This is a genomic window from Avibacterium sp. 20-129 (assembly GCF_026226845.1).
GTDB lineage: Bacteria > Pseudomonadota > Gammaproteobacteria > Enterobacterales > Pasteurellaceae > Avibacterium.
Map to the genome: position 1 here is coordinate 230,427 of NZ_JAKKOE010000002.1, position 57,671 is coordinate 288,097.

Below are 57,671 nucleotides of genomic sequence, written 5' to 3' on the forward strand. Positions count from 1 at the left end.
TCCGTTATGGCTCGTCGATGGTGGAAACAGTGCAATTAAATGATAAATGGTATCGGGAGTGGATGCCGAAATATAAAGCCTTATACGAGGCGGATTTAATCCGTATTCCTCAAAATGAAGAGATCATCTTAGACCAAGGTCATATTGTTGTGATTAACGGTGTGCCGAAGATTGATAAAAACCGCACACAAGGTAAATCAGGTAAACGCCACGGCGATAGTGCGGTTGCTTATTGTATGGCTGTGAGAGCGAGTTATATGACTGGGGGCGAGATTGATTTTATTCCGCTACCCGCTAAACACTCCGATGATAACAAAGATGATGACAGTATTTTTCGCTCAGAATGGGATTGTTAACAATGAAAACCAGCACAATTTTAGATATTCACGGTAATCCGTTTCGGTTTGAAGACACGCTACAAACGGAAAATGAGAGCCGTTTGGCTGCTTTACAACACCACTACAGTGAACACCCTGCCAGTGGTTTAACCCCGATGAAAGCGGCTCGTATTTTACGCAATGCAGAGCAAGGAGATTTGGTCGCACAGGCAGAGCTTGCCGAGGATATGGAAGAAAAAGATGCCCATTTGCAATCTGAACTCGGTAAACGTCGAGGGGCAATGCTGAACGTAGAATGGCAAATTGTACCACCCGCTAATGCGACTCCCGAAGAACAGCGTGATGCGGAAATGATTGAAGAAATCTTGCGTGATGCCGTGTGGTTTGATGACTGTATTTTTGATGCTACCGATGCCATTTTAAAAGGCTTTTCTTGCCAAGAAATTGAATGGGAAACGCACGGCAATATGACCTTGATTAAAGGTGTACATTGGCGTGATCCTGCGTGGTTTATGACCCCACAATTTGAGCGTAATAGTTTACGTTTACGAGATGGATCCGCTCACGGTGTTGAATTACAGCCTTTTGGCTGGGTGAAACATATTGCTAAAGCCAAGACGGGTTATTTAAGTCGTATTGGCTTGGTACGTACTTTAGTATGGCCGTTTATTTTTAAAAATTATTCGTTGCGTGATTTTGCGGAGTTTTTAGAAATCTATGGCTTACCATTGCGTTTAGGCAAATACCCCGAAGGGGCCGGTGAAAAGGAAAAGCAGACATTATTGCGAGCGGTGATGTCTATTGGGCATAACGCAGGCGGTATTATTCCAAGAGGAATGGAGATCGAATTTCAGAAAGCGGCAGATGGTTCCGATGCTACTTTTATGGCAATGATTGACTGGGCAGAAAAGTCAATGAGTAAAGCGATTTTAGGCGGAACGCTCACCAGTCAAGCAGACGGAGCAACATCTACCAACGCTTTAGGCAATGTGCATAACGATGTACGACTAGAGGTACGCAATGCAGACCTAAAACGCCTTGCTGCTACCTTAACTCGTGATATTGTTTATCCGCTTTATACCTTGAATTGTAAGTCGTTTAATGATGCTCGCCGTATTCCACGCTTAGAATTTGATATTGCAGAAAGTGAAGATTTAAACGCTTTTGCGGAGGGCTTAAATAAATTAGTGGATATTGGTTTTAAAATTCCTAAACAGTGGGCTCACGATAAATTACAAGTGCCGATTGCAGGCGAGAATGAAGAGGTGCTTGCAAGAAATCAACCAAATCCGACCGCTTATCTTAATAGTCAATCTCATCAAAAAATGGCAGTGTTATCCGTACAACGTGATCCTGATGATTTACTTGATGAGTTAGAGCCGTCAGCGGAAGCTTATCAAGCCATTATTGACCCAATGTTAAAACCAGTGGTGAATGCGTTAGCCGAAGGCGGTTATGAATTTGCCCAAGAAAAATTAGCCAGCCTTTATGCCGATATGGACGATAGTGAGTTGGAGAAAATCCTTACTCGTGCCATTTTTGTGAGCGATTTGTTAGGACGAGCCAATGCCAAACGATAATAACGAACTTGATATGGGGTATGTATTACGCCTTGAGCCTGAATTAGCCGTGGACTATTTAAAGGCAAAGGGCGTGAATATTACTTGGGATTGGCACGAGCAATTAGCAGAAGCTCACGCTCGGGCCTATACCGTTGCAAAAGCGACTCGGGCAGAAGTGTTAGATACGCTTCGCTGGGCAACGGAAAAAGCGATTGCAGACGGTGTGCCAGAACGTGATTATATTAAAAACCTTGAGCCTATGTTAAAAGAGTTAGGTTGGTGGGGAAAAACCGTGGACGAAAACGGCAACACAGTGCAGTTAGGTAGCCCACGCCGTTTAAAAACCATTTTACGCACCAATAAAAGCACGGCATATCACGCAGGGCGGTATATGGAGCAAATGGCAAACAGCGATGAACAGCCCTATTGGCAATATGTTGCCGTAAAAGACAGCCGCACAAGAGCGAGCCATTTAGCGTTAGACGGTAAAGTTTATCGTTTTGATGATCCTATTTGGGATACGATGTACCCGCCCAATGATTGGGGGTGTCGTTGCCGTGTGCGTGCGTTGAGTGAGTTTCGTTTGAAGAAAAACGGCTTGTCGGTGTCAGAAAGTGGCGAGATTAAAACTGAAAGTGCGGTGGCTGGCGTAAACAAAGACACAGGCGAAGAAATCCGCACGGAAGTGAGTAAAATCAAAACCGACCAAGGCGAAATGAAAGTGGGTGCAGGTTGGAATTACAATGTGGGCAGTGCGGCTGTGGGGACGGATGTGGAGTTAATTCGGAAAATCACGCAGTTAAAAAATCGTGAGTTACGCCAACAGACGATTACAGCGATTAATAATAGCGAAGAACGTCATAAGGCCTTTGAATATTGGGTTAAGGCTCATTTAGGACAACGTGGGGCTGGTGGACGTTATATGTCAGCAGGGTTTGTGACAACAGAGATCGCAGAAAAAGTAACCGCACTTTCAGAGGGCAAGAAAATGTCAGAGCTGGTGTTAGTGATGACGGAGAGACGGTTAGAGCATGCCAATAGTCTTAAGCATCATCAAGGAAACATAGGCTTAACAATTGAAGAATATGCGTCTATTTCACGGATTATTGCAAATCCTAAAGCTGTATTATGGGATAAACGACAAAGACATAACAATTTAATTTATCTTAATAGCGATTTGAGTATTCAGGTAATAGTTGATGCTCCTAATAAAGATAAGGTAAAACCGAATGAAAAAGTAGATTCAATAATCAACGCATATAAAATCAATTTAGAAGAAATTAAAAAAGGAATTCGCGGTGGTGAATTGATTTTAATTCAGGGAAGTTTGTAGGAGATGCGTCGTGACCGGGGTCGAACCGTGCATAGATGTTTACCCTTTTCAGGGGGACATTGCTTTACCATTAAGCCACACGACGCATAGAATGATGAATGACAGCGGAAAGGAATCGAACCTATATACTCAGCGGTTTACCGCCTGATGCTTACCCTTAGCAAACGCACCGTCATTTATTGTGTAGTTAAAATTTACGCTCAAATTTTTAAAAAGTCAAATTTTAAACAGGAGAAAAATATGCAAAATGTCGTACTTTTGTATGAGGCCGTAACTAAACTGCAAGAAAGAGAAAAACAAGCTCCAAGTAGTACAGCCAAAGCGATTTTCGAACGCACACAGGTGGCTGTGCAATCAGAGCTTGATGATACAGATTATTTTTATTTGGCAGCGTTTGCCGAAGCATTGATTTTAGCTAAAAAATTCAATACAGCAACGGACTTACCTTTTGAGCATTTAGGGTTGTTTGCCCACGCTCTGAGTGAATTCTCGTCTAAGGTTTCGTGATTGACGAGTTTTTCATAAGCCCATTCGCTTAATGCAACTTGAAGAGATGCTTTCTCTCCTGTTTCTTTAAAACGTTCAAGGGCTTTGAGTTGCTTTTCATTCATATTTATTTTCCTTTTGGTTGTGGGCGACATTGCCCACTGCCATTTTACGTAAGGGTATTTTTCTATGCACCTTGAATTTAAATTTGATACCCGTGCCATTCAAAACAAATTTACAAAGCTCACTGAAACAGTAGAAGGACGTGATATTACTCGCAAGATTGCTGGTGTTTTAATGCAAGAAGCGGAAACAGCTTTTGACAAAGAGCAAACACCTGAGGGTGGAGCGTGGGCAAAATTGGATGAACGTTATAAAAAATATCGGCATAATAGAGGTTACACTGGCAATATTTTACAAATCTCTGGTGATTTGGTAAAAAGCCTTAACATTGATTATGGCGATAGTTTTGCGGTGATCGGTGCTTCAGAACCTTATGGGCAATTTCACCAAATGGGTACAGAGAAAATGCCTGCTCGTCCGTTTCTTGGTTTGGGTAATGATGGTGTGGAAGAAATTACGGCTATTTTAAATCGTGAATTATCGAAAGTCGCTCAGGCTTGATGTAAAATAGCTAAAAACATCACAGAGGCACGCTAAGCGAATTTTATTGCTTGTTGGTACTCTTTTTCGGTCAAAATAATTTAAACGCTTGTAGAGCGATTTAAACGGCATTTAAACGGTATTCCGTTATTACATTTCTATTCTTTTTATAGCCTTCGAGAAATCGGAGGCTTTTTTCATTTGAAACACCGCAAACTAACCTTTTCTTTTTTCCTGTCATTATAGGGCTATGAAAGTAAATAAATGCCCTTTAGCCGTATTAACGGCACAGCTTACAAGCCCTGATGGTTGGCAACAACTTTTGCCCAAAGGTGAATTTCGGGCAAGAGATGGTCGTCCGACCGATGTGCCGCATTGGTTTATTGATGAAACCATTGCTAACCGCTTAATTCAACAAGCTAAAACACTCAAGCAAGACATCTTAGTTGATTATGACCACGCTACTCTGCTTAAAGCCAAAAAAGGCCTTGATGAGGGAAATGTGGTTGCAGCTGGCTGGTTTAGCGATGAGGAAATGCAGTGGTTTGATGATGACGAACGTCAAGGTTTATACATTAAGCCACGTTGGACACCTAAGGCTTATCAGCAAATTAAAGAGAGTGAGTTTGCTTTCCTTTCTGCCGTTTTCCCTTACAACGAAAAAGGCGAACCATTAGAAATCCGAATGGCTGCTTTAACCAATGACCCTGGTATTACAGGTATTCAACGGTTAGCGGTGCTTTCGGCAATGACAGACCAGCAGGAGAAAAATCAAATGCCAGAACAGTTGCGTAAATTACTCGCAAAACTCGGTGTGGAAATCGCCGAAGGTGCAGAGCTTACCGAAGAACAAGCGAAAACCGCCCTAGATGCGTTGGAAGCCTTGCAAACAGATAAAGCCCACGCAGATAGTCAAGTTGCAGCACTGAGTGCGGCAGCAAAAGAGGTTGATTTAACCGCTTATGTGCCAAAAGCCACTTATGATGCAATGGTATTACAGGTTGCAGCACTTTCCGCTAAAACCGATGAAGTAGAAATTGATAATGCGATTGCGAAAGCCCGTCAAGAGGGGCGAGCGATTGAGTCCGAAGTGGATTACTTAAAAGATTTTGGCAAACAACAAGGTGCGGTAGCGTTATCCGCAATGCTAGAAAAACGCCCGCAAATTGCTGCCTTATCCGCAATGCAAACGCAAACCACGAAAGTGACGAAAGAAACCCAAGGCGAAGCCGTGTTAAGTGCAGCAGATAAAGAAGCTGCGAAATTGCTCGGTATTAGCGAAGCCGATTACGCAAAAGAACTGGAGGCTAAATAATGGCAAATGTAACCCCTGAACTCGTCAAAGCCCTGTTTGTTGGCTTTGGTAAAAACTTTAAAGAAGGTTTGGCAAAAGCACCTTCACAATATAGCAAGATTGCGACTTTAGTGAAATCTACCACCGCATCAAATACTTATGCGTGGTTAGGTCAAATGCCTGGTTTAACCGAATGGATTGGTGATCGTACTTTAACCGCTATTCAGTCTCACGGTTATTCGATTGTAAACAAAGATTGGGCAAGTGGTGTAGAGATTAAGAAAACTGACATTGAAGATGACAATGTTGGTGTTTATAGCCCATTGATTGAAGAACTTGGGCGTGCCGCAGCAGAAAAACCTGATGAATTAGTGTTTGGTGCATTAAAAGCAGGTTTTACCACGGTTTGTTATGACGGGCAGTATTTCTTTGACACCGATCACCCTGTCGGTGCAAATGTGGATGGAACAAGTCCTGTCTCCGTTAGCAACATTACTGATGATGGCACCAGTGTTACTGCAGATAAGGCTTGGTATTTGTTAGATTGCTCTCGCAGTCTAAAACCGATTATTTTCCAAGAGCGTAAAGCACCTACTCCAGCACAAATTACTGATTTAAACGATGAAAAAGTATTTATGAAAAATACGTTTACCTACGGTGTAGATAGTCGTTCAAATGTGGGATATGGCTTTTGGCAACAGGCTCATGCCGTGAAAGGTGCATTGACTGCGGAGAACCTTTGGAAAGCCATTTCGGCAATGCGTGCGGTGCGTGGTGATGGCGATAAGCGTTTAGGGATTAAACCAACGCATATTGTTGTGCCTCCATCTCTTGAAAAAGAAGCTACGCAATTACTTGAACGTGAATTCCGTGTTGAAAACGGGGCAACCGTAGACAACGAATTTAAAGGGCGTTTAGAGCTTATCGTTGCAGATTATCTCTAATTGCAAGCGGTCGGATTTGAGCTATTTTTTGCAAATTCGACCGCCGTTTAAATGGTGTTTAAAGAGGTTTTAATGGGGGAAAAATGAAATGGAAAAAGAGCAACGCTATCAAGTTGTGGTTCACAGCAAAGTGCAAGATGGTTATCGCCGTGCTGGTTTCGCTTTACAAAAAGGCACTAACTTGCTTATGGATGTCACGGCGGCACAAATTGAGCAATTCAAAGCCGACCCACGTTTGGTATTTGGCTCTCAAGACCCGATGCCGACGGAACCAGTTGATGACTTATCAAAAGGGTTATCTCAAGACGATTCGGATGACAAAACCCAACACCGTGTGGACGGTGGCTTGGTTCCAACCGATTTAACCGTTGAGCAATTAAAAACAAAGCTCAATGAGCTTAATATTGCCTTTACTAAGGATGCGAAAAAATCAGATTTAGTGGCATTACTTGAAACGGCTATGTCATCTACTACGTCAAAAGAAGGTGAATAATGTTATATGCCAGCCAAGCAAGTCTTATTAAACGCTATACCCTTGATGTGTTACTGAGTATTGCTCGAAATGCTGATCGCACCTTAGACGAAACCAAGGTGCAAGAAGCGTTAGAAGATGCGTCGCAAACCATTGATAGCTACTTGGCTGGTCGTTATCGCTTACCATTGCAAACAGTGCCAGCCGTGTTAGAACGCCATTGTTGCTACATTGCTCGTTATTTCTTAGAAAAAAACCGTGCAACCGACCAAGCTCGTTTGGATTATGAAGATAGCATTAAGTTTTTGGAAAAGGTTGCTTCAGGCTCTATTGCTCTTGGGCTATCAGAAAACGATGAAGCGGTGGAAACAGATAATTCAGCGGTAATGGAAAGTGCAGGCTCTGTATGGAGTCGTGAACATTCTCGGGGGTTCATTTGAGTATTATTGCCAAAACCAGTGAGGCTTTAATTGCCAAAATTAAAGGGTTATGTGGCGATTATCTACGAGAAGTCGAAACGCACCCAGGGCAATGGGATGACAGCTCTATCCGTCGCATTGTGCGTAATCCACCTGCAGTTTATGTGGCGTGGCTTGGACAAATGCCAAATGCAAATGCTCGTTTAGTGTCGGCTCGCTGGGGGATATTTGTGGTCGCTGATGTGTTGAACGGTCAGCGAAAAGATGATGTGGGGATTTATCAAATTGTCGAAATCTTAACAGCAGGCATACACAAACAACAAATAAGCCCTTCGGGGATGTTTGAGTTGCAGACAGTGCAAAATCTGTGGAGCGATACTCAAAGCGGTATGGGCGTAGCGGTTTATGGTATGTTTTTTAATGCAGCTCAGCCTTTACCAAATGCTATAGATGAGAGTGTGTTAGCGGATTTCAAAATTTACGACCATACCTTTAACCAAGACACTGATGAACGAACCATTGATGGTAAAACTCGTTTACATATCGAACTACCAACCCAAGCAGATGAATAAAGGGGGAATTGATGCCAACGTTTAAGATTAGACCTAAAACAGGCTTGATTATTCGAGATCCTGATACTTTTGAACCCTTAAATGATAAAGGGGAAGAAAAAACACAAAGCAGTTATTGGCTGAAACATTTAAAAAACGGTGATGTGGAATTAGTAGAAACGAAAGCCACAAAAGAAACAAAAACTAAGACGGAGAACGCATAATGGCGATTTCTTTTAATCATATCCCTTCTGCAATTCGTATGCCATTGACCTATATTGAATTTGATAATAGCAAGGCAGTAAGTGGTACGCCATCAGCATTACAAAAAGTGTTAATGCTTGGCACGAAATTGCCAACAGGTACAGCAACAGCAGGACAAGCCGTACGAGTCACTGCTCATTCACAAGCAAAAACCTTGTTTGGTCGTGGGTCGCAGTTGGCTGAAATGGTGAAAACCTTTAAAGCTCACAACAATATGTTGGATTTGTGGTGTTTACCGTTAGATGAAGCGGAAAGCGGTGCCAAAGCAACAGGTTCGGTACAGTTGGTTGGTACAGCGACACAAGCAGGTACATTAAGCCTGATGATTGCAGGGACAAACTATAAGCAGGCGGTTTCAAGTGGTGATACGGCTGCAATGCTTGCAAGCAAATTACAAAAATTGATTGCTGCAGACAGTGATGTACCTGTTACTGCAACGGTTTCCGATAGCACTATTACGCTCACTTGTCGCTTTAAAGGCGAAGCGGGCAACGACATTGATGTGCGTTGTAACTATTACTCTGGCGAAACTTTACCCGAAGGGATTAAGGTCAATATTACTGCGATGCAAAGTGGGTCGGTAAACCCTGCTATGTCAGAGGCAATTACTGGCTTTGGGGCTGAGTGGTGGCATTATGTGATTAATCCATTTACGGATACAGAGAGCTTAAATCTGTTACGCACAGAATTAGTGAACCGTTGGGGGCCTCTCAAACAGATTGATGGTATTTGCTTTATGGCAAAACGTGGTACTCACGGCACCGTTACCACATTTGCAGAGCAACGTAATGATTACTTATTCAGTATGATGCCGACAAGCAATAGCCCTGAACCTGCTTATATTTGGGCTGCGGCTTATGGTGCAGTGGTCGCTGGCTCTTTATCTATTGATCCTGCTCGTCCTGTACAAACATTAGTGATGGATTTATTACCGCCTGCAATGTCAGACCGTTGGGATTTACCTGAACGCAATACTTTGCTTTATAGCGGTTTAAGTACCTATACCGTCAATGCTAATAGTCAGCCACAAATTGAAGCGGCGATTACGATGTATCGTAAAAATGCATTTGGGGATAACGATGAAAGTTATCTGTATGTGGAAACTATTGCGACGTTAAGTTATATCCGTTATGCGATTCGCACTCGCATTACGCAGAAATACCCACGCCACAAGTTAGCCAATGACGGCACACGTGTGGCACCAGGGCAAGCGATTGTAACTCCGAAAATTATCCGTAGCGAACTTTTAGCATTGTTTACAGAATTAGAATGGGCAGGTCTAGTAGAAGACTTTGATGCATTCGCCAAAACGTTGTTAGTTGAGCGTGATGATAATAATCCATGTCGTTTAAATGTGCTTTCAAACGAGAATTTAGTAAATCAATTCCGTATTTACGCACACGCAATTCAGTTTATTTTATAAGGAGCTTTAAATGGCTAATCAATATCAAGGCGTGGCATACGTGCGTTGCAATGGCACGGAGTATGCTTCTGCCGATGATGCCACCCTTACCCCTGGTGGTGTAACTCGTGCAACGGTGAAAGGCAGTCGTGTTTATGGCTACCAAGAAACCCCTGAAGAAGCCACGGTTGAAGCGACCTTCTACAACAACGCCGAAACCGATGTACTGGCATTAAAAGATATTACCAATGCCACGATTGAGTTTGAAACGGACGTTGGACAAACCTACCTGTTAGCGAATGCATGGGTGGTGGATGCGGTAACCTTGTCAAGCAAGGGTGAAATTAAAATCAAGTTTGCTGCAGTGCAGTGTAAGCGAGTATAACTATGCAATTAGTATTACAGACAGGCTTAATGTTTGGCGATGAGCCACAAACCGAAGTCACCTTGCGTGAATTAACCACAGGCGATTTGCTTGATGCAGAAGTTGCTGCTGAACGTATGGTAATGTCGCCTGATGGCGTGCCTGTATTGGTGAAATCCCCTGCGCTTTTTGGCTATGAGATTTTACGCCGTCAGATTGCATCTATTGGCAAAATCAACGGCCCGATTTCGCTCAAAATGCTCCGCTCGCTCACATCAGAAGATTTAAACCGCATTTCCGTGTTTGCGGAAACCTGGGAAGCGACCAAAGCCGCACAGGTGGTGGAACGGGGGCGACTGGATGCAGCAGATAGCGAAACTGGAAAAGACCTGCCTGCTGCTCGCTAAACACTATCAAAGCAACCCAGCGTGGTTGCTTGCTCAACCTATCTTTAACTTGCCACGCTACATTGGGTACATAAATACAGGAGAGAAAGATGGCAAATAATTCTACTTCGTTTTATGTCAATTTAGCGGGCAATGTTTCTTCGCAAGCGTCCAAGTTTGGCAATTCACTTTCGGTGATGGCAAATAAGGGCGTTTCCAATATGAATAAGCTCAGTAATTCGGTGAAAAAAGTCGGTTCTGGGCTTGCATCGCTTTCTCAAAAAATCAATAACGTTGGCAATATTGCCTTGCCTGTTTTGGGCGTTGGGGTTGGTGCTGGTGCTGCAGCCGTGAGTAAATCTATGATCCGTGTGGCTGCGGATTTTGAGATGGCAAACATTAGAATGAAGCAAACATTCGGTAAACGTGGCGATGAAGCAATGGCGTGGCTGAAGAAGTTTGCGACTGATACCCCAATGGCATTCGGTGATGTGCAAGATGCTTCAATGCGTTTAATGACTGCTGGCATTGATCCTATGAACGGCTCTTTACAGGCATTAGTGGACTATAACGCCAAAGTAGGTGGTAATGCTGATAACTTAAATGGCTACATTTCTGCAATTAGTAAAGGGTTTATTAAAGGCAAGCTGACAATGGAAGAGGTTAATCCATTGCTCGAGCGAAATGTTAAGGTTTTTGATATTTTAGCTAAGCAAACCGGTGGTAAATATACCGCTGATCAAATGCAAAAAATGTTGGAGAAAGGTCAATTAGGACGTGCTGCTATTAATGCTCTTTTAAAAGGTATGGGTGAGGATGCTAAAGGTGCAGCCAAAGAACAGATGAAAACTTGGGATGGTTTGGTCTCAAACCTTGAAGATACTTGGGTCTCAATGCAAGCTCAATTTATGGAGCACGGGGCATTTGACAGCTTAAAAGCCGAACTGGGGAGCTTTTTAGAATGGCTGAATAGCAAAATTGATGATGGCACGTTAGATGAATTTGCCAAAACCGTGAGCGAAACTTTAACCGATGCATTGAAACAACTAAAAGAAACTGCGAATGATGTTAAGCCGATTTTAGAGAAAGTCGGCTCTGTGATGGGGTGGGTATCAGAGCAAGCTGGTGGCTATGGCAATATTGCTAAGTTTGTGGGCGGCTTTTATCTTGCGAATAAAGTAGCTAATTGGGGGATTACCCAGAAAACGGTAAAAGGTGGCTGGGGGCTGGCGAAATGGGGCTTGGGTAAATTCCGTAAGGGTAAAGGCGGACAAGGCGGAGCGGCTGAAGAGGTTGCAGGTGCTTTAGGTTCGGTAGCGGGCGTTACGCCTGTTTATGTCACGAACTTCCCTGCGAGTTTTGGTGGCGGTTATGGTGGTGTTGAACAGGATAAACGTAAAAATAAACGTCAAAACAATAAAAAAGGCAATGGCAAAAACCGTGTTGCCAGTGTAACCACTGCTGTGGCGAGTAATGCAGAAAAAGCTGTGGCTAACAAAGGGGTAACACAAGCGGTCGGAAACACAGTGAAATCTGCAAGCCAATCACTTAGTGCAACCACCAAAGCGGCAACATCCGCCATTAGTCGTACTGCAACCCGAGCGGTACCTTATTTGAATGTGGCTGCTTCTGCGGTAGAGGGGGCTATGGTTTTAATGGATGAACAATCAAGCACTCAAGATAAATCGGAAGCGATTGGTTCTATTGCTGGGGCAACCGCAGGCGCTATTGTCGGACAAGCTCTTATTCCTATTCCTGTGGTGGGGGCCGCTGTTGGATCTTATGTGGGCAGTTGGTTAGGTGAATGGCTTGGCTCTGAGGTGGGTGAATATCTATCTGATCCTGAACCGATAAAAAATGAGTTAAATGGCACTATTCAGGTGGCAGTGAAAGCATCTGAACATCTGATTGCGACTGCAACGGCAAGTAAAGTGCAAACCAACCAAAAACAAGACAATATGAATATTGCCGTACAAATGGGGACGCTTGGGCCTGGTATGGGGATGTGGTAGGAGTAATGAATGACAAAGATGACAGGCAAAGGTAGTTATCGTGGCGTACCGTTTTTAATTGAAGATGAGCAGAGTCAAAATGGTGGACGTCGTGTTGTTACGCATGAATATCCTTTACGCAATGATGGTTTAACAGAAGATTTGGGCAAACGCCTACGTCATTATTCAGTAAGCTGTCTGGTGATTGGCGATGACCATATTTCACAAGCTGAAGCATTAGTTGATGCATTAGAAGCAGATGGTGTAGGCACGTTAAAACACCCTTATTTTGGTACGCTCGAAGTGCGTGTTGATGATTATCGGATGCGTCACTCTACCGCTCATCAGCGAGTTACTCGGTTTGATATTACTTTTTTACCTGCACTAGATAGTAATGCCCCTGAAATTGCGGAAGATACCGCCTATTCGGTCTTCACGGAATATGAAAATGTGCTGAATAGCCTTGCAGACGAGTTTGCGGAAATGGTGGAGGATGTATCGGGCTTTATTGAGTCAATGGTCGATAATCCGCTTTATCGCTTAGCAGATACGACGATGGGGTTTATTGAAAATGTCTTTGAGGGTGTGGCAAATACAGTAAGCGGCTTGACCGCAGTAAAAGATAAGGCGTTATCAATAAAAAATCGTTTATACGGGTTGCTACTTACCCCTAAAGTGTTGGCTAGAGAACTGCAAGATTTGACCAAGCTTAATGTAAAAAGTGCGGTAAATTCACAGCGACAATTTGTACAGCATATTGTTATTACTGACTCTATCGACACAGCATTAAGCAATCTCACATCAGGGAAAACGGAAATCAGCAAAAGTACCCTAGATGAGATGATGGCAGCGAAAACGAACAATGTGAGTGAAAGTGATATTTTAAGCCGTCAGTTTCGTAATTTACACGAGCAAGAGATCTTTGATGCTTTAATGAATAAGACCACCTTCTTGTTGAAACGTTTGGTGCTGTCTACGCTTGCAGTTGAATATGGCAAGGCAATCTCCGATGCTGTTACGGAATCGGTGGCACAAAAAGCGGTAACAGAAAGTACGGTAGCGGGGTTAATTGAGTCGAAAGCCGATGTACAACGCTATATCACTGAAGTCGATGAGCAACTGGAAGCGGTTATTTTGGATAACGCCGATGCAGAACAATGGAAAAGTTATCAAGTCCTTGAAACTTATCGTTTGATTTTGTTAAAAGACTTGCGAGTGCGTGGCGAACGGTTAGCAAATGCGGCGGATATTACGTTAAAAGATACCTTCCCTGCAGTATTGTTGGAATACCAACATACAGGTAATGCGGTAACGTGGAAACGCTTGGCGTTGCGAAATGGCATTGCTCATCCGTTATTTTGTTTGGGCGGTTCAACCATTGAGGTGTTGCAATAATGGCAGAAGAAAAAAACTTACCTAAAATTGAGTTGTATTTAAACGGTAAAATCTTTTCTGGTTGGAAAACGGTCAATATCCAACGTTCACTTGAATCAATGAGCGGTCGCTTTGATTTAGGTATTGCAGTACGTCCTGAGGATGATATATCGGTACTGAAAGTTGGAGCGTCTTTAGTGTTGAAAGTGGGCGGTCAAACGGTAATTACAGGCTATTTAGATGAGTTAAAGCAAAGTATCTCAGGCACAAATAAGCAGATTGATATTAGCGGACGAGATAAAACCTGCGACTTGGTGGATTGTGCCATTATTCACAATAGCTATCAATTTAAAAACCAGACGGCAAAACAGATTGCTGAAGCGATTTGCAAGCCGTTTGGGATTAAGGTGGTGTGGAATGTGACCACGGCAGAAGCTAATGAGCGTATCCCAGTATGGCAAGTGGAACCTGGGGAAACGGCATTTGATAATTTAAGCAAAATCGCTCGCCATAAAGGTGTGTTGGTCACAAGCGATGTGGACGGCAATTTAGTGTTTACTGAACCAAGTACTGCCCACGTGGGTGAATTAACCCTTGGTGTAAACCTGTTGGAATTAGAACAGATGGATAGCTGGCACCAACGTTTTTCGCTTTATCGGGTCATTGGTGATGCAGAGCAAGGCGGTGAAAAAGGCGATGTAGCAACCAAAAATAAAGCGGTCAAAAGTTCTAATTCAAATAAATCAGATAAAGATAACGTAGCCGAGTTTACAGGATTTGTGGGGTAAAGAATGAGTGCAAGTGGTTTAAAAGTTGAAGTAGCAGATCCTGTAATTACTCGTTATCGTCCGACCGTTATTATTGCCGATGATAATATGACTGGGGCAAGTGGCTATCAGCGTGCCGATTGGGAACGTAAACGACGTACTGCAGAAGGCTCGAAAGCCACAGCAAAGGTTCGGGGTTGGTTTAAGCCTGATGGTTCGCTTTGGCTACCTAATGAGGTCGTGGTACTTGATGCCCCACTGTTTAGCATTAACAAAGTGGAGCGTTTAATTATTGATTGCAACTATACCCTTGATGATAGCGGTATGGTGACCGTGATGACATTAATGCACCGTGATGCCTTTGATGAACCAGCCGATGAAACGTTGGACGATGTGGACGGTACAAGCGGTAAAAAATCATCGAAAAAAGGCAAAAAAGCTAAAGCGAAGAAAGCGAAAAAATCTGATAAAGATAACGTAGCTGAATTTACAGGCTTTGTCTAATACGAATTTAAACGTTATTTAAAGGAGATTTATGCAAGCTTTAAATCGTGTGATTGCCCCACTTAAACGAGGGTTGCAGTTATTAGTGAGCCGTGCGGTTGTGGCAGTTGTTAATGATGCTTATGCTCGGCAAAATTTACAGCTCCGCTTACAATCCGACGAGGTGGCCGATGATGTGGAGCGGTTTCAAAATTACGGACATTATTCGGTACCAAAGGCGGGCGAAGCGATTGTGGTGTCGGTGGGCGGGAAACGTTCGCACTTGGTTGCTGTTGTGGTGGATGATAAAAGTGTGCGTCCCGCTGGGTTGATTGCAGGCGATTCTGTGTTGTATCATTTAGAAGGTCACCAACTCCGACTCACCGAAAATGGCGAAGCCATCCTTTCTTGTAAAAAATTCACTATTGAAACTGAAACCCTTGACTGCAAAGCTCAGACAGTTACGTTTGATAGCCAGCAAACAACGTTTAAAGGCGATGTTGTTATTATGGGAACATCAACAGCAACAGATCATATGTCGGGCGGAATCAGTGCAAAAGACCACGACCACGAGCAAAAAGTGGGTAAACCTGTTCCGTAAGGAGCAGTAAATGTCAGATTTAGCCTTGCAATGGCGAGATGGCGAAGGCGACTTGGTTTTAGATAACGAGTCGCTTTTATTAGATGATACGCTTACCAATGCCATTGTCATTAGCCTTTTCACTGATTTACGTGTGGATGGCGAGCGTGGTTGGTGGGGTAATTCTTTTAATTCTGATGATTATCAAATGGGCTCAAAGTTATGGACATTGAGCCGTTCTAAACAATTAGCGAGTGTACTTGATGATGCACAACGCTTTGCTACCGAAGCCTTGCAGTGGATGCTTGATGATAAGGTAGTTCGCAGTTATCAAGTTTTTGCTTCTAATCCAGCCCCTTCAGTTCTGTTGTTAGAAATTTCGTGTGTGATGCCAAACGGTAGCACAGAACAACGTACTTTCACAGCAAACTGGAGCCTTTAATGTCTTTTAACTCTCCGACATTATCAAGTTTAATCAAACAAGGTGAACAACAATTTCAGCACCGTTTCCCAACGCTTAAACGTAATAATGTTTTAAGTGTGATCAACCGTATTTGTGCGGCAATGAGTGCTGGGGAGCATATGCACCTTGATTGGCTTGCTCGTCAGATTATCCCGACTACAGCTGAAGAAGAATACTTAATTGAATACTGCCTTTATAAAGGTATTGTGCGTAAGCAAGCAACTACTGCTTCGGGGTATCTCACTGTGACCGCAGCCATTGATACTACCATTCCAGAAGGTACGGTGTTTGAAGATAGCTCAAGTGGCTTAACTTACATTACAACAGCCGAAATGAGTGTGAAAGCTGGTACGGCGGATATTGCCGTGCAATGCGAAATAGAAGGTGCTGATGGAAATTTATCGGCAGGTGTGTCTCTCTCATTAACCTCAGCAATTTTGGGTTTACAGCTTACTGCAACCGTGAAATCAATGACAGGTGGTGCGGATATTGAGCCTTTATCTCGCTTACTTGCTCGCTTGATATATCGAGTACAAAACCCACCCGCATGTGGTGCTCCACACGATTATATTCGTTGGGCAACGGAAGTTGCTGGAGTGACTCGGGCATGGTGTTTTGAGCGTTATTTAGGAGGTGGTTCGGTAGGTGTCGCTTTTGCTTGCGATGACCGAGAAGACATTTTACCCACGGACGAAGATATTGACCGTGTGCGTGCTTATATCACAGGACATAAAAACGAAGCCACAGGACAATTTGAAGGGATGCCAGCTAATGTGGAACTTTATGTGTTTGCTCCACAATTCCAGACAGTTAATTTTTCTATCAGATTGTCACCAAATACAGAAACGTTACGCCAAGCGGTAAAGAAAAGTCTGCAGGCTTATTTATCAAATGCGGGGGTTGGCGCATTACTCTATTTATCCCAAATTCGAGCTACGGTATCAAATACTGCGGGTGAGGTAGATAACAGTGTGATTTATCCAGCTACGGATGTGCAGTTGTTGAGTGACAATATCCCTGTTCTTGGAGATATTACATGGCTATGACACATAAGCAGTATTTAGATGCTGCGGTGAAATTACTCCCCGTGGGATTAGCTTGGAAGAGAGCTTTAAATAGTAATTTAACTAAAGTGCTTGCAGTGCGATGTGACCAACTCGTCGAGGTGAATAGTAAAGCCCACCAACTGATTAAAGAGCGAATGCCAGGGAAAGCCACACTATTGCTTGATGAATGGGAAAGTTTTTTCGGTCTGCCTGAAGCAGGGCGACAGATTGTTGGAAAAAGCATTACACAACGCCAAACACAAGTAAAAGAGAAAGAGGAAGAACTCGGTTCGAGTAGCAAAATTTATCTCGAAGAAGCAGCAAAGCGAGCGGGATATCAGATTGAGATTGTGAACTACTACCCGCACCACTGCTTGCGGGATTGCTTATACCCGCTATATGAATACGAAAACGCTTGGCGAATTTTTATTTACACAGAAAAGTTGCAGACCAACCCGACTGAGGTTGTCGATAAAAACGAAGAGCTACAACAAATTTTGAAACGTTACTGCAACGCCGATATTGAGATGGTGTTTATTTATAAGGATAAAGCTTAAATGTACGCATTAGACAATAAGTCTGGCATTGAACAGATGCCTGAAATCCCTGAAGTATTTAGTAAAAATCCGCTTTGGTTTACCGAAGGGCGTGATGGGAACTCGCCAAGTTACCCTGGTGCGCACTGGTTTAACATTGTCCAGGCAGAGCTTTTGAATGTGTTGAAAGAGGCTGGGATTGAGCCTGAGAAGAAGTCGTTGGATCAGTTATGGCAGGCAATTCAGACTATCAACCGTCGCCGACCATCTCTTACTAAAAAGCGAATTAAACTAGACATCCCTTTAGTTTTTGACGGGTACGAAAGTGAGTTATTGGCGGCAAACCTAACAGACTCAACGGGATATATCTATCCAGGTTCATTCGCGATTGATGAGCAAACAAATGAGCTGGTTATTTTGTATGGCGGTAGCTGGGACAATGCACCAATGTATCTTGTGGCAAGAGATTTTGATACTGGCGAGCAGAAATGGTGGGTAAAACTTAGCACAACGTCAATTGGCGAAGGCATTAGTATTAACTACGATTACGGCTCACGCAAAGCATTTGTTGCGGGGAGACAGAATGGGTATTTATACTCATTTGACCTAACGAATGTTACAAATGGCACTACGCTTGAGATTGCATCAAGCCATGAGGTTGGTATTTATAATCAATTTAGCTACGATAATGGCGTTTGGGCGGTGGAACGAAATGCGCCATTTGTCGCTGGTTATATTGCTCGTAATACGATTGATTTTTATGATAAAAACTTCAACTTACTCAATTCTGTTTCCTTGCCGATTTGGTCAAGTGGGTATGTCACAAAAACAACTAATAGTTATGCACCGTACTTAAATAAGCGCCAAGGCTTTGCATTAAAAGGCAATAAGTTGTTCTGTGCTTTTGGTGGTGCTCACGATAACAACACGCCTGCGGTATGTTGTGAGTATCAAGGCACGAAGATTTTTAATTTAGCTGGCGATTGTTTAGAAGAAGCAATGCTAGAACCTATCGCAATGAGAAAAATTCTGACTCAGCATCTAGGCAAGCAATCAGAGCTTAGACGAATTGAGAATGAAGGCATTGTTGTCACTTCAAAAGGCGAAGTTTACACACTGTACATTTATCATTCGCGGGCAACATCATTCGAAACTCGCAAGAAAGAAGGCATTGTCGTCTTTCAAGAATTAACTGATGCTGGCGATTGTGTAGATTATTCAGAGGCTGTCACATATACAGCTCAACCAGATTTCATGAGCTTGCGCAGAATGCCTCGTGGTACATCAGGCAAAATGATTGACCCGCTAACTGGCAGAGAAATCACTCAGATGAGTGAGATTTTTAAGTTCATCCGTGAGCTAAACATCCCCGATCTGATGTTTGAAACAGGTGGTTTCACAAATATTACAGATATTGATGGAGAGTTATTAGGTAGAGGTTTAATCATTCGGGTAGTCAATCAAAATACGGTGATGTATGTCGAAATTACAAACCGAAACCACGCCACACTACCTAACTTGCCGTCATCATATGCTGCTACTTTATCTTCAGATGGTCGAGTGTGGTCAAAAAATAAATGCGACTTATCCATTGGTGGGGATCTTGTTTTCGGCAAAGACTCTAATGGGGAATCAACCATCTTGGCAAGGATTAGCACAAAAAACTTTACCAAAGGTAAAAACGTGTTACTTGCTGATGTGCAGAGTGGGGCTTCTAACAATAACGCATTTATTGGTGGGGGCAGCTCTGTTTATGAAGGTGTGAATCAGATTCGATTTTTCACGGCTGAAAATAAAGGCGAGGCAGGCACAGCACGTTGGGCAATATTAAATTCAGGGCATTTCATCCCTTGGAGTAATGGAGTTTATGATCTAGGTGCAACAAATAACAGAATTAAAAATATTTATTCAAGAGAATTATCTATAGCAAAAGAAGATAATTCTCAAGCTTTAATCAGAATTGCTAATGCTTTAAGAGAAATCACATTAAATGTCTCTGCAGGTGGAAATGCAGGACTTTGGGATAATACTCTCTCGAAATGGTTATTAATGGTTGGTAGTGACGGGATACTAAAAGCTGGTACAACACCGACCATTGATGCGGTAGGAAATGAGTTGGTTACTGCTAGTTGGTTTAAATCACAGTTTACCCAATCTCTTTCTAGCAATGGTTGGCAAAAATTTCCATCGGGGTTAATTCTGCAATGGGGAACCTATAACGCAAATAGTCAATCTGTCTTTAACTTTCCGATTGCCTTTACGCAAAATTGTTTTTTAGTATTGCCTGTCGACTATAACTCAACTGGTCAAAATCTCGTGATGATTACAGGGACTAATAAAAATGCTGAGTCTTTTCAGATACAAACATCAGGTGGTGATGTGGGCTTATTTTCTGTTATTGCAATTGGTGTTTAGGAGATAGTATGTATTTTTATGATTTGCAAAAAAAAGCTTTTTTAGTTGAGGGATTACATCAAATCCCTACAACAGCTAAAGCGGTCACAGAGAAAGAGTTTAACTTATTGATAGATGGTCGTAACAAAGGTCGTGAGATCGTGTTAATGGGCAACACTCTTACCCTTACATCTCCACGTCCAAGCCAAGCACACGAGTGGAATGGACGTGAGTGGGTAATTTCCCAAGATAAACAAGCAGAGTTTTTCAATCAAAAAAAAGAAGCGCTAATTCGCAGAATTGCAAACAAAACCGACCGCTTGAAAGACTCTATTTTAGTTGCCTATCCGCAAGCTGAGATTGATAGCTTTTACCGCCAAGAAAAAGAAGCATTAACTAAAAAAGCCAATCCAAATGCAGAGACACCGATGTTGTCTTCGATTGCGCTTAGTCGAGGTGTGTCTCTTGATAACCTAGTGGATAAAGTACTTGCAAAAGCGGAACTATTTGCATCAATTATGGGCAACGTTATTGGACAACGCCAGAAGTTCGAAGACCGCACATTAAGTGCTGAAACTCTTGAGCAATTAACAGATATTGAGATAGAGGTAGATAAATGGCAGTTATCTATTTAGCACTTTACAAAGGCCGAACTAAAAAGTGGCAAGAGCGCTTTAAAGATTGGCTGATTCGCAAAGCAACCAAAGGACAATACTCGCATTGCGAGATTGCAATACATAAAAGTCGAATTTTCGACCATTATCACCGAGATGAGTGGTTTGAGTGTTACAGCTCAAGCCCTCGTGATGGTGGTGTGTGTTGCAGAATTATCAACGTGTCTGACCGCTCTAAGTGGGATTTGGTTGAGTTACAAAATGTGACAGAAGCACAAGTGAAAGCCTATTTTAAGCAGACCAAATGCAAGAAATATGACCTGTGGGGAGCTTTAGGTATAGTGCTTGGCTTTAAGCAACGTGGAGAGCGGTTCTTCTGTTCTGAATGGTGTTTTAATGCCATTTTTAATAGCGAACAGGGCTGGAGGTTTAGCCCGAATCAGTTGGCTGTGATTTTAAATAAAAAGGAGATGTTGTGATAATGGAAAAAGAGCAAAATACTGGCAAGCAAGCAAGCAAGCAAGCAAGCAAGCAAGCAAGCAAAATGAGTGTAAAGGAGCGTGCTATGTTTAAGCAAGCTCCACTCCCATTCATTGGGCAAAAAAGAATGTTCTTAAAGCATTTTAGTCAAATTTTAAATGATAATATCGACGGTGACGGCGAAGGCTGGACGATTGTAGATGTGTTTGGTGGTAGCGGTTTGTTATCTCATGCCGCCAAACAACTCAAGCCACAAGCAAGGGTGATTTACAACGATTTTGACAATTATGCCGAACGTTTACAATACATCCCTGACATTAATCAACTACGCCAACAATTAGCTGTTGCCCTTGCTGATTGCCCCAAAGGTAAGCGGTTAGATAAGACGAAAAAATTGCAACTAATTGGGATTATTGAGGCGTTTAAGGGATATAAAGACCTTCATGTTTTATGCTCATGGTTATTATTTAGCGGAGAACAAGTAAAAAACATTGAAGATTTGTATAAACATAATTTCTGGCATTGTTTACGTCAGAGTAACTATCCAAGTGCGGAGGGTTATCTTGATGGCGTGGAAATTGTTTGTGAGTCGTTCCATCAATTAGTGCCACGCTTCTCAGGGAAAGAAAAAGTGTTACTTGTCCTTGACCCGCCATATCTTTATACAAGACAAGAGAGTTATAGGCAAGAGAAGTATTTTGATTTAATTGATTTTCTACGCCTAATCAATATTACCAAACCACCTTATATCTTCTTTAGCTCAAAGGAATCGGAGTTTATTCGATTTATTGAATATATGCAGGAAGATAAAGTGGATAATTGGCAGGCTTTTGATGGGGTGGAACGGATCGTGGTGAGTGCTCCTGTAAGTTGTGACAAAAAATACGAAGATAATATGGTGTATAAATTCTAAAATAGCGCCCTTTAAAATTGGTTTAAAGGGCGTTTAAATTAATCATCAAGCAAAAACGGGTCTTCCCATAATTCTTCTAAAAATGACATAAATTTTTCTTTTTCATTACCCTTAAAGCCTGATACATCAATCCCAGATGAGCTTGAGAACCTAACCTTAACTTCAACACCGCTGAATTTTGATGCTATTCTTTCAGAGATACGACGAGCTAATTTCTGCATAGTTTTCTCTTGCTCAGCAAGTTTCTTACTATCCCGTTCCTTAACAAAACGTATATCAACAACTTTCATATAGACTCCTTATTACACTGTTTATAAACACAGTATAATAAATCTACCTTGGATATGTCAATATATACAGCACTTAACCATTAAAACAGCGAAAAAAAATAATTCTAAATTTTCGTAGTTTTAATGGTTATTTTTCGCAGTTTTTTTGGCTTGCAACAGTGGAACAAGTGTTTTCAGTAATCTTTTATTTTGGCGTTCACTGGCGGGGAATAATATGAGTACTGAGTCCAGAGAATGAATGGCAAAAAGCACATTTTGCTGCTGTAAGTAGTTCACTAATTCTTGTAATTGGTTCTGATTGGAATGGCATAGATTAATCAATACGACTATGTAATCAAGGGATAGGTCAATGCCAAAGAAATGTGCTTGTTGAGCAAGTAAAGGATATTTTTGTGAATTATCGACTAACTGTAAAATAAATTCTTCTTTATAACGATGAGACCAACGCTCTTGCTCAATTAAAATATATTGTTCAATAATTAATTCCGCAGTCATTTTTACCAATTCGGCATAAGGACGCACTTCCTCTGGATGACCTGAGACCCCCACCACGCCAAAAATTTTACCAAGATAATTAATCGGAATATTAATACCTGGTTTCGCTTCTTGATTCCATTTTTGTGAAAGGAGCTCATCAACTTCCACAACACGATTTTCTCGAATTGCAATCACCGCACCAATATGTTTTTGATTTAAACGGGAGGTATCTCCTGAAGCAATAATGATCCCATTTTTATCCATTACATTGACGCTGTTCGGAATAATATGCATTGCTCGTTTCACAATTTTCTGTGCGACTTGTTGATCTAGTTCCATAATCCACCTGAAAATGAAATCAAACTTGATTAAATCATATAATTAAAATATGTATTTCCCCAAGATATTTATTGCATTTTTTTGCTTAACCGCTACAATTATCGCTCCTTGTCGGCGCTGAATTAGAGATCGGCGTTTGATGTATGATTAACCCCTATAATTGAGGATTTAACTATGTCTCTAAGTACAGAAAAAAAAGCAGAAATCGTTGCTGAGTTTGGTCGTGATGCAAAAGATACTGGTTCTTCAGAAGTTCAAATTGCATTATTAACAGCGCAAATCAACCACTTACAAGGTCATTTTGCTGTTCATAAAAAAGATCACCACGGTCGTCGTGGTTTGTTACGTATGGTTTCTCGTCGTCGTAAATTATTAGATTACTTAAAACGTACTGATTTAGCTAAATATAGCGAAATTATCGCGCGTTTAGGTTTACGTCGCTAATCATTAAATTAAGTAAAGAAAACGCTCAAGAGATTGAGCGTTTTTTTATGCCCGGGATTGGGTGATGTGCAGAATGAATTTTCTTTTATGCGTAAAATTGCCGAAAAAAACACCGCACTAATGTATGAGAGAATGAGGCAATTTTACATCATATGGTACAGGCTTAGTGCTTTATCGCCAGTCGTTTAGTTAAGCGATATAAGGGCGAATACATCAAACCGCCCTTATATTGAAATTAAATGCGTTGAAAAACTTGTGAAAAAAGCACCGCACTTGGTGAAGTGCGAATAGGTTTATTCCACCGCTTTAAATAAAATTTCGCTTGGAATAATCTCACCTTGCCAATAAAGTTCGCTGGCAACGTTTTCTGCTAACTGTAAGAAAGATTGGGCAATTTCGCTGTCTGGGGCAGAAATTACCGTAGGTTTACCGTTATCCATATCTTCACGTAGGCGGATATGTAATGGTTGTTGTGCGAGGACTTTTACTTGATATTTTTCTGCCATTTTTTCAGCGCCACCAGTGCCAAAAATCGGTTCGTGATGACCGCAGTGGCTACAAATATGCACCGACATATTTTCCACAATACCAAGCACAGGGACAGAAACACGCTGGAACATTGAAATCCCTTTAATCGCATCAATTAAGGCGATATCTTGTGGGGTAGTAACTACAATCGCCCCAGTTACAGGGATTTGTTGTGAGAGCGTAAGCTGAATATCTCCCGTTCCCGGCGGCATATCAATCACTAAATAATCCAGCTCTACGCCATCTTTTGCCCATAGGGTTTCTTGCAAAAGTTGGCTTAATGCACTGCTTGCCATAGGTCCACGCCAAATGGTGGCATTATCTGGGTCCATTAAATAGCCAATTGAATTGGTTCGTAGTCCATATACTTCAATAGGATTAATGTGTTTGTTATCTGGAGAGGTTGGGCGTTGATCTGCTACGCCAAGCATATGAGGTACGGAAGGACCATAAATATCGGCATCAAGCAATCCAACTTTTGCCCCTTGCGCTTGTAAGGCTAAAGCTAAATTTACTGAAACCGTGGATTTGCCCACACCACCTTTGCCTGAACTCACCGCAATGATATTTTTAATACCTTTCACTGCGGGGTGGTTATTGGCACGTTTTAATGTGGCGATTTGATAGTTCAGCACCCATTTTACTTCTTGTGCTTGGGTAATTTTTTCTAATTCCTTAGTTAGGGCGGCTTTTAATTGTTCAAAACCGCTATTCCAAGCAAAAGGCATCGCAATTTCAATGCGTAAAACGCCTGCACCGAGTTCTACTTTTTTGATTGCATTGAGGTTAATTAAATCACGCTGTAAGCTTTGCTGTTTAAATTGTTGGAATCGTTGTTGAATCTCGGCTTGTTGCGCCTCGTTTAAATTCGCTGAAAAATGAATGCTCATCATTATTTCCTATTGTTAAGTCGATCGTAAGTAAATAGTTGAGTAAATTTGTTGGTATATTTAAACACGGCAACGCGGTGCTGTTAAGTATAAATTGAGATAAACCGCCTTGAACTGGAAAAAATACCGTCAATAAGGTAAAATTCGGCACAATTTTTCTGATGATAAAGGAACAGATAATGTCAAATTCACCTCGTAAAATTTTAGTCACTTGTGCATTGCCTTATGCCAATGGCCCTATCCATTTAGGACATATGCTTGAACATATCCAAGCCGATATTTGGGTGCGTTTCCAGCGTATGCGTGGCAACGAAATTTATTTTGTTTGTGCCGATGATGCGCACGGAACGCCAATTATGTTGAAAGCTGATCAAATGGGCATTACGCCTGAGCAGTTAATTGCCGATGTACAGCAAAAACATATTGCAGATTTTGAAGGCTTTAATATTAGCTTTGATAACTATCATTCTACCCATAGTGAAGAAAATCGTGAATTGGCACAATGTATTTATCGCAAATTAAAAGAAAATGGTTTTATCAAAAGCCGTACTATTTCACAATTATTCGATCCTGAAAAACAAATGTTCTTGCCTGATCGATTTGTTAAAGGGACTTGCCCAAAATGTAAATCCCCTGATCAATATGGTGATAATTGCGAAGTTTGTTCTGCCACATATAGCCCAACAGAATTAATTAATCCACGCTCTACGGTTTCAGGTGCAACGCCAGTGCTGAAAGAGAGTGAGCATTTTTTCTTTGATTTACCAAGTTTTGAAGCAATGTTGAAAGAGTGGATTCGCTCTGGATCTTTGCAACAGGAAGTGGCGAACAAAATGCAAGAATGGTTTGAAGCGGGTTTACAACAGTGGGATATTTCTCGTGATGCCCCTTATTTTGGCTTTAAAATTCCTGATACAGAAAACAAATATTTCTATGTTTGGCTTGATGCGCCAATTGGTTATATGGCATCGTTTAAAAACCTCTGTGAGCGTAAAGGGGATTTAGACTTTAACGATTTTTGGCGACAAGGCAGCCAAACGGAGCTTTATCATTTTATTGGTAAAGATATTATGTATTTTCACTCCTTGTTTTGGCCCGCGATGTTAGAAGGGGCTGAATTGCGTAAGCCAGATAATATTTTTGTTCACGGCTATGTTACCGTAAATGGCGAAAAAATGTCGAAATCTCGTGGCACATTTATCCAAGCAGCAACTTACTTAAAACATTTAGATCCAGAGTATTTACGCTATTATTATGCGGCGAAATTGGGGAATAGAATTGACGATCTTGATCTCAATTTAGAGGATTTTGTTCAACGAGTAAACACCGATGTGGTGAATAAATTAGTTAATCTTGCTTCACGCAATGCAGGGTTTATTCAAAAACGTTTTGATGGCGAGCTTGCTGCAACCTTGCAAGATCCACAATTATTTGCTGAATTTACCGCACAATCTGAACAAATTGCAGCCTATTATGAAAATCGCGAATTTGGTAAAGCGATCCGTGAAATTATGGCATTAACGGATAAAGCGAATAAATATATTGATGAAAAAGCACCTTGGGTTATTGCCAAAGAAGAAGGGCGAGAGCAAGAATTACAGCAAGTTTGCTCTATGGGTATCCAACTTTTCCGTGTATTAATGGGATATTTAAAACCAGTGTTACCGAAATTGGCAGAGCGTGCCGAAGCCTTTTTACAAGCCGAAATTACTTGGGACAACCTTGCAACGCCTTTGCTCGCGCATAAAATTGCACCATTTAAGGCATTGTTCTCTCGTTTAGAGATGAAACAAATTGAACAAATGATTGAGGCATCTAAAGCTGAAAATGCACAATTACTTCCACAATCCCATAGTGAGAAAAGTGCGGTGGAAAATTTACAAGATATTGAGCCTTTTGAAGACACGATTAGCATTGATGATTTTGCCAAATTAGATTTGCGCGTTGCCAAAGTGCTAAAATGTGAAGCCGTGCCTGAAAGTAACAAATTATTGAAATTTATCTTAGATTTAGGCGTTGAGCAACGCCAAGTTTTCTCTGGGATTAAGGCGGCTTACAATAAACCTGAAGAATTAGAGGGGCGTATGGTGATTATGGTTGCCAATCTCGCACCGCGTAAAATGAAATTTGGTATGTCAGAAGGAATGATTCTTTCTGCGGGCAGTGGCGGCGCAGATTTATTCTTACTTGATGTTGATTCTGGTGCAAAAGCAGGGGCGCGCGTGAAGTAATCAAGCGTAAGAGGAAATAGCGAAAAGGCGAACATCAGGTTCGCCTTTTTTGTTTATGCAACGGGCGTGCCTTTTAGCAATTTCCTTATCCAACTACGATTTGGGCTGAGTTGATGCAAAATATCTTCACTTAATGGCAGGGGTTCGTCGTAAATTAATGAAGCAAGAACTTCGCCAAGTAAAGGGGCGGAAGTTAATCCCCTTGAGCCTAATGCCCCGATTAAATAAAGATTACGATGTATTGCGGCTGGTGGAATGGGCTGTTTTCGACGACGAAGATTGAACAAATTATTGTAGTCTGCTACTTGCTGAGCAAAATCTGGCACGTTACCGACCATTGGAATGCGATCTCGCACCGCACAACGCACGCCAACACGGGCAAGATTGTCAGATGTATCGATCGCGTTCACCCATTCAGGACCCGCAAGATTATGTTGAATTTTATATTGATTTTGTTGCTGTTCTTGTGAGCTGAATTGACGATCTTGATTATCGCGAACGTGGCTCGCCCCAATGCAATGGCTCGTCTGATGTTGATCGGCGGGAGTGAGATAACCATCATAGCAAAGCACGGCATTCAGTTGCTTTAATTGTGGTGTTGTGGGAATTTGGCTCACTTGTCCACGCACGGGATAAACCGGCAATTCTTTCGTTTGATGAAAGTTTTTTAGCTGATGTCCATTGGCAATAATGGCAATGTGATGAGAAAAGGTTTCACCCTGTGCGTTGGTCAATTGCCAATTTTCATCTTGCAGTGAAAGTGCGGTAATTTTTTGCGATGTTTTTATGCTTACGCCCTGTTCGGCTAGATAGCTAAATAAATTTTGCACTAATTGACGGGGAGCAAGCCAAGCCCCTTGTGGAAGAAATGCCCCACCACAAGGCAGTGGTAAACCGACTTTTTCGCTTAATTCAGTTTGGGAAAGTGGTTGGAATAAGGTTTCAGGCAAATCTAACGCAGAAATTTTATCTAATTTCACCGCACTTTTATGATCATAAGCACAAAGGGCAACGCCACAAAAAGCGTGTTCAAATTCAATTCCCTGTTTAATAGCCCAATGTAATTGCTGCTGCCCATATAAAAATGCGTGGATATAAAAACGAATATTACGTTTATCATCATCACTCAGTTGTGGATAAAAAGCCCCTTGTTTATTGCCAGAAGCATTGAGGGCGGTTTGTTCGTCTTCGCAATATAAGGTGATGTTTGCGCCTCGTTGTAATAAAGACAGCGCAGTAAAGGCGGAAGCAATTCCCCCGCCGATAATTGCGATATCTTGTTGATCTACTTTGCTAGGGCGCAGTTTGCTCAGCGGAGCTGATTGAGCCAAATACCAAGGGGTTAAGATTGCCAAAGTGCGGTGATTTTTTTTGTCATTTTCTGGTTTTACTCCAGCTAAACATTCACGCTTTTTACCATAGCCTTTGCGTTTATGTACGCAAAACCCCGCACTTTCTAACCCTTTTCGCACCGCACTGGCTGCCGTAAAGGTGGCAAATGTTCCATTAGGTTTGCAATAATTGAACATTGCAGTATAAAGTTGCGCGTTCCACATTTGCGGGTTTTTACTCGGAGAAAAGCCATCTAAAAACCACGCATCAATACGGTTTTGCATATAATCACCAAGTTGCGGTAAGTTGTCTGCGATATCGCCAAACCAAACATCTAATGTGCTTTCATTAAAATGGAAACGCTGGCAGCCACTAATCATTGGTTGCCAGTGTTGGCAAAGTTGCTGGCTTAACTCAGTAAACTCCGTATAAAGCAGGTGCGTTTCGGCTAACTGCGTTTGATTCAATGGATATTTTTCAAAAGAAATAAAGAACAGACGTTTTAATGGGCTATGGGGGTAAGCTTGTCTAAATTGGCGAAAGAGCGTGGTTACGGCAAAAAAATTCAGCCCTGTACCAAAACCTGTTTCTCCGATCACAAAATGAGATTGTTCAAAATCTTGCCAACGTTGCCATAATTGATTTCCTTCTTGAAAAACATAGCGACTTTCTGCTAATCCATCTTGATTAGAGAAATAAACATCGTTAAATGTAGCGGAAACAGGCGTTTTTTCTTGGTTAAAATAAATCTCGGCGTGATTAAGTTTAAACATCGGTGTGGTTATCTTTGTTGTACTGATTGAGTTTGCTATAATAACGGAATTTTCTGGATTGGTCGAACCTTCAAAGAAATGCTTGCAATATTTTCATTTCGTAGTAAGTTAGCGACCGACAAATCTATTTACTCTTTCAACCCAAAAGGAATAATTTATGAAAAGAGCGGTAATTACTGGTTTCGGCGTCATTTCTAGTATCGGTAACAATAAAGAAGAAGTGCTAGCTTCATTAAAAGCGGGCAAATCAGGCATTGAATTAGTGCCAGAATTTGTCGAAATGGGTATGCGTAGCCATATCGCAGGAACACTTAAAATTACTCCTTCAGAATTAATTGACCGTAAAGTTTACCGTTTTATGGGCGATGCAGCCGCTTATGCGTATCTTTCAATGAAAGAAGCCATTGAAGATGCCGGATTAACAGAAGAACAGGTTTCTAACGATCGTACAGGCTTGGTCATTGGTGCTGGAACAGGTTCGGCACATAACCAATTAATCGCTTGTGATGCTGTGCGTGGGCCTCGTGGTGTAAAAGCCGTTGGGCCTTATGCGGTAACCAAAACAATGGCATCAAGCGTTTCAGCCTGTTTAGCGACCCCTTATAAAATTCGTGGTGTCAATTACAGCATTAGTTCAGCTTGTGCGACTTCAGCACATTGTATTGGACACGCACTAGAATTAATCCAATTAGGTAAACAAGATATTGTATTTGCAGGTGGTGCTGAGGAACTTTCTTGGGAATGTGCAACAGAGTTTGATGCAATGGGTGCGGTTTCGACAAAATATAATGATACGCCAGAGAAAGCTTCTCGCGCTTATGATGCAAACCGTGATGGTTTTGTTATCGCAGGTGGTGGCGCGGTGGTTGTCGTTGAAGAATTAGAACACGCCCTTGCTCGTGGTGCAAAAATTTATGCAGAAATCGTAGGCTATGGCGCAACTTCAGATGGTTATGATATGGTCGCGCCGAGTGGAGAAGGGGCAGAGCGTTGTATGAAACAAGCAATGGCAACCGTAGATACTCCGATTGATTACATCAACGTGCACGGCACGTCAACACCCGTTGGTGATGTGAAAGAACTTGGTGCAATTAAAAACGTATTCGGTGAAAGCCAACCTGCGATTTCGTCCACAAAATCAATGACAGGACACTCCTTAGGTGCTGCAGGTGCGCACGAAGCCATCTACACATTATTAATGTTAGATAACGATTTTATTGCCCCAAGCATTAACATTGAAACTCTTGATCCACAAGCTGAAGGGATGAATATCGTAACAAAAACCAAAGAAAATGCGGGCTTAAATACCGTGATGTCAAACAGCTTTGGTTTTGGTGGCACCAATGCAACCTTAGTTTTTAGACGTTATACAAAATAATATTCATTAAAAAGACATAAAAATAAAGCAGGTTAAATACCTGCTTTATTTTTTTGTATGATTAGTGATACTTTTTATTTATTTTTTACTAATGGATAAAACGGTTTACCCCAATCTAATTTATCGTAGTTATTCATCATAATTTCAAGCATTGTGGGTAAAAATAAAGAAAGAAGTTGGCAACTTACTTTTAATTGCTCACGGTTAACAGAACTATTAAAAGTTGCACCACCGTGAATAATCTGATTTCTCAGCGTATAAAGACGCCCAAATAATATAGTCAAAATTTGAGGTGTATTTTGTTTTTCTAATGCAGAAAGCAAATGTCTTTGTTCATCTTTCTCTTCTTTAAGGTATTGCTGTTCGGTAATATCACCATTATGAAAACGCCAAAATGGCTGAAAAATAAATTGATTATTTGTAAGTAAACGAATAGGCTGGGAAAAATTCCTCCATACTAGAGTATAAATAGTTTGCTCTTCATCTAAACTACAAATCCGTAATAAAAACTCATTTAAATTAACCCGCTCTTTATTTTCTAAGTTCTTCATTTCTTTAGCATAAGCAGAATTAAACGCTATCCAAAGAAAAATAAATTTAGTATCTAAATCTTCAGTGGCTTCAGCCTGCTTTAACCAACTTAATGCTCGGTGGATACGGAGTTTAAAGTTGTCGGAGTAGTTTTGGGAATCTTTATTTTGTTTAAAATAAGTGGTAAGAGTTAATATATCTCTCATAAAGCTATCCTCACTAAATATAATTTATAATTAGTAGGATAGCATATATTAAGATATTAGCATACGGTTATTGTTCTAATATATCTAATAAGAATTCTGTTAATGAATTTTGTTTGTTTTTTATAATAGAGTTACTGGATGCCGACCATACATATATTTTACCATCGTTATTATCATAAATATAATATTGACCATCTCCAATGTCTAATAAAGGAATATGATTGTTAGGAATGTTTACATTATATTCTTTAAATTCTTTGAGTAAGTTAAGAATATTAAGATAGTAATCAGTTGAAACTCCCAATCCATATATTTCATCACTGTTGTAACTTAATATACCAAAACTAGATAAAAAATCTCTATATTCAGATGAAAATTTTATACCTAACTGTCTTTCAGCTGATAAAATTTCGTTTTCATTAGCTGGGCGAATAATAGCACCTTTTGCTACAAATTTATTTGCTAATTCTTTCATTGTTATACTCCTTGTTTTTCTATAATTTCAGCAGCACGTTCTTTCCAGTGTTCTTCTTTTTCTTTTTTAAAACTCTCACGATCTATTTCAGATTCTTTTTTCACATCATGCAATATAGTGTGGTTACCTGGTCCTCTATGTTCTCTTGAAGTTAATTCAGCGAGAGGTGAATTTTGATTTTGTCCAATATGATGAAGCTCAATTGGTTTACCACCTTTATCTAAAGGTGCAAGTCCTTGTTGCATTCTACCTAGGTTAGTTCTCCCTAATTCATCTTTTTGATTAAGATCAATATCTTCTTTGCATAGAACAAATTTCCCATTAATTTCTTTTGGCATTAAGCTTGCTCCTTGATAAATATCAGCCTCTTCTTCTGATTTTATCAGCGCAACAATTTCGGAAGGCCAGATTAATGTGAGTTTTTCAATGGTTTCTTCTTTCACTGGCGTAAAATGCTCTTTAGCTAAACAATCCATAACATTTTCTGAGTTAGAAGGATTTTTAGTGTCAGTAGCGACTTTGTCAGTTATATTAGCTTCATCAAAAATATCTTCAATAGTAATTTTATCATCAGCCCATACTGGTAACTCTTTGCTATTGACCTCTTTTGTGTCTATCGACGGTGTTTCTTGTGTTTCTAATTTATTGAGCATATAAACTCCTAGTCTTTATAAAGTTATTTTATATTCTGTTAGGTATTCTCAGCTGAATGAGAATTTAATATATGACTTATAGTAGATTTTTTCTGATTGTATTATGTATAAATCCTTCAATATTCCTCGTGTTTTCAAAGTTATGATGTAAATTCTCAATAATAAGTTGAATTAATTCATTAACCTCTTTTTCTTGAATATTATCTTGTCTAGATTGAAGTTCTTTGATTCGTTGAGTTACTCCATTTTGTAAATCAAAAAAATCTAGTAGAATTTTAAATGTCTTATCTGGACAGTCCCAAAATGGAGAATTGCCTTTTTGTTCATAATGTTGAATTAATTTGTGTAAATATGAGCTTTTACGAGCTGATGAACTAAACCGATTTACCCCTTTTTTTAATACATTAATATCAAATTGGCTTTCATTTTCTAGCTGTTTATGTAATAAGAAACGGATTAAATGTTCATTGAAGATTTTCTTTTCATCTTCTTCATTGGCAACATATTGATAAGGTTTTTCTTCACTATCAAAATACGCAATTTTACACAGGATTGGCTCAAGCCAGTTATTTTGATAAACAACAGCGATACCTTTTGGTAATTTAGCTATTTCTTCTAATTGTTCATCATTAACTCCAGCAGCTTTTCCGGCTAAACGGCGATCTGATTCGTCTGGTAAACGCATAATAATTTTCGTATTAGTATTTCGGATTGCAGAAATATCCACTGCATTTGGTGATTGATCTGCAATGATAAAACCTTCTCCATAAGTTCGCATTTCAGCAATCGCATTTGAAAGCATTTCAACCGATTTACCAGCAACATTAGAACCCTCTGAACTTTGTTCCGTTGAAGTGCGTTTTAAGATATTGTGGGCTTCTTCTAAAACTGTAATGTGTTTCAGAGGTTCATTCATTCCTGTTGCTGTAGCCATTCTATGTTCACTTAATCTCATTATTAAGATTCCCATAATCAGCGATTTTGTTTCTTGTGAACCGACACGGCTTAAATCAATAATGACATTTTCATCAAAGAGTAATGAGTTATCTAATTCATCAGCGTTAAAAATTTGACCATTTAAACCATTTGTTAATGATTTAATTCGAGTTGCTAATGCACCACTATAATTACTCTTCATTTCGCTTGAATAATTTGATTTTTCAATCACAATTTCTAATTGATGTAGCAAATCAACAAAACTAGGAAAACGATTTGGTGTTCTTGTTGTAGAAGAAATTAAATTCCAACCGCTGGCTTCATAGGCTGAAAGTATTGCATCTTTAAGTACTGCTGGCATCGCAGCATACATTGGCCAACAAACATTAAAGATCTCAATTAAACGATCAATATGTTCTAAAATATGTACTTCAGCTGGGAATTTGAATGGATTGATTTTTAGTAACTTGGCTTGTTTTGGATTTGTGCCGAAAACAGCAACATCTTCACGATGTCCAAATACATTTTTGTATTCCCCTTTGGCTGGCTCAATGACCATAAACTTCACTTCATTTTTATTGAATTGATCAAGTAATTGATAGACGGTATTACTTTTTCCAGAGCCAGTGGAACCTGTAACAAAAATATGACTAGATAGAGTTTGCAAATCTAAATTAACTACTTGTGCTTTTTCTGACCACAAATGGAAAATCTTACCTAATTCGACTTTTGGCTTATCTTTATTAGAAGAATTTACACTTCCTACTGCATCTATGACTTGAATTTTTCTTCCGAAAGATTTTCCTTCTAATACGGAAACCGTAGATGTAGAGCGACGTGGTAAACCTAGTTGAATGGCCATTTCTTTTCCTGAAACTAAGACCGCGGGCGTAAAAAATGGAATATCAACACCTTTTACAAAATTCCCTGACACTCTTGGATGAGAAAAATTCTTCAGCCATGTAAGTACTTCTTTTGTTTTGTTTGGATCTTGTTTATTCCATATTGTAAAGGCAAAATCTTCTGCACTTGATGTATTACCACGCATTAAGCTAAAAAACATACTGGCAAGTGCTTGTGAAGTGGCTAAATCCTCACTAATAAAATAAGCAGCAGAATTCCATCCGCCATAACGTCGTGCTTCATCAATACGCTCTAAGTTGTGATCCACCTTTTTCAACAATAGTTCAATGGTTTTATTCGTAAATTCAATCGAACGTTGCTTACTTGTACCAAGCGTGCGATTTACATTTCTTCCTGTTGTTGTTCCGTAACTATCAGTCGTTGAGGTAGTTTGGGACTGACTTTGGCTTTCATTGCTTCCTGTTGTTGTGGTAAATGTCGTACTCTTAGTATTTGTTTTACTGGCAAAAACGCCAATTGATGAAGTTGATGATATTGATGCAAAGTCGATACTTACTCCGCCAGTTATACTTCTAGAGTAATTTCCCCCCATTGAATATGCAACACTTGTACCAGTTGATTCAGAGTGCGATTCACTTGTTCCTCTGGTTTCAGTGAGACCTAAACTTTTACCAAGTGATTGACTAATGTTCTCACTAATACTAAGTCCTACACTATCACTTTCATTTTCACCATAAGATAAGGTTGTTTTTAATAATGGAGAAAGCTGGGTTGCTACTCCTTCATACCCTTGTTGAATTAAATCTAATTCCATAGTGTTTACAGGTTCTGCAAGAATTAATGCTTGATATATGCGTCCTTCAGCAGCATCAATAAAATGCTCTAATCCCTGCATAAAGTATTCACGTTCATCGGTAGATAAGGATGGAACACTGGTTACAGCAGTAATATTTTTATCACTTTCATCTAATTTATTTACTAATTCTTCAATTTCGTTACCATTTAATGAAACTAATTGAGTGCCTGAGAAATGTCCATTAATTGTTTCTTTCAGTAATTTTCCTGCTGCATTTCCTAAAGATTTTTTGGCTTTACCTTTTGTTCCTAGATAAATGGTTGTCTCTTTACCATCACTATTTAGAAATAGAAAGACAGAATGTCCGGCTGTACCTAATGTAGCATAGGTTGCAGTTAAACTTTCTAGCATTGATTGTTTATTTTCTAAAATAATACGTTCAATACGGAAAATGCGTATATCAGTTGCAAGATGAATACTTTCATTATGCACTAAAGGGAGTAATTCCTCATTGTTTAATGTTGCCAAATATTGTTTATTTAATAATTGATATGTACTATCTAATGAGGATTGTGTTTTTTGGCTAAGTTCGGCCAGTTTAACTTTATCAGACATTGATTTAATCTCCGTTTTTTAGATATAAGAATAAGGCTGTAGCTACAACTAATACGACTCCACCAATTAAACAAACAGTTTTTATAAAATCATTGTTGTTCTTAGGTTCATACAATGAGTTAGCCGTTTTTCTATTCTCTTTTCTCTTGATATCTGATTGTGTTTTATTAAATGTTTGTGAGCCATTATTCCCTTTTGATTCAGATGTATTTATTTTCAGTGTTGTACTCATTTCTGCTCTATTTATGCTAGATTGTGATCTATTGGACATTTGGAAATCAGGATCGCCTTTTTTCATCAACGTCTCACGCACGTTTAGTAAGTGTAGAATACGCTCTAAAGTAAAATTACGATTTAAGAAAACTTGCTGTTGGTAAAAATAATTTTTATTCCAATCATTTTCATCATCGCTAATTGGTGAAACATAGATACTTTCTTCAGCCTCTTCAAATACTGCGTTATTTTTCTCATAAACATAATAAATTGATGCTAGTACCGTTTCGATAGGAAGCGAAAAATTCTTCAAAATCGTCATTAATGCAGAACGAATATCAGATAAATCATTTTTATCTAATGCCTTTTTTAAATATTCAACGGGAATAAAGTCTGTGAGGTTTGGTCTTTTTTGTGTATCCATTGTTTTTTCTCTCATTTAGTTGTTTAAAATTGACCGCATATTTTTTTAAGTGCGGTCAAATTTCATCTAGAAAAATATTTATTCTTTATTTAAAATCCTTTCTTTTATATCTATCCTTTATAAAGCAATAACATCATCAATTTCTTTTTCAAACGCTTTAATTTTTTCCAGATTTTTTTCTGCTTCTTGAATTGCCTCTTTAAGATTTTTATCATCTCTCATTTTGGCTTCCATATCTTGACTGATGTTAGTCATTTGTTTAGCAAATTCTTCACTAATAAACTCACTAAAAGTGTTAATTTGCTCTTCAATATCCATTTCAGTTTTAGTGGCTACTAATCTAAAAAATGAGTTAAATTCGTTATCAAGCATAGGAGATATAACATCGTCCCAGGTAGTATTCGCATCGAAAATCTCTATTTCTTCGTAAATATCTTCAGGATCGTCCCACCAAGTGAATGGATTCCACCATACAGTTCTTGATCTTTCTCCGACTTTTACCTCTTCTGTTTGTGTTATTTTTTTAGCGGATTTTAATTTTTCTAAACTAAAGTTGTAACCAATGCTAGACATTGTTTTTTTTAGGTTTGCTAGTGGAACCTTAGGCATATTAATATTGCTGAAGAAAGCCTCAAGATGTTCTTTATAAATTTTTATCAATTCCTCTTGAATCTTATCTTGGGTATTTAAGACTAAATTTTCAGATTCTGAAATTAATTCAACTTTTTGATGTTCAAATTTATTACCAATTTGTTTAATAACTTCGTTAATCCCATGATCTGTTTTATACTTGCTTCTATTTTTATCAGATTTAAATGCTTCCCCCTCAAGCTCGATCATTTCACGAATCTGTGCTTCTAGCGTATTGATTTTATTTAATGGCTTAGCTAGTGAAAGTTTATCAGGATCTTTTTTAGCTTGATCTATTAGTTTATCTAAATCTTTTTCGGTGCTTTCTCTTATTTTTTTAGCATCTTTTAAGCTTTGTAGCGCATCTTTTATCTTTTCTCTTTGCTCCTGATATGATTCCAAGTTTTTTATAAGATCTTCTTTATTTCTTGCGATATTTGTTACATTTTTAAGGGCATCATAAGCACGGAAAACACGTTCAGGTATGCTATATTTATCAATATAGTTATCGATTACTGCTTCAATGGCTGGGATACCAGTGTGTAATAATGCGATATTCTCTTCATTCTGTAATTTTTGTTTCACCGGCGTACTTAATGGCATATATTTGGTAAAGTCAATGCCAATATAATTATCTTCTTTATCATCTAAGGCACGAAATTCCCAGTTTCTCAAGTCGCTCATTTCTGCACGACTCAAGGTAAAATTAAATTGACGTTTTCTAAGTAAAGAAGCATTTCTGGCACTAATTGGGAAAATTAAAGGATCAGCAATGCCAAAACTTTTTATATAGTCCTTGCATTTTTCTAAAATAGATTGAATACTTTCACCTTTCTCTTCATCAAAAGAATCTGCTTTATTTAATAAGAATAAGAAACGATCTTTATTCTGTACCCCACCTTGTTTCATTGTTTCTGCAATCATAGTTAATGTCTGTTTATCATCATTAATACCGATTTGTGTAGCATTTAACAAGTAACAAATTAATGGCTTTTTAGTATTATCTTGAATTTTTCTAAATGTTACGATCTCGTGATCTTTATCTTGGCTATTATTTGGACCGGGAGTGTCTGTTAAAATTAAACGAATGTTCTCTCTTGCATTTATACCAAGCACATTTCCTTCTAGTTTAATAATAGCGGTATCTTTATGAAGTTCGGTACTATTCCAATCCTTTAATATATTAAGAGTAACCTCATCAGATTTTTCTACACAATTTCCTGCTTTATCAATACGTTGCCCTTTAAACACGCCTTTATCTAATTCTTTATTATCGGTGATTTCAGCAATAATTGCGGTTGTTGCTTCATTTGCCGCGGGAAGTAGTTCACTCCCTAATAATGAATTTAAGAAGGTAGATTTACCTGCAGACATTGTAGCTGCAACATAAATATCAAAATCATTACTTAATGCTTTCTCTAAATTTTCTTGGGTTTTAGGTTGCTTCATTTGTTCTGAAAACAGTGGATGTTTTTCAGCTTTATGAATTAGATGCTTAATATCATTTAAACGGTTATCACTATCAGCAACTTTAATCCATTCAAATTTAATATTTGAGTTGGTTTTTTCAATATCTGCTTTTACATCAACAGCATCATTTTCAAGTCCTTTAAAAATAACTTTAAAGTTAGTGCCATTGAATAATTCATCTCCCACTTTTTTAAAGAATCCTTCAATCCAAAGTTGAATTCTTCGATTTACATAATTATTTAGGAAAATCTGTTCATCAGGTTTTTCATCATTAATAAGAAATGTTGTTTTTATTGTAAACGGATTATGTTCGATATAAATGGAGTTCATAATTTTTCCTTTTATTTACTTAAGTTGATTAATCAAAGTTTTGCATTTTAATAAAGCCAATTTAAGCTTGTTAGTATAAAAATAGATTTACTCTTGTTTATTAGATAAGAAAAAAGCTTTCTAAACTTTTTTTATTTTATTAAATGTATGATCTATTTTATTCTGTAATAAATAACAAATCTCACCAAATCCAGTATTATAATAATATTCTTTAATCTCTTTTATTGATTTGTTATTTGCTAAAATCTCATTATCTTCTTGAGAGAGATTAGTCTGTATGAATGATTGAGCTAATTTTCTATTTTTTCTTGATAGGCTTGATGCACCTTTAAATAAAAACTCTGGGGATTCGAGTAAAACAGATAAATCATACTTTTCACTTCTAGAAAAAACATCGCTATTTAGTAGTTTTTGAAATAGTAACGCCTGTTTTGCTGAGATTGTGATAATGTTTGGGGATTTAAATCCAATTTCGTTTAAGTATTTTTCAACATTCTTAATTAGTTGAACAATGCTTAATTCTTTTTCTGTATCAATTTCATCTGCTTTATTTAAGATAAAAATAATTTCTTTTTTGGTATCTTGTTTTATTGTATTATAGATTTTTTCTAATAATAATCGGTCATCATTGATACCGAACTGTGTGGCATTTAATAAATAAAGAATCAATCCATATTCCTTGTCATTAATGACTTCCATTGTTAATAACTCGTGATTATCATTTTGACTATTATTGGGTCCGGGTAAATCATAGATTACTAATTCGGCACGAGTATTTTTAATAGTTTGGATATCGCCATCAATATTAATTTTTTTTATTTCAGGAGCTTTGTTCCATTTTTTTAAAATTTCTGCATTGATATTACGAGATTTTTCAACTAGCTTACCATCATAATTATAAGCAGAACCTGAAAAAAAACTTTTATTATCTTTATCGTGGATACGTGTAATGGTTGCTGTTGTAGCTTGATTAGCTGAATGTAATAATTCCGTACCAATAAGGGCATTGATAAATGTCGATTTTCCTGCACTCATTGTGCCAACTACGATTACCTCGAATAGATTTCTTTTCATTTACTTTATATTTCCTATTTACTTTCCATTTTATTTAAGTATTGTGCTAAGTTATTTTGCAATTCTATTTGTAAGTTTTGTGGGCTGATGATCACAAGATGAGGAATCGAATATTGCACAATCGGTAAAATATCTAATGGGTTTACATTTTGAGCAGCAAGCAGTAACTCACCATTTTCTAACTTATGCACCAATTTTTGATTAGGGAGTAAGTTACGGCGCAGGAAAAAAGGTGAAGCAAAAGCTGACACTTGAATGACAACTTCAGCAATCATATTTCCGTGCGAGAGTGAATCATTCCTTTTAATTTCTTCGATAAATTGCTGATTTGGGGTAAAGGTTTCTGCAAGTACCTCTAGCTGACTAATTTGGGTAAAGCAAAAGGTTTTTTGTTTGTTGTCTTGATGTTGATCGGTGCCAATTAGATACCAGATTCCATTTTTGTTAGTCAGTGAGTAGGGCGCAATTTGGTAAAAATTTGTTTGCTGAGTGGTGAGTTTACAATATTTAAATGAAATAAAATTATTGTTGCTAATGGCTTGTTTTAATTGATTAAATTGTGCTTGAAGATGTGATACATCTTCATATTGAAAACCTTTAACTTGCACTGACTGAGTTAATTTTTCTTGGTAAAAGGCCTTATCGACACTTGGAAAAAGATTGGAGATACTGGCGAAAAGGGCAAAACGTTGGATATCTTCTTCGGTGAGAATATCCAATTTTTGACGGTCTAGTTTATAAAATCTTGGCCCTAGCTCTGCCCAAGGAAGAAAATTAAGGCGTTCGTTGATATCACGTTGTAAGGTTCTGATTGATACATCAAAATCCTCTGCTAACTCATTAATATCAAGACGTTTTCCCAAATTGAGCTGGGATAAAATTATGCTTAAGCGTTGTGCAAGCTGATGCGTTTTCTTCATAACTTTTCACTTATGGGCTATTCATTAAAAGTTATTCTAAATTAAGTTAAAAAAAGACTTGCGTCAGGTTGTGTCGTCCAATAAAAATTTTTTCGCTTTTCGCTTTTCGCTTTTCGCTTTTCGCTTTTCGCTTTTCGCTTTTCGCTTTTCGCTTTTCGCTTTTCGCTTTTCGCTTTTCGCTTTTCGCTTTTCGCTTTTCGCTTTTCGCTTTTCGCTTTTCGCTCAAAAATAGATTTGTAATAAATATAATATTAGATGTTAAAGATCTAATGTAAGTATGTTCCGCTATTTATGTATAGAAGTCAATATCTATTATTCTCTCTTTATTATAAGGAGAGGAAACAATGCTTGATAAAGATGAACAGCTATTACTTACAATAGGTCAAGCGATTGCAAAATATCGTCAAGCGGTAGGATTGACTCAAGCACAGTTGGCAGAAATTTTAGATATTAGTAATGATGCGGTGTCAAGAATGGAACGAGGCAAGTCTGTACCTAATATTTTGCGTTTATTAGAATTATCAGAAATCTTTCATTGTGAAATTGCGGATTTATTAACAAGTAGTAGTAATCGTTCAATGGATCAAGCAAGACAATTAGAACAATTATTGCACGGTTTAGATAGTTATGAACGCGCAGAATTAATCACAATTATTGAGCGAATGTTAAAATGGAAAGCCTATTCTGAAAAATAAAGCCCGTGTTTTGATACGGCGATTTTCTATTGCGTATTATCTAAATGCTCTTCTAATAATTCAATCGCTTCTAAACAACGGGTACGGCGTTGTTCTGTGTGGCGGATAAGTTGTTGAAGTTGTTGTTTTTTTAATTCGTTTTGTGTTTGAACATATTGATCTTGTTGGTGAGCGATTTTTTGGTTTAATGCTTGTAAGGCTTCGTAATATTTAGCTAATCGTTCTCTTGGTGGAAGGCGATGGATGGCGTGCTGTTGTTTGTTTTGAGCTGATTGTGGAGAAGGATTAGTAAAGGTTTTTTTATCTCTTCTTTTGTGTTGTTTGAGGGCATCTAATAAGGCTTGTAGCTGGGCGAGCAGTTTTTCAGTATAAAATTGACATTGAGTGTGTTCGTTTTCTTGCAGGCGTTCTATTTGGGCGAGTGTGTTGTTTAATTCTGCGCGATAAAATTTGAAATGTTGAAAATCTTCACTAAATAAAGTGCGGTCAAATTTTGCATAGATTTTTTGTGTGTCTGATACGGGATATTGTTGGTAGCATTGTGCTATTTTTTGGCGTAATGCTTGAATAAGTTGGGTTTTGTTCATCTTTCTGTTCAATATTGATTTAGTGAGATTTACGCAGTGGGAAATTATCGCATAAAAAAGGACATCTTGTGATGTCCTTTTGTAGCTTATTTTGTGTATAACATAATTTATAAATACATTGCAGCAATCCAACCAAAAATAATGAGTGGGATATTGTAGTGAATAAAGGTAGGGACAACGGAATCCCAAATGTGATCGTGTTTGCCATCCATATTTAAGCCTGACGTTGGGCCTAATGTAGAATCCGAAGCCGGTGAGCCTGCATCACCAAGTGCCGCGGCGACACCAACAATAGAGACTGTTGCAAGTGGGCTGAAGCCAAGGGTTAAGCAAAGTGGCACATAGATTGAGGTAATAATTGGTACCGTTGAGAAAGATGAGCCAATGCCCATTGTGATAAATAGTCCAACGATTAACATTAAGAATGCGGCTAATCCTTTATTGTTTGCCCCTAAACCTTGGCTGAAGGTTTGAACTAATTCGGTTACGCCACCTGTGGCATTGATCACCGCTGCGAAACCTGAGGCCGCAATCATCACAAAGCCAATCATTGCCATAAGGCGTAAGCCTTGTTGGAAAATATCGTTACTTTCTTTGAGTTTGAAAATACCACATAGGGCAAAAATGATTAAACCAGCTAAACCGCCAATGATGGTGGAATCGGTAAACAACTGTAAGCCAAAGGTAACCACAATCGCAATGAGGCTTGCGATGACGTGGAAAGGTTTAATATTTGCAATATGCTGTTCAATTTCAGCGGTGCTAAGTGTTTTGTCTGCCACCGCATATTCTCTCGGTTTGCGATAAGTAATAAATATCGCCGTGAGCAAGCCTAAGATCATTCCGATAACAGGTAAGCCCATAGCCAGAGAGACTTCGCCAACACTGGTGTGTAAGCCTAGTGGTTCGCCAACCTGATTAATATTTTTTACTAAAATGCTTTCAATAAAGATTTTCCCAAATCCCACCGGTAAAAGCATATAGGTTGCGGTTAAACCAAAGGTTAGCACGCAAGCAACCGCACGGCGATCTAGCTTAAGTTTATTGAAAATAGCTAAAAGTGGGGGAATAACAATGGGGATAAAGGCAATATGCACAGGCAATAAGTTTTGTGATGAAATAGAGAAAATCACAAGCACGGCTAAAATAAAATATTTAAAGCCTGCCATTGAAAGCCCTGTTGGCGAATGGCCTAATTTTTGGATAACTTTAAAGGCAAGGAGATCGGTGATACCCGATTTCGAGATTGCAACAGCAAAAGCACCTAAAATAGCATAGTTCATTGCCACTTCGGCACCGCCACCTAAGCCACCTGTGAAGGTTTGAATCGTTTGGCTAAGATCAAGATTACTGCATAAACCAGCCGTTAATGCGGAAATAATCAAGGCGATAACCACATTGATACGCAATAGGCTTAATGCAAGCAATACAATGATCGAGATAACAACAGGGTTAGAGAGTAACATTGCATAGTCCTTATTTAAAATAATAGAAAAAATAAATAAAAAAATTACCGCACTTATTCTGTGATATGGTGAGGGAAACCACCAAGTTGTTTAAGGTGATTGACCATATAACAGAATAATTCCGTTGTGCGTTCAGTATCATATAAAGCTGAATGTGCTTGTTTATGATCAAAGGGGATATTTGCCGCTTGGCAAGCTTTTACCAAAACAGTTTGTCCAAACATAAAACCACTCAAGGTTGCGGTATCAAACATTGCGAAAGGGTGAAAAGGGTTACGCTTTGCCTTTACACGTTCTGCCGCTGCCATCAGAAAACTTTGGTCAAAGGTGGCATTATGCGCCACAATAATTGCACGTTGGCATTCTGCTTGTTTTTGTGCTTGACGAACCATTTTGAATAATTCACTGATTGCGATATTTTCGGAAATTGCCCCTCGCAATGGGTTATCAATATCAATGCCATTAAATTTTAATGAGTCTGGGTTAATATTCGCCCCTTCAAACGGCTTAATATGAAAATGACATTTTTGATCAGGGATCAGTAACCCCTCATCGTCCATTTTTAGTGTAATCGCGGCTAATTCTAACAACGCATCTGTTTGTGGATTAAAGCCTGCGGTTTCTACATCAATCACAACAGGGAGATAACCACGAAAGCGGTGCTTTAATAAATTATAGTTTATCGGTTCTGTGGGGGTATCAGTCATCATATTATTTATTAATAAAAAGTGCGGTGTAAAATTTAAGTGAAATTTTCACCGCACTTTGTATAACTCTTAAGGGGTTAATTGCCTAAGCCAGCTTGAGCGTTTTTATTTTCGATAAATTCAATTTTATAACCATCGGGATCTTCAACAAACGCGATCACGGTTTTTCCGCCTTTTACAGGGCCGGGTTCACGGGTTACTTTACCGCCAGCTTGACGCACGGCTTCACAAGTCGCATAAATGTCATCAACACCAATAGCAATATGACCATAGGCATTACCTAGCTCGTATTCATTGACGCCCCAGTTATAAGTCAGCTCAAGAACGGAAGAGGTCTCTTCATCACTATAGCCAAGGAATGCAAGGGTATATTTATATTCGGGATTCTCACTGGTACGTAGCAAACGCATACCTAATACATCTTGATAAAATTTGATTGAACGATCTAAATCGCCCACGCGTAACATTGTATGTAAAATTCGCATTATTTATCCCCTTATTTGCTTAAACGAACAGGCATTATGCCATAGCGTGAATAAAAAAGCATTATACAGTTTAGGCTTTATAATCCCTTGCCCCAAAAATTGCCGTTCCGATGCGAACCATTGTTGCGCCATATTCAATGGCACAATGCAGATCATCAGACATTCCCATCGAAAGGGTATCAATTTGACATTCAGGCAACGCCTGCTGTAATTGCTGGAATAACTGTTGCATTTGTTGAAATGCGTGTTTTTGCTGTGCAATATCGGTGGTCGGTGCGGGAATTGCCATTAACCCTCGTAAACATAAGTGTGGTAAGTTTTTGATATGCTTTGCGAGAGGCAACATTTCCGTAGGCTGAATACCTGATTTGCTTTTTTCATCACTGATATTTATCTGAATAAGGACGTTCAGTGGTTTTTTATAATGAGGACGCTGTTCATTTAAACGATCTGCAATTTTGCTACGATCAAGAGTTTGCATCCAATCAAAATGTTCCGCAACAAGACGTGTTTTGTTTGATTGCAATGGACCAATAAAATGCCATTCTAGATCTAAATGGTTGTCAGCAAGCTGTTGAATTTTTTCTACCCCTTCTTGCACATAATTTTCACCAAATTGACGTTGTCCAGCTTGATAAGCCGTAAGAATGGCTTCGACCGGTTTGGTTTTGCTCACAGCAAGGAGGGTAATTTCTGCTGAATGACGTTGTGCTTGTTGGCAAGCGTGCTGAATATGTTGTTGTACCTGTTGCAAATTATGTTGAATATCCATTGTCGGGAATAACCTATTTTTTATAAACCTTAAGGAAATATTCTATATTATTCATTTTCTATTTGACAAGGCGTGAAAATTTCGGTATTTCTAACAGCACATTTTTTATTAAGAAAAAATTAACAATGCAACGTACTATCACAATGCTTACCACCACGATGATTACCATTATTACAATGAATGGGGCGGGGTAGTGCGTTAAACACAGGAACACAAGAAACCCGCATTCTAAAGTGCGGGTTTTTTTATAAGTATTTTAACTTTCACAACATTATTTTTAGGAGATTTCTATGCGCGTTTTAAAATTCGGTGGCACATCGCTTGCCAATCCAGAACGCTTTTCGCAAGCAGCCCGATTGATTGAAAAAGCTCATTTAGAAGAGCAAGTAGCAGGGGTATTATCCGCGCCTGCGAAGATTACAAATTATCTTGTTGCCCTTTCTGAAAAAGCCAGTCAAAACCTTCCTACCGATACCGATTTTAATCAAGCACGTGAAATTTTCTATACCATTATTAATGGCTTATATGCAGAAAATGAGAAGTTTGATCTTGCCGGTTGTAAGGCCGTGATTGATGCAGAATTTGCACAAATTGCAGAATTGTTAGCCGAAATTCGTGCCAAAGGCGTGTTAGACGATGCAGTAAAAGCAACCATTGATTGCCGTGGTGAAAAATTATCTATTGCAATGATGAAAGCGTGGTTTGAAGCACGTGGTTACGAAGTAACGGTGATTAATCCGGTGGAAAAATTATTGGCACAAGGAAGTTATTTAGAATCCTCTGTGGATATTGAGGAATCGACCAAACGTATTGATGCTACTCGTATTCCAAAGAAAAATGTTGTGTTAATGGCAGGGTTTACCGCAGGTAATGATAAGGGGGAACTTGTACTATTAGGACGTAATGGGTCGGATTATTCTGCTGCCTGTTTAGCTGCGTGTTTGAATGCTTCTGTCTGTGAAATTTGGACGGATGTAGATGGCGTGTTTACTTGCGATCCTCGTTTGGTTCCTGATGCACGCCTATTGCCAAGCCTTTCCTATCGTGAGGCAATGGAACTTTCTTACTTTGGCGCAAAAGTGATTCACCCACGGACTATCGGGCCACTTGTCCAAGCCAATATCCCTTGTTTAATTAAAAATACCGGTAACCCTGAAGCCAAAGGGTCAATTATTGATGGCAATGCACAATCTGAACAATTACAAGTAAAAGGGATCACGAATTTAGATAATTTAGCGATGTTCAACATATCAGGGCCGGGAATGCAAGGAATGGTGGGAATGGCAGCACGCGTGTTCTCAACAATGTCTAAAGCAAAAGTGTCGGTTATTTTGATTACTCAGTCGTCTTCTGAATATAGCATTAGTTTCTGTGTGCCGGTAAAAGCAGTTGATATTGCTAAAAATGCCTTAGAAGTGGAATTTGCCCAAGAACTTAAAAATCAAGATCTTGAAGAGATTGAGGTGATTAAAGATCTTTCGATTATTTCCGTCGTGGGCGAAGGAATGCGACAGGCGAAAGGGATTGCCGCGCGTTTCTTTTCTGCCCTAGCCCAAGCGAATATCAGTATTGTTGCAATCGCACAAGGCTCTTCTGAGCGGTCAATTTCTGCCGTTGTTCCGCAAAATAAAGCGATTGAAGCGGTAAAAGCAACTCACCAAGCACTTTTTAACAATAAAAAAGTGGTAGATATTTTTCTTGTCGGTGTCGGCGGTGTGGGAAGTGAATTAATTGAACAAGTAAAAAATCAGCGTGATTATTTAGCAAAGAAGGACATTGAGATTCGGGTTTGCGCTATTGCAAATTCAAATAAAATGTTACTTGACGCAAATGGGCTAAATTTAGCCCATTGGCAAGAGGATCTCGAAAATGCGACACAGCCTTCTGATTTTGACGTGTTACTTTCTTTTATTAAATTACATCACGTGGTGAATCCGGTTTTTGTTGATTGTACTTCTGCTGAAAGTGTGGCGGGGCTTTATGCCCGGGCATTAAGTGAAGGCTTCCACGTGGTTACACCAAATAAAAAAGCCAACACAAGAGAACTTGCCTATTATCATTTAATGCGTGAGAACGCACGCCAAAGCCAGCATAAATTCTTATATGAAACAAATGTTGGGGCAGGTTTACCTGTGATTGAAAATCTGCAAAATTTACTCGCAGCAGGTGATGAGTTAATTCGTTTTAGCGGTATTTTATCAGGCTCACTTTCCTTTATTTTTGGTAAGTTAGAAGAAGGTTTGTCATTATCTGAAGTAACCACACTCGCACGAGAAAAAGGCTTTACTGAACCCGATCCACGAGATGATTTATCAGGGCAAGATGTGGCACGTAAATTGCTTATTTTAGCACGTGAAGCAGGAATGCAATTGGAATTAACCGATGTAGAGGTAGAAGGCGTGTTACCAAAAGGATTTGCGGAAGGTAAATCGGTGAATGAATTTATGGCAATGTTACCACAGCTTGATGCCGAGTTTGATGATCGTGTAGAAAAAGCAAAAGCAGAGGGTAAAGTCTTGCGTTATGTCGGACAAATTGAAAATGGAAAATGTAAAGTGTCTATTGTGGCAGTAGGGCAAGATGATCCGCTATATAAAGTGAAAAATGGTGAAAATGCCCTTGCATTTTACACCCGTTATTATCAACCTATTCCATTATTATTACGTGGTTATGGGGCGGGGAATGCCGTTACTGCAGCCGGTATTTTTGCGGATATTTTAAGAACATTACATCATTAAGGAGCATTTATGTTACGAATTTACGCCCCAGCTTCAAGTGCGAATATTAGTGTCGGGTTTGATACTTTGGGTGCGGCTGTATCACCTATTGATGGCTCATTACTGGGTGATGTCGTACAAATAGAGGAAATCAAGCAAGGCTTTGAATTAGAAAGTGCGGGGTATTTTGTGCGTAAATTGCCAAAAGAACCGCAAAAAAATATTGTTTATCAAGCCTATGTATTATTTAGTGAACGGTTAAAGCTACGCAATGGTACAATCAAGCCATTACGCCTAACATTGGAAAAAAATATGCCAATTGGCTCAGGTTTAGGCTCAAGTGCTTGTTCTATTGTGGCGGCGTTGGTGGCATTAAATAAATTTCATAATGAGCCTTTTTCTAAAATGGAACTTTTAGAAATGATGGGGGAACTGGAAGGGCGTATTTCAGGTTCAATTCATTATGATAATGTTGCCCCTTGTTATTTAGGTGGGGTGCAATTAATGGTACAATCTCTCGGCAATATTTGTCAGCAATTACCTTTTTTTGACAATTGGTATTGGGTGTTGGCCTACCCGGGTATTGAAGTTTCAACCTCTGAAGCACGTGCGATTTTACCGAAGAGCTACACACGTCAAGATGTGATTACGCACGGTCGTCATTTAGGTAGTTTTGTTCATGCTTGTCATACACAGCAAGAAGCACTCGCTGCATATATGATGAAAGATGTGATTGCAGAACCTTATCGTGAAGCATTATTACCTAATTTTGCGGAAGTAAAACAAGCGGTACGTGATTTGGGCGCATTAGCCTCTGGTATTTCTGGATCGGGGCCAACAATGTTTGCTATTGCCCCTGATTTAGGAACGGCAAGTAAAGTAGCCACTTATTTAGAAAACCATTATTTACAAAACAACGAAGGCTTCGTCCATGTTTGTAAGGTAGATAATCAGGGCGCAAGGGAATTGGGCTAAACGCCCAGATAAATTGCCCAAATGGCAATAAAACGAGAAAAGGGGTTTGCGCAGGTTCCCTTTTCTTTGCTTACTTTTTTTTGGGGTAAGCAAAAGAAACTAAATTGCTTAACGAGCGAAACCTGTTATCAATTATCAAAGATAAAAAATTTTAGACAAAATCAAAACTCAAACGGATTAATTATGAATTTATACAACATCAAACACCCCGAAGAACAAGTGAATTTCGCACAGGCAGTTCGTCAAGGATTAGGCAAAGATCAAGGCTTATTTTTTCCGCAAATTATTCCACACTTAGAGAATATTGATGCTTTACTTGATTTACCGCTTGTTGAACGTAGTCAAAAAATTTTAGGGGCGTTAATTGGTGATGAAATTCCAGCGGATAAATTGGCCCAAATGGTTAAAAATGCCTTTACTTTTCCTGCACCAGTAGAAAAAGTTGAAGATCATATTTATGCTTTAGAATTATTTCATGGACCTACCCTTGCATTTAAAGATTTTGGTGGACGCTTTATGGCACAAGCGCTCGCGACTGTGCGTGGAGATGGCAAAATCACCATTTTAACGGCAACATCAGGCGATACAGGGGCGGCTGTGGCGCACGCTTTCTATGGTTTAGAAAATATTGATGTGGTGATTTTATATCCCAAAGGAAAAATCAGCCCACTACAAGAAAAATTATTCTGTACCCTAGGTGGAAATATTCGTACTATCGCCATTAATGGTGATTTTGATGCTTGCCAAGCCTTAGTAAAACAAGCATTTGATGATGCTGAGCTACGTCAAGCGATTGGTTTAAATTCAGCCAACTCGATTAATATTAGTCGTTTATTGGCACAAGTTTGTTATTATTTTGAAGCGGTGGCGCAACTTCCTAAAGCAGCGCGTGAAAATCTTGTGGTTTCTGTACCAAGTGGCAATTTTGGTAACCTTACAGCAGGATTAATCGCTAAAACAATGGGATTACCAATTAAACGTTTTATCGCCGCAACTAATGCGAATGACACGGTACCACGTTATTTGCGCACTGGCGAATGGGCGCCAAATGACACCGTTGCAACCTTATCCAATGCGATGGATGTGAGTCGCCCGAATAACTGGCCACGTGTAGAAGAGTTATTTAAACGCAATCATTGGGAATTATCTGATCTTCATTCTGTAGCAATGAATGATGAACAGACCGAACAAACATTACGTGCAATGAATAACCAAGGCTATTTATGTGAACCACACGGTGCAATTGCCTATGGCGTATTGAAACAAGATTTACAACCGGGAGAAACGGGGTTATTCCTTTGTACCGCACATCCAGCAAAATTCAAAGAAAGTGTCGAACGAATTTTATCCCTTGAACTTCCATTACCTGAAGCGTTGGATAAACACAATAAATTGCCATTACTTTCTGATGAAATGGACAATGATTTTGCGACATTAAGAGCATATTTGTTGAAATAATGATGCAAGAAGATTGGAAATCTACAGATATTAATGTAGAGAGCCTTTGGTTATTCAACGAGAGGGATAAAAAAGGTAAACATAAGAATATTTATCATGGGAATTTTATTCCTCAAATTCCTTATCAATTAATAAAACGTTACACTAAAGAAGGAGATACGGTTTTAGATTTATTTATGGGGAGTGGAACTACTCTATATGAATGTGAAAGTCTGAATAGAAATTTCATAGGGTTTGATATTAATCAATCTATTATTGATTATGTAAGATCTCAAATGAAAGAATCAGATTCTATCAAATATTTTATTAATCATTATGATGTCTCAAATTCTTGTCTTTTTTCTGAGTGTTTATCAAGTAATTTAAAAGAATTGAATAAGGATCAAATAGATTTCTTTATTGCTCATCCTCCCTATATGGATATCATTAAATTTACTGATAGAACGGAAGATTTATCTCAGATATCCAATCTTAATATTTTTATTAATAAATTTACTCAAGTAATAGCTAATGCATTCTCTTTTCTTGCAGAGAATAGATATTTTGCTATTGTTATCGGAGACGTTTATAAGAATAGTGAAGTTATTCCTTTGGGGTTTTACTTAATGTATGCAATACGAAAGCATTTTAAAGTTAAGCTTAAAGGAATTGTGGTAAAAAATATAGAAGGAAATCGAGGAAAGCTTGGTAAACAAGATATTTGGAGATATAGAGCATTAAAAAGTGATTATTTTTTGTTTAAACATGAATATATAATGGTTTTTAAGAAATTAAAATGAAGAGAAAATCAAAAAAAGATCTATTCCTTGAATTAGCTAATCCAGATGATAAAGGTGTAAGTAGATGGGTATTTGTCAATGAGTTTATTGGTAATTATAGTGAACTTCAGCTAGGAAATGGGTTTAGCTGGGGAAGAGGTAGCTCTAGTCTAGCAAAAGAATATATTGTAGAGACAGATAAAAGTCGTTCTTCAGGTAATGGTATTGATGCTATTAGATTAAACGGTTTTAATACTCAGAATTCTTTTAGTCAAGCAATTAGGTCAGATATTAAAAATCACTATAAAGATAAACCTTGTGTGATGTTAGGAGTAAAAGGATTTTCAGAAAATACAAAAATTGAAATCGATCATAAAGATGGACGAAAGAATGACTTGAGAGTCTCAGATATGAATTCTCAATCTTTAGATGATTTCCAACCTCTATGTAAAGCTGCGAATGATATAAAAAGGCAAATATGCAAACGCTGTAAAGAAACCAATATTCGTTGGAGTGCTAAAAACATTAAAGGTAATCCATATGATTTTTATGAAGGAAATGAGAATTATAATGATGAACTTGGTTGCATAGGTTGCTATCAATATGATCCTGTGCAGTATAGAAAAACGGTAATTAAGAAAGTAAGTGAATTAGCTGCACATCAAGCAATTGATTCTGTGTTTAAAACATTATATCCAGATGACGAGGAATAATGAATTATATTGGCTCAAAGAATAAATTATCAGACTTTATTTTTGATAGAATAACATCTGTTGTTGGATATGAACTATCTGATAAGGTATTTTGTGATATGTTTGCTGGTACGGGAATTATTGGTAGAAAATTTAAACCTCTAGTTAAACAGGTTATTAGTAACGATATAGAGTTGTATAGTTATATTCTAAATAAGAATTATATAGAAAATCATACCTCTATATCGTATGAAGCGTTATTAGATGAATTAAATAATTTAGAAGGGATCCCTGGGTTTATTTTTGAAGAATATTCTGAAAATGGAAAAGCTAATCGTCTTTATTTTTCAGAGAATAATGGGAAGAAAATAGATGCAATTAGAAAAAGAATAGAAGACTGGTATAATAAATACTTCATATCAGATAGCCAATATTACTTTTTACTATGCTCTTTACTTGAAAGTGCCGATAAAATAGCTAATACAGCTTCTGTCTATGGCGCTTTTTTGAAAAAAATTAAACGATCGGCACAAAAAGAATTAGTTATTGAGCCTGCTTTATTTGAAATAAATTCAAATTCTCATAAGGTTTATAATGAAAACGCCAATAATTTAATTAATCGGATTGAAGGAGATATATTATATTTAGATCCTCCTTATAATGCGAGGCAATATGGAGCAAATTATCATTTGCTAAATACAATTTCAGAATACAAAGAATTTCAGCCTAAAGGGAAAACAGGGTTAAGAGATTATGTGAGATCTAAATATTGCAGTAGATCTAATGTTGAAGATGAGTTTGAACGATTAATACAATCAGCAAAATTTAAATATATATTTTTGAGTTACAATAATGAGGGGTTGATGAGCTTAGAACAAATAAAACAAATAATGAGCAAATACGGTAGATATGATTGCTTTTCTATAGATTATCAACGCTTTCGTTCAGATACTTCTAAAAATCGCTCTTATAGCGCTAATTCTACAATTGAATATTTACATTTATGTGAGAAGCTTTAGGAAAGGACAAAAAATGATTACAGTTTATGGTATAAAAAACTGCGATACAGTGAAAAAAGCCTTGAAATGGCTAATAGATAATGGGATTGAATACCGTTTGCACGATTATCGTGTAGAGGGATTAGAACAGGCCTGGTTGGAAACAGCCGAAAGTCAATTTGGTTGGGAAAATTTGCTGAATAAACGCAGTACTACTTGGCGTAATTTAGCGGAAGAGGTGAAAAAAAATCTATCAAAAAGCACCGCACTTAAGATATTAGCAGAACAGCCTACGCTAATTAAACGTCCAATTATTTTACAAGATAACATTGCGTTAATCGGTTTTGACGTTGCGGCATATGCAAAGGCTTTTGGTAAATAAGAAGGGTTAAATAATGAAAAACACAATCGTTACTTTAGCACAGCAGTTGATCCAACGTCCTTCTATTAGTCCAGATGATCGAGGTTGTCAGCAACTTATTGCTACGCGCTTAGAAGCATTGGGCTTTGAGATTGAATGGCTACCTTTTAATGATACATTAAATCTATGGGCAAAACACGGTTCAAAAAGCCCTGTGGTTGCCTTTGCTGGGCATACTGATGTGGTGCCAGTGGGTGATGAAACGCAATGGGATTATCCCCCTTTCTCCGCACAAATTGTTGATGATATGCTTTATGGACGTGGTGCAGCTGATATGAAAGGCTCATTAGCCGCAATGGTGGTTGCAGCAGAGCAATATGTGAAAGCCAATCCAAATCACCCCGGAACGATTGCATTGCTAATTACGTCTGATGAAGAAGCCGCGGCAAAAGATGGTACAGTACGCGTGGTGGAAACCCTGATGGAACGAGGTGAACTGATTGATTATTGTTTAGTTGGTGAGCCTTCAAGTGCTGAAAAATTAGGTGATGTAGTAAAAAATGGTCGCCGTGGTTCGATTACAGGTAACCTTTATATTCAAGGTGTACAAGGACACGTTGCGTATCCTCATTTAGCGGATAACCCCGTGCATAAAGCCGTTGATTTTTTAAAAGCATTAACCACCTACCAATGGGATCAGGGTAATGCGTTTTTCCCGCCAACTAGCTTACAAATCGCCAATATTCAAGCAGGAACAGGCAGTAATAATGTGATCCCCGGCGAGCTTTATGTGCAGTTTAATTTACGCTATTGCACTGAAGTAACGGACGAGCTAATTAAGCAAACCGTAAAGCAAATGCTAGAAAAGCATCAACTTGATTATCGCATTGAGTGGAATTTATCGGGTAAACCTTTTTTAACAAAGCCGGGTAAATTAGTGAATGCTGTCGTGGATAGCTTAGAAAAAATTGCCAAAATTACCCCCGCACTTGAAACGGGAGGTGGCACCTCCGATGGACGTTTTATCGCCTTAATGGGCGCCGAAGTGGTGGAACTTGGGCCATTAAATGCCACGATTCATAAAGTCAATGAATGTGTAAGTTGCCAAGATCTTGCCACATTAGGTGATGTGTATCAGCAAATGCTCATCAATTTGCTAAATGCGGAATAAGGAGAATTTATGGCAAAAACATTAACATCTTCGATGCTCACGGGAAAATCTCGTGAGCATTTAGTTTCTTTACCTTGTCCGTTTTCGCTTCAACATTTCCTTCAGCCTGATGCTGTAAAGGCTTTTCAAGCATTACAGCAAAGTGCGGTCAAAAATGGCTTTAATTTACAGCCTGCCAGTAGTTTTCGGGATTTTCAGCGACAACAGGTAATTTGGAATGAAAAATTTGAAGGAAAACGAAAGGTGCATAATGATCAGGGGGAAGCCTTAGCGTTAGCGAATTATTCTGATTGGCAAAAGTGTCAAGCCATTTTACGCTGGTCAGCATTACCGGGCGGAAGTCGACACCATTGGGGAACTGAAATTGATGTTTTTGATCCTCATTTATTACCCCAACATCAGCAGTTACAATTAGAGCCTTGGGAATATGAACAAGGGGGATATTTTGCGGAACTGAGTCAATGGTTACAAGAAAATGTACAAACCTTTGATTTTTATTTCCCTTTTTCTAATATGCCAGAACGTTTGCAGATTGGCTATGAACCTTGGCATATTAGCTATTTACCTTTAACCGAGCAGGCTCGCCAAATGTTTAGCCCTGAAATATTATTGCAAGCTTGGCAAGATGAAGAGGTGGCAGGAAAAGCTTTACTTATTGAACGCCTACCACAAATTTTTACTCACTTTTTTATTTGATTGAATCACGATGAATGAAAAAAATTATTTCCCACAAGCAATTTCTTCGCTTTTACAGTGGACATTAAACATTTCCTTATTAATTCTTGCCTTAATTTTGGTGATTTTTCTTGCCAAAGAAACCTATGGCTTAGCATTAGTGCTATTTGAGCATTCAGAAGAAGCCTCCTATTTGTTGGTCGAAAAAATCGTTGTGTATTTTTTATATTTTGAGTTTCTTGCCCTGATCGTGAAATATTTTAAAACTGACTATCATTTTCCGTTACGCTATTTTTTATATATCGGAATTACCGCAATGGTGCGATTAATTATTGTCGATCATTCTAGCCCAGTGAATACATTACTCTTTTCTGGATCGATTTTGCTAATGGTTGTGGCATTATTTTTAGTCAGTTCAGATCGATTGAGAAAAAGTTAGCCTATTAAGAAAAAATTTTGTGAACAAGGTCAAATTTTTCAACAAAAGTAAGAAGAATTACATTTTTTTTTGTAAAAAACTGGCGTATTCTTAGCAAACAATTTATAACGAGGATTGTTTATGTCTGATTTGCAACAATTTACTCAGCAAGATATTCAAATTATCAAGGAAGAACCGCTTTATGACGGTTTTTTTAATTTAAAGAAGGTCTATTTTAAGCATAAACTTTTTGCTGGTGGTGAAAGTGGGGTGGTAACCCGTGAATTGCTCGTAAAAGGTGCGGCCTCTGTGGTGATCGCTTATGACCCTGATGTGGATAGCGTGGTGATGGTGGAGCAAGTACGCATAGGGGCTTATAATCCACAGCTTAGTCAATCTCCTTGGCTATTAGAACTCATCGCAGGTATGGTTGAAGACGGTGAGTTGCCTAATGAGGTTGCCCAACGAGAAAGCCAAGAAGAAGCAGGCGTACAAGTAGAACATTTGCGTGAAGTGATGCAGTTTTGGGATAGCCCCGGTGGCATTGTAGAGCGTATTCATTTATTTGTAGGCAAGGTAGATAGTGGTAAGGCACAAGGCATTCATGGATTGGCAGATGAAAATGAAGATATTCGTGTTCACGTGATCCCCCGTCAAACCGCTTATGAATGGATTTGCAATGGTAAGATTGATAATGGACTTGCGGTTACAGGCTTATTATGGCTACAACTAAATTACCTTGATTTACAGAAACAATGGAAAAAAATGTGAGCTGAATCGAATTTTCATCAGAAATTTAGCCATAAACTATGATCCAGTTAACATTTTTCAGATTTAGGTAATGCAAATTTTTTTGAAGTTTGTAACGTATAGCGATGTATTATTATAAATTAACAAGAGGAGAGGGTATTTTTATGAATACTTATACATACCCAACGGAAGAAGAAGTTGTCCGTTTGGTGCAGATTACAGATCCTCATTTGTTTAAGGATGAAAGTGGTGAGTTGCTTGGTATTAATACACAAGCCAGTTTCAGCCAAGTATTAAGTGAAATTAAACAAAGCAATTTTAATTATGAACTTGTCCTTGCAACAGGGGATTTAGTACAAGATAGCAGTAGTGAGGGGTATCTCCGTTTCTGTAAAATGGTGCAAACACTTGAGAAAATGGTGTTTTGGATCCCCGGCAATCACGATTTTCAGCCAAAAATGTTTGATATTTTGAATCATACCCATGGCAATATTAACCCATTCAAACATTTGTTAATTGGCGAACATTGGCAAATTTTAATGCTTGATAGCCAAGTTTTTGGTGTGCCTCACGGACAGTTAGGACAATATCAAATTGATTGGTTGTTGTCCAAGCTAAAAGATTATCCTGAACGTTATTCTTTGGTGGTGCTACATCATCATATTTTATCAACCAACTCTGCTTGGCTAGATCAGCATAATTTACGCAATTCTTTAGATTTAGCCTATGCGTTATCGCCATTTAATAATGTGAAAGGCATTTTATATGGTCATATTCACCAAGCGGTAGATAGCGAATGGAAAAGCTACAAAGTAATGGCAACGCCATCTACCTGTATCCAATTTAAGCCTGATAGCAATAGCTTTGCCTTGGATACGCTACAACCGGGCTGGCGTGAAATTGAATTGTATAGTGATGGACGTATTGAAACACGTGTCAAACGAATCCAACAAGCTCAATTTTTGCCGAATCTGTTAGGTGAAGGCTATGAATAAATAAAGATAAAGTGCGGTGATTTTTCACCGCATTTTTACACTTACTATTACAACCCCAAGGCATACTTCAATGCTTGTTTTTTTAGTGGCGTAGCTTTTCCTGCAAGGAATAA

At 38.8% G+C, this 57,671-nt stretch carries 60 protein-coding genes and 1 tRNA gene (2 of these 61 cut by a window edge); 42 read left to right on the plus strand and 19 right to left on the minus strand.

What is annotated here, in order from left to right; all coding sequences use genetic code 11:
- The 3 genes in view from L5B90_RS08670 to L5B90_RS08680 are tightly spaced (at most 2 nt apart) and all read left to right on the plus strand, a layout consistent with a single transcriptional unit that may run on beyond the window.
- Positions 1-356, plus strand: the end of a protein-coding gene (locus L5B90_RS08670; RefSeq protein ID WP_265762667.1) for a terminase large subunit domain-containing protein. It extends 1,165 nt beyond the left edge of the window; only the last 356 of its 1,521 coding nucleotides appear in the window; its start codon lies off the left edge, out of view; it ends in the stop codon at positions 354-356.
- A 2-nt stretch (positions 357-358) separates the two neighbouring features.
- Positions 359-1,918: a DUF935 domain-containing protein gene (locus tag L5B90_RS08675; RefSeq protein ID WP_265762668.1), complete on the plus strand. Its 1,560-nt coding sequence runs from the start codon at positions 359-361 to the stop codon at positions 1,916-1,918.
- Positions 1,905-3,233 (plus strand): phage head morphogenesis protein, encoded by a 1,329-nt coding sequence (locus tag L5B90_RS08680; RefSeq protein ID WP_265762669.1) that lies wholly within the window; start codon positions 1,905-1,907, stop codon positions 3,231-3,233. The genes L5B90_RS08675 and L5B90_RS08680 overlap by 14 nt, the downstream gene beginning before the upstream one ends.
- A gap of 4 nt (positions 3,234-3,237) precedes the next feature.
- On the opposite strand, the gene L5B90_RS08685 is transcribed toward L5B90_RS08680, so the two are convergent.
- Positions 3,238-3,319, minus strand: a tRNA-Phe gene (locus tag L5B90_RS08685).
- 154 nt (positions 3,320-3,473) lie between these two features.
- On the opposite strand from L5B90_RS08685, the gene L5B90_RS08690 reads away from it, so the two are divergent.
- The 23 genes from L5B90_RS08690 to L5B90_RS08800 all read left to right on the plus strand — a co-directional run bounded on the left by L5B90_RS08690 (position 3,474) and on the right by L5B90_RS08800 (position 22,059).
- Entirely contained in the window at positions 3,474-3,740 is a 267-nt protein-coding gene (locus tag L5B90_RS08690; protein ID WP_265762670.1) for a hypothetical protein, read from the plus strand.
- Positions 3,741-3,908: 168 nt separating this feature from the next.
- Complete coding sequence (locus L5B90_RS08695; RefSeq protein WP_265762671.1) at positions 3,909-4,343, plus strand: phage virion morphogenesis protein; 435 nt, start codon at positions 3,909-3,911, stop codon at positions 4,341-4,343.
- 229 nt (positions 4,344-4,572) lie between these two features.
- Positions 4,573-5,637 carry a phage protease gene (locus tag L5B90_RS08700; protein WP_265761993.1) on the plus strand — a complete coding sequence of 355 codons (1,065 nt, stop codon included), beginning with the start codon at positions 4,573-4,575 and terminating at the stop codon, positions 5,635-5,637.
- Entirely contained in the window at positions 5,637-6,560 is a 924-nt protein-coding gene (locus L5B90_RS08705) for a Mu-like prophage major head subunit gpT family protein (protein ID WP_005825910.1), read from the plus strand. Before L5B90_RS08700 ends, L5B90_RS08705 begins: the two co-directional genes overlap by 1 nt.
- A gap of 88 nt (positions 6,561-6,648) precedes the next feature.
- The gene (locus tag L5B90_RS08710; protein ID WP_032851326.1) at positions 6,649-7,053 is read left to right on the plus strand and encodes an HI1506-related protein; all 405 of its coding nucleotides are present in this window, start codon (positions 6,649-6,651) and stop codon (positions 7,051-7,053) included.
- Positions 7,053-7,472, plus strand: a complete 420-nt coding sequence (locus L5B90_RS08715; RefSeq protein ID WP_079157926.1) for a gp436 family protein — start codon at positions 7,053-7,055, stop codon at positions 7,470-7,472. Before L5B90_RS08710 ends, L5B90_RS08715 begins: the two co-directional genes overlap by 1 nt.
- The gene (locus L5B90_RS08720) at positions 7,469-8,023 is read left to right on the plus strand and encodes a DUF1834 family protein (protein ID WP_079157925.1); all 555 of its coding nucleotides are present in this window, start codon (positions 7,469-7,471) and stop codon (positions 8,021-8,023) included. Before L5B90_RS08715 ends, L5B90_RS08720 begins: the two co-directional genes overlap by 4 nt.
- An 11-nt stretch (positions 8,024-8,034) precedes the next feature.
- The gene (locus L5B90_RS08725) at positions 8,035-8,226 is read left to right on the plus strand and encodes a DUF2635 domain-containing protein (RefSeq protein ID WP_005738156.1); all 192 of its coding nucleotides are present in this window, start codon (positions 8,035-8,037) and stop codon (positions 8,224-8,226) included.
- Positions 8,226-9,689 (plus strand): phage tail sheath subtilisin-like domain-containing protein, encoded by a 1,464-nt coding sequence (locus L5B90_RS08730; RefSeq protein ID WP_265762672.1) that lies wholly within the window; start codon positions 8,226-8,228, stop codon positions 9,687-9,689. The genes L5B90_RS08725 and L5B90_RS08730 overlap by 1 nt, the downstream gene beginning before the upstream one ends.
- A gap of 10 nt (positions 9,690-9,699) precedes the next feature.
- On the plus strand, positions 9,700-10,053 hold the full coding sequence (locus tag L5B90_RS08735) for a phage tail tube protein (protein WP_005752480.1): 354 nt from the start codon (positions 9,700-9,702) through the stop codon (positions 10,051-10,053).
- 2 nt (positions 10,054-10,055) lie between these two features.
- Positions 10,056-10,439 (plus strand): phage tail assembly protein, encoded by a 384-nt coding sequence (locus L5B90_RS08740; protein WP_079157923.1) that lies wholly within the window; start codon positions 10,056-10,058, stop codon positions 10,437-10,439.
- An 89-nt stretch (positions 10,440-10,528) separates the two neighbouring features.
- A complete protein-coding gene (locus tag L5B90_RS08745; protein ID WP_265762673.1) occupies positions 10,529-12,430 on the plus strand; it encodes a tape measure protein in 1,902 nt (633 codons plus the stop codon).
- A gap of 9 nt (positions 12,431-12,439) precedes the next feature.
- Positions 12,440-13,804, plus strand: coding sequence for a DNA circularization protein (locus L5B90_RS08750; RefSeq protein WP_265762674.1), 1,365 nt, complete (start codon positions 12,440-12,442; stop codon positions 13,802-13,804).
- A complete protein-coding gene (locus tag L5B90_RS08755) occupies positions 13,804-14,571 on the plus strand; it encodes a phage baseplate assembly protein (protein ID WP_005825890.1) in 768 nt (255 codons plus the stop codon). Before L5B90_RS08750 ends, L5B90_RS08755 begins: the two co-directional genes overlap by 1 nt.
- A gap of 3 nt (positions 14,572-14,574) precedes the next feature.
- Positions 14,575-15,054, plus strand: coding sequence for a phage baseplate assembly protein (locus tag L5B90_RS08760; RefSeq protein ID WP_265762675.1), 480 nt, complete (start codon positions 14,575-14,577; stop codon positions 15,052-15,054).
- Positions 15,055-15,085: 31 nt separating this feature from the next.
- On the plus strand, positions 15,086-15,634 hold the full coding sequence (locus L5B90_RS08765) for a phage baseplate assembly protein V (protein WP_265762676.1): 549 nt from the start codon (positions 15,086-15,088) through the stop codon (positions 15,632-15,634).
- 10 nt (positions 15,635-15,644) lie between these two features.
- Complete coding sequence (locus tag L5B90_RS08770; RefSeq protein WP_005752473.1) at positions 15,645-16,055, plus strand: phage GP46 family protein; 411 nt, start codon at positions 15,645-15,647, stop codon at positions 16,053-16,055.
- Entirely contained in the window at positions 16,055-17,122 is a 1,068-nt protein-coding gene (locus tag L5B90_RS08775) for a baseplate J/gp47 family protein (RefSeq protein WP_265762677.1), read from the plus strand. Before L5B90_RS08770 ends, L5B90_RS08775 begins: the two co-directional genes overlap by 1 nt.
- Positions 17,113-17,679, plus strand: coding sequence for a putative phage tail protein (locus L5B90_RS08780; RefSeq protein ID WP_265762678.1), 567 nt, complete (start codon positions 17,113-17,115; stop codon positions 17,677-17,679). Before L5B90_RS08775 ends, L5B90_RS08780 begins: the two co-directional genes overlap by 10 nt.
- Positions 17,680-20,073, plus strand: a complete 2,394-nt coding sequence (locus L5B90_RS08785; protein WP_265762679.1) for a gp53-like domain-containing protein — start codon at positions 17,680-17,682, stop codon at positions 20,071-20,073. It begins immediately after the preceding gene.
- Positions 20,074-20,081: 8 nt separating this feature from the next.
- Positions 20,082-20,687: a hypothetical protein gene (locus L5B90_RS08790; protein WP_265762680.1), complete on the plus strand. Its 606-nt coding sequence runs from the start codon at positions 20,082-20,084 to the stop codon at positions 20,685-20,687.
- On the plus strand, positions 20,669-21,145 hold the full coding sequence (locus L5B90_RS08795) for an enoyl-CoA hydratase (RefSeq protein WP_265762681.1): 477 nt from the start codon (positions 20,669-20,671) through the stop codon (positions 21,143-21,145). The genes L5B90_RS08790 and L5B90_RS08795 overlap by 19 nt, the downstream gene beginning before the upstream one ends.
- Before the next feature lie 86 nt (positions 21,146-21,231).
- A complete protein-coding gene (locus tag L5B90_RS08800) occupies positions 21,232-22,059 on the plus strand; it encodes a DNA adenine methylase (RefSeq protein WP_265410864.1) in 828 nt (275 codons plus the stop codon).
- A 38-nt stretch (positions 22,060-22,097) separates the two neighbouring features.
- Here L5B90_RS08800 and L5B90_RS08805 read toward each other — a convergent pair whose 3' ends face one another.
- Positions 22,098-22,349, minus strand: coding sequence for a DinI-like family protein (locus L5B90_RS08805; RefSeq protein WP_265410865.1), 252 nt, complete (start codon positions 22,347-22,349; stop codon positions 22,098-22,100).
- Between the two features lie 120 nt (positions 22,350-22,469).
- The gene (locus L5B90_RS08810) at positions 22,470-23,165 is read right to left on the minus strand and encodes a CdaR family transcriptional regulator (protein WP_442778771.1); all 696 of its coding nucleotides are present in this window, start codon (positions 23,163-23,165) and stop codon (positions 22,470-22,472) included.
- 174 nt (positions 23,166-23,339) lie between these two features.
- On the opposite strand from L5B90_RS08810, the gene rpsO reads away from it, so the two are divergent.
- On the plus strand, positions 23,340-23,609 hold the full coding sequence (gene rpsO / locus L5B90_RS08815; protein ID WP_250349684.1) for a 30S ribosomal protein S15: 270 nt from the start codon (positions 23,340-23,342) through the stop codon (positions 23,607-23,609).
- A gap of 293 nt (positions 23,610-23,902) precedes the next feature.
- On the opposite strand, the gene apbC is transcribed toward rpsO, so the two are convergent.
- Positions 23,903-25,027, minus strand: coding sequence for an iron-sulfur cluster carrier protein ApbC (gene apbC / locus L5B90_RS08820; protein WP_265762760.1), 1,125 nt, complete (start codon positions 25,025-25,027; stop codon positions 23,903-23,905).
- Positions 25,028-25,206: 179 nt separating this feature from the next.
- Here apbC and metG point away from each other — a divergent pair, with 179 nt between their 5' ends.
- Positions 25,207-27,258 carry a methionine--tRNA ligase gene (metG, locus tag L5B90_RS08825; RefSeq protein ID WP_265762682.1) on the plus strand — a complete coding sequence of 684 codons (2,052 nt, stop codon included), beginning with the start codon at positions 25,207-25,209 and terminating at the stop codon, positions 27,256-27,258.
- A 53-nt stretch (positions 27,259-27,311) separates the two neighbouring features.
- On the opposite strand, the gene mnmC is transcribed toward metG, so the two are convergent.
- Positions 27,312-29,363 (minus strand): bifunctional tRNA (5-methylaminomethyl-2-thiouridine)(34)-methyltransferase MnmD/FAD-dependent 5-carboxymethylaminomethyl-2-thiouridine(34) oxidoreductase MnmC, encoded by a 2,052-nt coding sequence (mnmC, locus tag L5B90_RS08830; RefSeq protein WP_265762683.1) that lies wholly within the window; start codon positions 29,361-29,363, stop codon positions 27,312-27,314.
- Between the two features lie 157 nt (positions 29,364-29,520).
- Between mnmC and fabB the strand changes: the two genes are divergently transcribed.
- Positions 29,521-30,741: a beta-ketoacyl-ACP synthase I gene (fabB, locus tag L5B90_RS08835; protein ID WP_250349687.1), complete on the plus strand. Its 1,221-nt coding sequence runs from the start codon at positions 29,521-29,523 to the stop codon at positions 30,739-30,741.
- Between the two features lie 74 nt (positions 30,742-30,815).
- Here fabB and L5B90_RS08840 read toward each other — a convergent pair whose 3' ends face one another.
- From L5B90_RS08840 to L5B90_RS08875, 8 genes are all read right to left on the minus strand, one after another.
- On the minus strand, positions 30,816-31,478 hold the full coding sequence (locus tag L5B90_RS08840; RefSeq protein WP_250363433.1) for a HEPN domain-containing protein: 663 nt from the start codon (positions 31,476-31,478) through the stop codon (positions 30,816-30,818).
- Positions 31,479-31,545: 67 nt separating this feature from the next.
- Positions 31,546-31,953, minus strand: coding sequence for an SMI1/KNR4 family protein (locus L5B90_RS08845; RefSeq protein ID WP_250363432.1), 408 nt, complete (start codon positions 31,951-31,953; stop codon positions 31,546-31,548).
- Positions 31,954-31,955: 2 nt separating this feature from the next.
- Complete coding sequence (locus L5B90_RS08850; protein ID WP_250363431.1) at positions 31,956-32,606, minus strand: HNH/ENDO VII family nuclease; 651 nt, start codon at positions 32,604-32,606, stop codon at positions 31,956-31,958.
- Between the two features lie 76 nt (positions 32,607-32,682).
- Positions 32,683-35,817, minus strand: a complete 3,135-nt coding sequence (locus tag L5B90_RS08855) for an ATP-binding protein (protein ID WP_250349691.1) — start codon at positions 35,815-35,817, stop codon at positions 32,683-32,685.
- A 4-nt stretch (positions 35,818-35,821) separates the two neighbouring features.
- On the minus strand, positions 35,822-36,454 hold the full coding sequence (locus L5B90_RS08860) for a hypothetical protein (protein ID WP_250349692.1): 633 nt from the start codon (positions 36,452-36,454) through the stop codon (positions 35,822-35,824).
- A 117-nt stretch (positions 36,455-36,571) separates the two neighbouring features.
- On the minus strand, positions 36,572-38,884 hold the full coding sequence (locus tag L5B90_RS08865) for a dynamin family protein (protein ID WP_250349693.1): 2,313 nt from the start codon (positions 38,882-38,884) through the stop codon (positions 36,572-36,574).
- A 120-nt stretch (positions 38,885-39,004) separates the two neighbouring features.
- Positions 39,005-39,958 (minus strand): dynamin family protein, encoded by a 954-nt coding sequence (locus L5B90_RS08870; RefSeq protein WP_265762684.1) that lies wholly within the window; start codon positions 39,956-39,958, stop codon positions 39,005-39,007.
- A 14-nt stretch (positions 39,959-39,972) separates the two neighbouring features.
- Entirely contained in the window at positions 39,973-40,878 is a 906-nt protein-coding gene (locus tag L5B90_RS08875) for a helix-turn-helix transcriptional regulator (protein ID WP_265762685.1), read from the minus strand.
- 344 nt (positions 40,879-41,222) lie between these two features.
- On the opposite strand from L5B90_RS08875, the gene L5B90_RS08880 reads away from it, so the two are divergent.
- Positions 41,223-41,573 carry a helix-turn-helix domain-containing protein gene (locus tag L5B90_RS08880; RefSeq protein WP_250349696.1) on the plus strand — a complete coding sequence of 117 codons (351 nt, stop codon included), beginning with the start codon at positions 41,223-41,225 and terminating at the stop codon, positions 41,571-41,573.
- Between the two features lie 26 nt (positions 41,574-41,599).
- Here L5B90_RS08880 and priC read toward each other — a convergent pair whose 3' ends face one another.
- The 5 genes from priC to L5B90_RS08905 form a co-directional block, all read right to left on the minus strand.
- Positions 41,600-42,160, minus strand: coding sequence for a primosomal replication protein PriC (priC, locus tag L5B90_RS08885; protein WP_265762686.1), 561 nt, complete (start codon positions 42,158-42,160; stop codon positions 41,600-41,602).
- Positions 42,161-42,267: 107 nt separating this feature from the next.
- Complete coding sequence (locus L5B90_RS08890) at positions 42,268-43,626, minus strand: Na+/H+ antiporter family protein (protein ID WP_265762687.1); 1,359 nt, start codon at positions 43,624-43,626, stop codon at positions 42,268-42,270.
- A gap of 53 nt (positions 43,627-43,679) precedes the next feature.
- On the minus strand, positions 43,680-44,333 hold the full coding sequence (rnt, locus tag L5B90_RS08895) for a ribonuclease T (protein ID WP_250351661.1): 654 nt from the start codon (positions 44,331-44,333) through the stop codon (positions 43,680-43,682).
- 77 nt (positions 44,334-44,410) lie between these two features.
- Positions 44,411-44,818: a lactoylglutathione lyase gene (gloA, locus tag L5B90_RS08900; protein WP_265762688.1), complete on the minus strand. Its 408-nt coding sequence runs from the start codon at positions 44,816-44,818 to the stop codon at positions 44,411-44,413.
- Between the two features lie 70 nt (positions 44,819-44,888).
- Complete coding sequence (locus L5B90_RS08905; protein WP_265762689.1) at positions 44,889-45,590, minus strand: YggS family pyridoxal phosphate-dependent enzyme; 702 nt, start codon at positions 45,588-45,590, stop codon at positions 44,889-44,891.
- A 290-nt stretch (positions 45,591-45,880) separates the two neighbouring features.
- On the opposite strand from L5B90_RS08905, the gene thrA reads away from it, so the two are divergent.
- The 12 genes from thrA (at position 45,881) to cpdA (ending at position 57,558) form a co-directional block, all read left to right on the plus strand.
- Positions 45,881-48,328 (plus strand): bifunctional aspartate kinase/homoserine dehydrogenase I, encoded by a 2,448-nt coding sequence (gene thrA / locus L5B90_RS08910; protein WP_265762690.1) that lies wholly within the window; start codon positions 45,881-45,883, stop codon positions 48,326-48,328.
- 9 nt (positions 48,329-48,337) lie between these two features.
- Positions 48,338-49,282: a homoserine kinase gene (gene thrB / locus L5B90_RS08915; protein ID WP_250363424.1), complete on the plus strand. Its 945-nt coding sequence runs from the start codon at positions 48,338-48,340 to the stop codon at positions 49,280-49,282.
- Positions 49,283-49,465: 183 nt separating this feature from the next.
- Complete coding sequence (gene thrC / locus L5B90_RS08920; protein WP_250363423.1) at positions 49,466-50,740, plus strand: threonine synthase; 1,275 nt, start codon at positions 49,466-49,468, stop codon at positions 50,738-50,740.
- Positions 50,740-51,519, plus strand: coding sequence for a DNA methyltransferase (locus L5B90_RS08925; protein ID WP_250363422.1), 780 nt, complete (start codon positions 50,740-50,742; stop codon positions 51,517-51,519). The genes thrC and L5B90_RS08925 overlap by 1 nt, the downstream gene beginning before the upstream one ends.
- Positions 51,516-52,211 (plus strand): restriction endonuclease, encoded by a 696-nt coding sequence (locus L5B90_RS08930; protein WP_250363421.1) that lies wholly within the window; start codon positions 51,516-51,518, stop codon positions 52,209-52,211. Before L5B90_RS08925 ends, L5B90_RS08930 begins: the two co-directional genes overlap by 4 nt.
- The gene (locus L5B90_RS08935) at positions 52,211-53,209 is read left to right on the plus strand and encodes a DNA adenine methylase (RefSeq protein WP_265762691.1); all 999 of its coding nucleotides are present in this window, start codon (positions 52,211-52,213) and stop codon (positions 53,207-53,209) included. The genes L5B90_RS08930 and L5B90_RS08935 overlap by 1 nt, the downstream gene beginning before the upstream one ends.
- A 13-nt stretch (positions 53,210-53,222) precedes the next feature.
- Complete coding sequence (locus L5B90_RS08940) at positions 53,223-53,570, plus strand: ArsC family reductase (protein ID WP_265762692.1); 348 nt, start codon at positions 53,223-53,225, stop codon at positions 53,568-53,570.
- A gap of 13 nt (positions 53,571-53,583) precedes the next feature.
- A complete protein-coding gene (dapE, locus tag L5B90_RS08945) occupies positions 53,584-54,720 on the plus strand; it encodes a succinyl-diaminopimelate desuccinylase (RefSeq protein ID WP_265762693.1) in 1,137 nt (378 codons plus the stop codon).
- A gap of 9 nt (positions 54,721-54,729) precedes the next feature.
- The gene (locus L5B90_RS08950; protein WP_265762694.1) at positions 54,730-55,416 is read left to right on the plus strand and encodes a M15 family metallopeptidase; all 687 of its coding nucleotides are present in this window, start codon (positions 54,730-54,732) and stop codon (positions 55,414-55,416) included.
- 10 nt (positions 55,417-55,426) lie between these two features.
- A complete protein-coding gene (gene psiE / locus L5B90_RS08955; RefSeq protein ID WP_250363416.1) occupies positions 55,427-55,834 on the plus strand; it encodes a phosphate-starvation-inducible protein PsiE in 408 nt (135 codons plus the stop codon).
- A 120-nt stretch (positions 55,835-55,954) separates the two neighbouring features.
- Positions 55,955-56,584 carry an ADP-ribose diphosphatase gene (gene nudF / locus L5B90_RS08960; RefSeq protein ID WP_265762695.1) on the plus strand — a complete coding sequence of 210 codons (630 nt, stop codon included), beginning with the start codon at positions 55,955-55,957 and terminating at the stop codon, positions 56,582-56,584.
- A gap of 143 nt (positions 56,585-56,727) precedes the next feature.
- Positions 56,728-57,558, plus strand: a complete 831-nt coding sequence (gene cpdA, locus L5B90_RS08965; protein ID WP_265762696.1) for a 3',5'-cyclic-AMP phosphodiesterase — start codon at positions 56,728-56,730, stop codon at positions 57,556-57,558.
- 47 nt (positions 57,559-57,605) lie between these two features.
- Here cpdA and L5B90_RS08970 read toward each other — a convergent pair whose 3' ends face one another.
- Positions 57,606-57,671, minus strand: partial view of an FAD-dependent monooxygenase gene (locus L5B90_RS08970; RefSeq protein WP_265762697.1) — the end only. 1,107 nt of this gene lie beyond the right edge of the window; 66 of the gene's 1,173 nt are visible here — the last part of the coding sequence; the start codon falls outside the window, past its right edge; the stop codon is at positions 57,606-57,608.

Coding starts and splice junctions, on each gene's coding strand:
- fabB (WP_250349687.1), top strand. CDS start 29,521: ATGAAAAGAGCGGTAATTACTGGTTTCGGCGTCATTTCTAGTATCGGT.
- L5B90_RS08760 (WP_265762675.1), top strand. CDS start 14,575: ATGAGTGCAAGTGGTTTAAAAGTTGAAGTAGCAGATCCTGTAATTACT.
- L5B90_RS08765 (WP_265762676.1), top strand. CDS start 15,086: ATGCAAGCTTTAAATCGTGTGATTGCCCCACTTAAACGAGGGTTGCAG.
- rnt (WP_250351661.1), bottom strand. CDS start 44,333: ATGACTGATACCCCCACAGAACCGATAAACTATAATTTATTAAAGCAC.
- L5B90_RS08935 (WP_265762691.1), top strand. CDS start 52,211: ATGAATTATATTGGCTCAAAGAATAAATTATCAGACTTTATTTTTGAT.
- L5B90_RS08800 (WP_265410864.1), top strand. CDS start 21,232: ATGTTTAAGCAAGCTCCACTCCCATTCATTGGGCAAAAAAGAATGTTC.
- L5B90_RS08840 (WP_250363433.1), bottom strand. CDS start 31,478: ATGAGAGATATATTAACTCTTACCACTTATTTTAAACAAAATAAAGAT.
- L5B90_RS08790 (WP_265762680.1), top strand. CDS start 20,082: ATGTATTTTTATGATTTGCAAAAAAAAGCTTTTTTAGTTGAGGGATTA.
- L5B90_RS08880 (WP_250349696.1), top strand. CDS start 41,223: ATGCTTGATAAAGATGAACAGCTATTACTTACAATAGGTCAAGCGATT.
- L5B90_RS08865 (WP_250349693.1), bottom strand. CDS start 38,884: ATGAACTCCATTTATATCGAACATAATCCGTTTACAATAAAAACAACA.
- rpsO (WP_250349684.1), top strand. CDS start 23,340: ATGTCTCTAAGTACAGAAAAAAAAGCAGAAATCGTTGCTGAGTTTGGT.
- apbC (WP_265762760.1), bottom strand. CDS start 25,027: ATGAGCATTCATTTTTCAGCGAATTTAAACGAGGCGCAACAAGCCGAG.
- L5B90_RS08680 (WP_265762669.1), top strand. CDS start 1,905: ATGCCAAACGATAATAACGAACTTGATATGGGGTATGTATTACGCCTT.
- L5B90_RS08805 (WP_265410865.1), bottom strand. CDS start 22,349: ATGAAAGTTGTTGATATACGTTTTGTTAAGGAACGGGATAGTAAGAAA.
- L5B90_RS08705 (WP_005825910.1), top strand. CDS start 5,637: ATGGCAAATGTAACCCCTGAACTCGTCAAAGCCCTGTTTGTTGGCTTT.
- L5B90_RS08870 (WP_265762684.1), bottom strand. CDS start 39,958: ATGAAAAGAAATCTATTCGAGGTAATCGTAGTTGGCACAATGAGTGCA.
- L5B90_RS08855 (WP_250349691.1), bottom strand. CDS start 35,817: ATGTCTGATAAAGTTAAACTGGCCGAACTTAGCCAAAAAACACAATCC.
- L5B90_RS08925 (WP_250363422.1), top strand. CDS start 50,740: ATGATGCAAGAAGATTGGAAATCTACAGATATTAATGTAGAGAGCCTT.
- L5B90_RS08850 (WP_250363431.1), bottom strand. CDS start 32,606: ATGCTCAATAAATTAGAAACACAAGAAACACCGTCGATAGACACAAAA.
- L5B90_RS08890 (WP_265762687.1), bottom strand. CDS start 43,626: ATGTTACTCTCTAACCCTGTTGTTATCTCGATCATTGTATTGCTTGCA.
- L5B90_RS08875 (WP_265762685.1), bottom strand. CDS start 40,878: ATGAAGAAAACGCATCAGCTTGCACAACGCTTAAGCATAATTTTATCC.
- metG (WP_265762682.1), top strand. CDS start 25,207: ATGTCAAATTCACCTCGTAAAATTTTAGTCACTTGTGCATTGCCTTAT.
- L5B90_RS08740 (WP_079157923.1), top strand. CDS start 10,056: ATGCAATTAGTATTACAGACAGGCTTAATGTTTGGCGATGAGCCACAA.
- L5B90_RS08810 (WP_442778771.1), bottom strand. CDS start 23,165: ATGGAACTAGATCAACAAGTCGCACAGAAAATTGTGAAACGAGCAATG.
- L5B90_RS08750 (WP_265762674.1), top strand. CDS start 12,440: ATGACAAAGATGACAGGCAAAGGTAGTTATCGTGGCGTACCGTTTTTA.
- L5B90_RS08770 (WP_005752473.1), top strand. CDS start 15,645: ATGTCAGATTTAGCCTTGCAATGGCGAGATGGCGAAGGCGACTTGGTT.
- L5B90_RS08730 (WP_265762672.1), top strand. CDS start 8,226: ATGGCGATTTCTTTTAATCATATCCCTTCTGCAATTCGTATGCCATTG.
- nudF (WP_265762695.1), top strand. CDS start 55,955: ATGTCTGATTTGCAACAATTTACTCAGCAAGATATTCAAATTATCAAG.
- L5B90_RS08905 (WP_265762689.1), bottom strand. CDS start 45,590: ATGGATATTCAACATAATTTGCAACAGGTACAACAACATATTCAGCAC.
- thrB (WP_250363424.1), top strand. CDS start 48,338: ATGTTACGAATTTACGCCCCAGCTTCAAGTGCGAATATTAGTGTCGGG.
- L5B90_RS08940 (WP_265762692.1), top strand. CDS start 53,223: ATGATTACAGTTTATGGTATAAAAAACTGCGATACAGTGAAAAAAGCC.
- L5B90_RS08690 (WP_265762670.1), top strand. CDS start 3,474: ATGCAAAATGTCGTACTTTTGTATGAGGCCGTAACTAAACTGCAAGAA.
- priC (WP_265762686.1), bottom strand. CDS start 42,160: ATGAACAAAACCCAACTTATTCAAGCATTACGCCAAAAAATAGCACAA.
- L5B90_RS08950 (WP_265762694.1), top strand. CDS start 54,730: ATGGCAAAAACATTAACATCTTCGATGCTCACGGGAAAATCTCGTGAG.
- L5B90_RS08745 (WP_265762673.1), top strand. CDS start 10,529: ATGGCAAATAATTCTACTTCGTTTTATGTCAATTTAGCGGGCAATGTT.
- gloA (WP_265762688.1), bottom strand. CDS start 44,818: ATGCGAATTTTACATACAATGTTACGCGTGGGCGATTTAGATCGTTCA.
- cpdA (WP_265762696.1), top strand. CDS start 56,728: ATGAATACTTATACATACCCAACGGAAGAAGAAGTTGTCCGTTTGGTG.
- L5B90_RS08735 (WP_005752480.1), top strand. CDS start 9,700: ATGGCTAATCAATATCAAGGCGTGGCATACGTGCGTTGCAATGGCACG.
- psiE (WP_250363416.1), top strand. CDS start 55,427: ATGAATGAAAAAAATTATTTCCCACAAGCAATTTCTTCGCTTTTACAG.
- L5B90_RS08755 (WP_005825890.1), top strand. CDS start 13,804: ATGGCAGAAGAAAAAAACTTACCTAAAATTGAGTTGTATTTAAACGGT.
- dapE (WP_265762693.1), top strand. CDS start 53,584: ATGAAAAACACAATCGTTACTTTAGCACAGCAGTTGATCCAACGTCCT.
- L5B90_RS08780 (WP_265762678.1), top strand. CDS start 17,113: ATGGCTATGACACATAAGCAGTATTTAGATGCTGCGGTGAAATTACTC.
- L5B90_RS08860 (WP_250349692.1), bottom strand. CDS start 36,454: ATGGATACACAAAAAAGACCAAACCTCACAGACTTTATTCCCGTTGAA.
- L5B90_RS08930 (WP_250363421.1), top strand. CDS start 51,516: ATGAAGAGAAAATCAAAAAAAGATCTATTCCTTGAATTAGCTAATCCA.
- L5B90_RS08695 (WP_265762671.1), top strand. CDS start 3,909: ATGCACCTTGAATTTAAATTTGATACCCGTGCCATTCAAAACAAATTT.
- L5B90_RS08795 (WP_265762681.1), top strand. CDS start 20,669: ATGGCAGTTATCTATTTAGCACTTTACAAAGGCCGAACTAAAAAGTGG.
- L5B90_RS08775 (WP_265762677.1), top strand. CDS start 16,055: ATGTCTTTTAACTCTCCGACATTATCAAGTTTAATCAAACAAGGTGAA.
- L5B90_RS08725 (WP_005738156.1), top strand. CDS start 8,035: ATGCCAACGTTTAAGATTAGACCTAAAACAGGCTTGATTATTCGAGAT.
- thrC (WP_250363423.1), top strand. CDS start 49,466: ATGAATTTATACAACATCAAACACCCCGAAGAACAAGTGAATTTCGCA.
- mnmC (WP_265762683.1), bottom strand. CDS start 29,363: ATGTTTAAACTTAATCACGCCGAGATTTATTTTAACCAAGAAAAAACG.
- L5B90_RS08715 (WP_079157926.1), top strand. CDS start 7,053: ATGTTATATGCCAGCCAAGCAAGTCTTATTAAACGCTATACCCTTGAT.
- L5B90_RS08675 (WP_265762668.1), top strand. CDS start 359: ATGAAAACCAGCACAATTTTAGATATTCACGGTAATCCGTTTCGGTTT.
- thrA (WP_265762690.1), top strand. CDS start 45,881: ATGCGCGTTTTAAAATTCGGTGGCACATCGCTTGCCAATCCAGAACGC.
- L5B90_RS08845 (WP_250363432.1), bottom strand. CDS start 31,953: ATGAAAGAATTAGCAAATAAATTTGTAGCAAAAGGTGCTATTATTCGC.
- L5B90_RS08700 (WP_265761993.1), top strand. CDS start 4,573: ATGAAAGTAAATAAATGCCCTTTAGCCGTATTAACGGCACAGCTTACA.
- L5B90_RS08710 (WP_032851326.1), top strand. CDS start 6,649: ATGGAAAAAGAGCAACGCTATCAAGTTGTGGTTCACAGCAAAGTGCAA.
- L5B90_RS08785 (WP_265762679.1), top strand. CDS start 17,680: ATGTACGCATTAGACAATAAGTCTGGCATTGAACAGATGCCTGAAATC.